General features: G+C 70.8%; 50 protein-coding genes (2 of these 50 only partly in view). 8 read left to right on the top strand and 42 right to left on the bottom strand.

Translation table 11 applies throughout. From position 1 onward, the window contains the following. From thrC to ACF3NH_RS12240, 10 genes are all read right to left on the bottom strand, one after another. Positions 1 to 972, bottom strand: partial view of a threonine synthase gene (thrC, locus tag ACF3NH_RS12285; protein ID WP_422923140.1) — the 5' portion only. 435 nt of this gene lie to the left of the window's left edge; 972 of the gene's 1407 nt are visible here — the first part of the coding sequence; it begins with the start codon at positions 970 to 972; its stop codon lies off the left edge, out of view. Positions 973 to 1071: 99 nt separating this feature from the next. Next, on the bottom strand, positions 1072 to 1530 hold the full coding sequence (locus ACF3NH_RS12280) for a RidA family protein (RefSeq protein WP_422923138.1): 459 nt from the start codon (positions 1528 to 1530) through the stop codon (positions 1072 to 1074). A gap of 31 nt (positions 1531 to 1561) precedes the next feature. Beyond that, positions 1562 to 2617, bottom strand: coding sequence for an alanine racemase (locus ACF3NH_RS12275; protein ID WP_422923136.1), 1056 nt, complete (start codon positions 2615 to 2617; stop codon positions 1562 to 1564). A gap of 78 nt (positions 2618 to 2695) precedes the next feature. Next, positions 2696 to 3802 (bottom strand): endo-1,4-beta-xylanase, encoded by a 1107-nt coding sequence (locus ACF3NH_RS12270; protein WP_422923134.1) that lies wholly within the window; start codon positions 3800 to 3802, stop codon positions 2696 to 2698. Positions 3803 to 3983: 181 nt separating this feature from the next. Beyond that, positions 3984 to 4397: an ATP synthase F1 subunit epsilon gene (gene atpC / locus ACF3NH_RS12265; RefSeq protein WP_198366528.1), complete on the bottom strand. Its 414-nt coding sequence runs from the start codon at positions 4395 to 4397 to the stop codon at positions 3984 to 3986. A gap of 22 nt (positions 4398 to 4419) precedes the next feature. Next, on the bottom strand, positions 4420 to 5847 hold the full coding sequence (gene atpD, locus ACF3NH_RS12260; protein ID WP_232477106.1) for a F0F1 ATP synthase subunit beta: 1428 nt from the start codon (positions 5845 to 5847) through the stop codon (positions 4420 to 4422). A gap of 17 nt (positions 5848 to 5864) precedes the next feature. Beyond that, positions 5865 to 6755 carry a F0F1 ATP synthase subunit gamma gene (locus ACF3NH_RS12255; protein ID WP_198366526.1) on the bottom strand — a complete coding sequence of 297 codons (891 nt, stop codon included), beginning with the start codon at positions 6753 to 6755 and terminating at the stop codon, positions 5865 to 5867. Positions 6756 to 6777: 22 nt separating this feature from the next. Next, the gene (gene atpA, locus ACF3NH_RS12250; protein WP_198366525.1) at positions 6778 to 8313 is read right to left on the bottom strand and encodes a F0F1 ATP synthase subunit alpha; all 1536 of its coding nucleotides are present in this window, start codon (positions 8311 to 8313) and stop codon (positions 6778 to 6780) included. After that, positions 8313 to 8897 (bottom strand): F0F1 ATP synthase subunit delta, encoded by a 585-nt coding sequence (locus ACF3NH_RS12245; protein WP_422923130.1) that lies wholly within the window; start codon positions 8895 to 8897, stop codon positions 8313 to 8315. Before ACF3NH_RS12245 ends, atpA begins: the two co-directional genes overlap by 1 nt. A 252-nt stretch (positions 8898 to 9149) precedes the next feature. Then, positions 9150 to 11384: a primosomal protein N' gene (locus ACF3NH_RS12240; protein ID WP_457485952.1), complete on the bottom strand. Its 2235-nt coding sequence runs from the start codon at positions 11382 to 11384 to the stop codon at positions 9150 to 9152. A gap of 72 nt (positions 11385 to 11456) precedes the next feature. On the opposite strand from ACF3NH_RS12240, the gene fsa reads away from it, so the two are divergent. Genes fsa through ACF3NH_RS12225 form a run of 3 tightly spaced genes read left to right on the top strand, consistent with a single transcriptional unit; the run spans position 11457 to position 13667 of the window. Next, positions 11457 to 12113 (top strand): fructose-6-phosphate aldolase, encoded by a 657-nt coding sequence (fsa, locus tag ACF3NH_RS12235; RefSeq protein WP_422923126.1) that lies wholly within the window; start codon positions 11457 to 11459, stop codon positions 12111 to 12113. Positions 12114 to 12147: 34 nt separating this feature from the next. Beyond that, the gene (locus tag ACF3NH_RS12230; protein ID WP_422923124.1) at positions 12148 to 12747 is read left to right on the top strand and encodes a hypothetical protein; all 600 of its coding nucleotides are present in this window, start codon (positions 12148 to 12150) and stop codon (positions 12745 to 12747) included. Beyond that, the gene (locus ACF3NH_RS12225; RefSeq protein ID WP_422923122.1) at positions 12744 to 13667 is read left to right on the top strand and encodes a tyrosine recombinase XerC; all 924 of its coding nucleotides are present in this window, start codon (positions 12744 to 12746) and stop codon (positions 13665 to 13667) included. The genes ACF3NH_RS12230 and ACF3NH_RS12225 overlap by 4 nt, the downstream gene beginning before the upstream one ends. Positions 13668 to 13733: 66 nt before the next feature. On the opposite strand, the gene ACF3NH_RS12220 is transcribed toward ACF3NH_RS12225, so the two are convergent. The 4 genes from ACF3NH_RS12220 to lpdA all read right to left on the bottom strand — a co-directional run bounded on the left by ACF3NH_RS12220 (position 13734) and on the right by lpdA (position 17231). After that, positions 13734 to 14885: a methyltransferase domain-containing protein gene (locus ACF3NH_RS12220; RefSeq protein WP_198366519.1), complete on the bottom strand. Its 1152-nt coding sequence runs from the start codon at positions 14883 to 14885 to the stop codon at positions 13734 to 13736. A 94-nt stretch (positions 14886 to 14979) separates the two neighbouring features. Then, positions 14980 to 15291: a PGPGW domain-containing protein gene (locus ACF3NH_RS12215; protein WP_422923120.1), complete on the bottom strand. Its 312-nt coding sequence runs from the start codon at positions 15289 to 15291 to the stop codon at positions 14980 to 14982. A gap of 13 nt (positions 15292 to 15304) precedes the next feature. Beyond that, a complete protein-coding gene (gene ybaK / locus ACF3NH_RS12210; protein ID WP_198366517.1) occupies positions 15305 to 15778 on the bottom strand; it encodes a Cys-tRNA(Pro) deacylase in 474 nt (157 codons plus the stop codon). Positions 15779 to 15839: 61 nt separating this feature from the next. Beyond that, the gene (gene lpdA, locus ACF3NH_RS12205; RefSeq protein ID WP_422923117.1) at positions 15840 to 17231 is read right to left on the bottom strand and encodes a dihydrolipoyl dehydrogenase; all 1392 of its coding nucleotides are present in this window, start codon (positions 17229 to 17231) and stop codon (positions 15840 to 15842) included. A gap of 217 nt (positions 17232 to 17448) precedes the next feature. Between lpdA and ACF3NH_RS12200 the strand changes: the two genes are divergently transcribed. After that, positions 17449 to 18447, top strand: a complete 999-nt coding sequence (locus ACF3NH_RS12200; protein ID WP_422923115.1) for a tripartite tricarboxylate transporter substrate binding protein — start codon at positions 17449 to 17451, stop codon at positions 18445 to 18447. An 84-nt stretch (positions 18448 to 18531) separates the two neighbouring features. Here the strand turns inward: ACF3NH_RS12200 and odhB are convergent, their stop codons facing one another. From odhB to zapE, 7 genes are all read right to left on the bottom strand, one after another. Beyond that, positions 18532 to 19788: a 2-oxoglutarate dehydrogenase complex dihydrolipoyllysine-residue succinyltransferase gene (odhB, locus tag ACF3NH_RS12195; RefSeq protein ID WP_198366514.1), complete on the bottom strand. Its 1257-nt coding sequence runs from the start codon at positions 19786 to 19788 to the stop codon at positions 18532 to 18534. Between the two features lie 41 nt (positions 19789 to 19829). Continuing rightward, positions 19830 to 22718, bottom strand: a complete 2889-nt coding sequence (locus tag ACF3NH_RS12190; protein WP_422923113.1) for a 2-oxoglutarate dehydrogenase E1 component — start codon at positions 22716 to 22718, stop codon at positions 19830 to 19832. Between the two features lie 196 nt (positions 22719 to 22914). Then, positions 22915 to 23799 (bottom strand): succinate--CoA ligase subunit alpha, encoded by an 885-nt coding sequence (gene sucD, locus ACF3NH_RS12185; RefSeq protein WP_198366512.1) that lies wholly within the window; start codon positions 23797 to 23799, stop codon positions 22915 to 22917. Position 23800: 1 nt separating this feature from the next. Next, positions 23801 to 24997 (bottom strand): ADP-forming succinate--CoA ligase subunit beta, encoded by a 1197-nt coding sequence (gene sucC, locus ACF3NH_RS12180; protein WP_198366511.1) that lies wholly within the window; start codon positions 24995 to 24997, stop codon positions 23801 to 23803. A 12-nt stretch (positions 24998 to 25009) separates the two neighbouring features. Then, the gene (mdh, locus tag ACF3NH_RS12175; RefSeq protein WP_198366510.1) at positions 25010 to 25963 is read right to left on the bottom strand and encodes a malate dehydrogenase; all 954 of its coding nucleotides are present in this window, start codon (positions 25961 to 25963) and stop codon (positions 25010 to 25012) included. A 142-nt stretch (positions 25964 to 26105) separates the two neighbouring features. Continuing rightward, on the bottom strand, positions 26106 to 26513 hold the full coding sequence (locus ACF3NH_RS12170; RefSeq protein WP_198366509.1) for a hypothetical protein: 408 nt from the start codon (positions 26511 to 26513) through the stop codon (positions 26106 to 26108). 31 nt (positions 26514 to 26544) lie between these two features. Then, positions 26545 to 27732 (bottom strand): cell division protein ZapE, encoded by a 1188-nt coding sequence (gene zapE / locus ACF3NH_RS12165; RefSeq protein ID WP_198366508.1) that lies wholly within the window; start codon positions 27730 to 27732, stop codon positions 26545 to 26547. A gap of 178 nt (positions 27733 to 27910) precedes the next feature. Between zapE and ACF3NH_RS12160 the strand changes: the two genes are divergently transcribed. After that, complete coding sequence (locus tag ACF3NH_RS12160; RefSeq protein WP_422923109.1) at positions 27911 to 28177, top strand: DUF2171 domain-containing protein; 267 nt, start codon at positions 27911 to 27913, stop codon at positions 28175 to 28177. A 72-nt stretch (positions 28178 to 28249) separates the two neighbouring features. Here ACF3NH_RS12160 and ACF3NH_RS12155 read toward each other — a convergent pair whose 3' ends face one another. From ACF3NH_RS12155 to ACF3NH_RS12130, 6 genes are all read right to left on the bottom strand, one after another. Then, complete coding sequence (locus ACF3NH_RS12155) at positions 28250 to 29032, bottom strand: succinate dehydrogenase iron-sulfur subunit (protein ID WP_198366506.1); 783 nt, start codon at positions 29030 to 29032, stop codon at positions 28250 to 28252. Between the two features lie 15 nt (positions 29033 to 29047). Continuing rightward, positions 29048 to 30856: a succinate dehydrogenase flavoprotein subunit gene (sdhA, locus tag ACF3NH_RS12150; protein WP_422923106.1), complete on the bottom strand. Its 1809-nt coding sequence runs from the start codon at positions 30854 to 30856 to the stop codon at positions 29048 to 29050. Between the two features lie 98 nt (positions 30857 to 30954). Continuing rightward, positions 30955 to 31353, bottom strand: a complete 399-nt coding sequence (gene sdhD / locus ACF3NH_RS12145; protein ID WP_422923104.1) for a succinate dehydrogenase, hydrophobic membrane anchor protein — start codon at positions 31351 to 31353, stop codon at positions 30955 to 30957. Positions 31354 to 31357: 4 nt separating this feature from the next. Continuing rightward, positions 31358 to 31804, bottom strand: coding sequence for a succinate dehydrogenase, cytochrome b556 subunit (sdhC, locus tag ACF3NH_RS12140; RefSeq protein WP_422923102.1), 447 nt, complete (start codon positions 31802 to 31804; stop codon positions 31358 to 31360). A gap of 146 nt (positions 31805 to 31950) precedes the next feature. Further along, on the bottom strand, positions 31951 to 32256 hold the full coding sequence (locus ACF3NH_RS12135) for a hypothetical protein (RefSeq protein WP_422923100.1): 306 nt from the start codon (positions 32254 to 32256) through the stop codon (positions 31951 to 31953). 111 nt (positions 32257 to 32367) lie between these two features. Then, entirely contained in the window at positions 32368 to 33390 is a 1023-nt protein-coding gene (locus ACF3NH_RS12130) for an aspartate-semialdehyde dehydrogenase (RefSeq protein ID WP_198366501.1), read from the bottom strand. A 194-nt stretch (positions 33391 to 33584) separates the two neighbouring features. Here ACF3NH_RS12130 and ACF3NH_RS12125 point away from each other — a divergent pair, with 194 nt between their 5' ends. Next, positions 33585 to 34010, top strand: coding sequence for a DUF1489 family protein (locus ACF3NH_RS12125; protein WP_422923098.1), 426 nt, complete (start codon positions 33585 to 33587; stop codon positions 34008 to 34010). Positions 34011 to 34138: 128 nt separating this feature from the next. Next, a complete protein-coding gene (locus ACF3NH_RS12120; protein ID WP_198366498.1) occupies positions 34139 to 34366 on the top strand; it encodes a hypothetical protein in 228 nt (75 codons plus the stop codon). Positions 34367 to 34507: 141 nt separating this feature from the next. Here ACF3NH_RS12120 and ACF3NH_RS12115 read toward each other — a convergent pair whose 3' ends face one another. Genes ACF3NH_RS12115 through ACF3NH_RS12090 form a run of 6 tightly spaced genes read right to left on the bottom strand, consistent with a single transcriptional unit; the run spans position 34508 to position 41859 of the window. Then, the gene (locus ACF3NH_RS12115) at positions 34508 to 35149 is read right to left on the bottom strand and encodes an NADH-quinone oxidoreductase subunit B family protein (protein WP_422923095.1); all 642 of its coding nucleotides are present in this window, start codon (positions 35147 to 35149) and stop codon (positions 34508 to 34510) included. Between the two features lie 16 nt (positions 35150 to 35165). Then, positions 35166 to 36701 (bottom strand): hydrogenase large subunit, encoded by a 1536-nt coding sequence (locus ACF3NH_RS12110; RefSeq protein WP_198366497.1) that lies wholly within the window; start codon positions 36699 to 36701, stop codon positions 35166 to 35168. Beyond that, the gene (locus ACF3NH_RS12105) at positions 36698 to 38185 is read right to left on the bottom strand and encodes a proton-conducting transporter transmembrane domain-containing protein (RefSeq protein ID WP_422923093.1); all 1488 of its coding nucleotides are present in this window, start codon (positions 38183 to 38185) and stop codon (positions 36698 to 36700) included. The genes ACF3NH_RS12110 and ACF3NH_RS12105 overlap by 4 nt, the downstream gene beginning before the upstream one ends. Continuing rightward, on the bottom strand, positions 38182 to 38862 hold the full coding sequence (locus tag ACF3NH_RS12100; protein WP_422923091.1) for a hydrogenase-4 component E: 681 nt from the start codon (positions 38860 to 38862) through the stop codon (positions 38182 to 38184). Before ACF3NH_RS12100 ends, ACF3NH_RS12105 begins: the two co-directional genes overlap by 4 nt. A gap of 10 nt (positions 38863 to 38872) precedes the next feature. Beyond that, positions 38873 to 39832: a respiratory chain complex I subunit 1 family protein gene (locus ACF3NH_RS12095; RefSeq protein ID WP_422923089.1), complete on the bottom strand. Its 960-nt coding sequence runs from the start codon at positions 39830 to 39832 to the stop codon at positions 38873 to 38875. Continuing rightward, positions 39829 to 41859 carry a proton-conducting transporter transmembrane domain-containing protein gene (locus ACF3NH_RS12090; protein WP_422923087.1) on the bottom strand — a complete coding sequence of 677 codons (2031 nt, stop codon included), beginning with the start codon at positions 41857 to 41859 and terminating at the stop codon, positions 39829 to 39831. Before ACF3NH_RS12090 ends, ACF3NH_RS12095 begins: the two co-directional genes overlap by 4 nt. Before the next feature lie 281 nt (positions 41860 to 42140). Between ACF3NH_RS12090 and ACF3NH_RS12085 the strand changes: the two genes are divergently transcribed. Then, positions 42141 to 43871: an ATP-binding protein gene (locus ACF3NH_RS12085; protein WP_422923085.1), complete on the top strand. Its 1731-nt coding sequence runs from the start codon at positions 42141 to 42143 to the stop codon at positions 43869 to 43871. A gap of 108 nt (positions 43872 to 43979) precedes the next feature. Here ACF3NH_RS12085 and ACF3NH_RS12080 read toward each other — a convergent pair whose 3' ends face one another. The 9 genes from ACF3NH_RS12080 to ACF3NH_RS12040 all read right to left on the bottom strand — a co-directional run. Then, positions 43980 to 44624 (bottom strand): hypothetical protein, encoded by a 645-nt coding sequence (locus ACF3NH_RS12080; RefSeq protein ID WP_422923083.1) that lies wholly within the window; start codon positions 44622 to 44624, stop codon positions 43980 to 43982. Beyond that, positions 44617 to 46488, bottom strand: a complete 1872-nt coding sequence (locus tag ACF3NH_RS12075; RefSeq protein ID WP_422923081.1) for a tetratricopeptide repeat protein — start codon at positions 46486 to 46488, stop codon at positions 44617 to 44619. Before ACF3NH_RS12075 ends, ACF3NH_RS12080 begins: the two co-directional genes overlap by 8 nt. Positions 46489 to 46538: 50 nt before the next feature. Beyond that, on the bottom strand, positions 46539 to 47648 hold the full coding sequence (locus ACF3NH_RS12070; protein ID WP_422923079.1) for a hypothetical protein: 1110 nt from the start codon (positions 47646 to 47648) through the stop codon (positions 46539 to 46541). A gap of 11 nt (positions 47649 to 47659) precedes the next feature. After that, positions 47660 to 48757, bottom strand: coding sequence for an alpha/beta hydrolase family protein (locus ACF3NH_RS12065; RefSeq protein ID WP_422923077.1), 1098 nt, complete (start codon positions 48755 to 48757; stop codon positions 47660 to 47662). Between the two features lie 59 nt (positions 48758 to 48816). After that, a complete protein-coding gene (locus ACF3NH_RS12060; RefSeq protein ID WP_422923075.1) occupies positions 48817 to 51054 on the bottom strand; it encodes a glycosyltransferase in 2238 nt (745 codons plus the stop codon). Positions 51055 to 51058: 4 nt separating this feature from the next. Next, positions 51059 to 52147 (bottom strand): hypothetical protein, encoded by a 1089-nt coding sequence (locus ACF3NH_RS12055; RefSeq protein ID WP_422923073.1) that lies wholly within the window; start codon positions 52145 to 52147, stop codon positions 51059 to 51061. A 238-nt stretch (positions 52148 to 52385) separates the two neighbouring features. Then, positions 52386 to 53690, bottom strand: a complete 1305-nt coding sequence (locus tag ACF3NH_RS12050; RefSeq protein ID WP_422923071.1) for a UDP-glucose dehydrogenase family protein — start codon at positions 53688 to 53690, stop codon at positions 52386 to 52388. 283 nt (positions 53691 to 53973) lie between these two features. Further along, complete coding sequence (locus ACF3NH_RS12045; RefSeq protein ID WP_422923069.1) at positions 53974 to 56250, bottom strand: glycosyltransferase; 2277 nt, start codon at positions 56248 to 56250, stop codon at positions 53974 to 53976. Next, a protein-coding gene (locus ACF3NH_RS12040) for a hypothetical protein (protein ID WP_422923067.1) crosses the window boundary here: on the bottom strand, positions 56247 to 56557 show its final stretch. The gene runs 661 nt beyond the window's last position; 311 of the gene's 972 nt are visible here — the last part of the coding sequence; the start codon falls outside the window, past its right edge; its stop codon occupies positions 56247 to 56249. Before ACF3NH_RS12040 ends, ACF3NH_RS12045 begins: the two co-directional genes overlap by 4 nt.

The raw sequence follows: 56557 nt of genomic DNA, 5'->3' as shown, positions 1-56557 counted from the left end.
CAGCAGCTCGAAGAGCAGCCGCTCAAAATTGGACGAGACCTGGATGTCCATGCTGGGCGAGAGGCTCGGCGCCACGCCCTGGATCGACATGTCGTTCGCCGCCAGGAAGCGGGCGAGGATGTCGTTGCGGTTGGCGCCGATGATCAGACGCTCGATCGGCAGGCCCATGCGGCGGGCCACCCAGGCGGCCAGCACATTGCCGAAATTGCCGGTGGGCACCGAGACCGCCACCGGGCGGTCCGGGGCGCCGAGCGCCAGGGCGGCATAGGCGTAATAGGGCACCTGCGCCGCGATGCGCGCCCAGTTGATGGAGTTCACCGCCGAGAGCCGCATCTCCTGGCGGAAGGACGCGTCGTTGAACATCGCCTTCACCAGGTCCTGGCAGTCGTCGAAGCTGCCCTGGATGGCGATGTTGCGGATATTGGGCGAGAGCACGGTGGTCATCTGCCGCCGCTGCACCTCGGAGGTGCGGCCCTCGGGATGGAGGATGACCACGTCGATCGCGCGGCGGTCGCGGCAGGCCTCGATGGCGGCCGAGCCGGTATCGCCCGAGGTGGCGCCGATGATGGTCACGCGCTCGCCACGCTTCTCCAGCGCATGGTCGAAGAGCCGCCCCAGCAGCTGCATCGCCATGTCCTTGAAGGCGAGCGTCGGGCCGTGGAACAGCTCCAGCGCGAAGAGGCGCGGCTCGATCTGCACCAGCGGGGCCGTGGCGGCATGGCCGAAACCGGAATAGGCGGCGCGGGTCAGGCGCAGCAGGGTCTCACGGTCCAGCGCGCCTTCGGCGAAGGGCGCCATGAGGTGCGCCGCCACCTCGGCATAGGGCCTGCCGCGCAGGCCGCGCCACTCGGCGGCGGAGAGCAGCGGCCAGGACTCCGGCATGAACAGCCCGCCATCCTCGGCGAGGCCGGCCAGCAGGACGCCTTCGAAATCGCGGGCTGGGGCCTCGCCCCGGGTGGAGATGTAGCGCATGACGGGGGAGATATTCCATCGTGGGCGGGCACGCCAGCCGGGAGGCCCCCCGCTAGGGGAGGCCGCCGGGCGGGGGCACTCCCGCCCGGCCCCGCCGTCTCAGTCCAGGATGCGGATCACCGCCTCGATCTCGACCGGCACGTCCGAGGGCAGCGAGCCCATGCCGACCGCCGAGCGGGCATGCCGGCCACGCTCGCCCAGCACCTCGACCATCAGGTTCGAGCAGGCGTCGATCACCTTGGGCTGCTGGCCGAACTCCGGCGTGGCGTTCACCATGCCGAAGATCTTCAGCATCTCCACCTTCTCCAGCGAGCCCGCCGCCACCTTCGCGACCGCCAGAAGATGCAGGCCGCAGAGGACCGCGGCCTTCTGCGCCTCCTCCACACTCATCCCGGCCCCCACCTTGCCGGCGATCACCGTGCCATCGGCCAGGCGCGGCACCTGGCCGGAGAGGAAGGCGATGTCGCCGGCGCGGCGGAACGGCACGTAGTTGAACAGCGGCTTGCCGACGGTGGGCAGGGTGTGGCCCAGGGCGGCCAGGCGGTCTTCGGCGCTCATCGTGAACTCCTCTCGTGTCACTCGGGTCGTGTCACTGGCTGCGGCCGCGCGCCGCCACGTCCCAGAACTCCTGGAAGGCGCCGCCGCGCGTCACCGCGATCCGGTCGTGCAGATTGCTGACCGGGCAGACATGGTTGGGAATGACCCGCAGGCGCTGGCCGATCTCGGGCTTCCGGTCGCAGCCGGAGAGATCCACCATGCCGTGCTCCTCGCTCATCTTCTCCAGCCGGGCGCCGGGGTAGTCGGGGAAGTAGCCATGCCCCTCCTGCGGCCCGGCCGGCATGATGTCGGCGGCGAAGGTCTTGGAGCCGGCATCGATGATGGCGCGGTGCGGCTCGGGGCGGCTGATCACCGTGACATGCAGGGCGAAGGCGCAATCCTCCCAGCCGGCATGGCCGGCGGCGACCTGCATGCGGTCGTTGTAGATATAGGTGCCGACGCGAAGCTCGGTGACGGGCGCCATCTCGTGCGTGCGGAAGGCATTGGGCGTGCCGCCGCCGGAGATGATGGCGGGCTCCAGCCCCTCCGCCTTCAGCCGCGGCAGCAGCTCGCGCAGGATCTCGCCGGTGCGCGGGCTGACCGGGTAGTTCATCAGCCCGTCATAGCGCAGCCCCGGGGTCTCGCGGATGCGCCGGGCCAGCTCCACCACGCCGTCGATGCTGGTGACGCCGGTGCGGCCATTGCCGGAATCGAACTCGACCAGCAGGCCGATCTCAGCCCCCTGCCGGGCCGCCTCCGCGGCGGTGGCGACGGCGACGGGATTGTCCACCGAGACCCGCATCCGCACGCGGCGGGACAGCGCCGCCAGCCGCTCCGCCTTGCCGGCGCCGAGCAGCGGATAGGAGATCAGGATATCGTCCAGCCCGGCCGCGGCCATGACCTCGGCCTCGCCCAGCTTCTGGCAGGTGATGCCACGCGCGCCAAGCTCCACCTGGTGCAGCGCCAGGCGCGGGATCTTGTGCGTCTTGATATGCGGCCGCAGCGCGATGCCATGGGCGTCGCAATAGGCCTGCATGCGCTTCAGATTGGCCTCGACGATATCGAGGTCGACGACCGGCACGGGGGTTTCGAGAGTGGCGAGGTCCATGGGCGCTCCAGCATCTGCGGCGCGCAGGAAACACCCGGCCGGCCGCCTTGTCTGCCCCCCGCGGCCCGCTTTCCGCCCTCACCCCCCCTGAAAGGCCCGCGCCAGGGCCTGCCACATGGGCTTGCGCCGCCATTCCTCGTCCAGCGGCAGGCCGCGATGGCTGCGATCCGGCCCCAGCGCCACCGCCGGCTCCTGCCGCAGCCAGGAATACCGATCGGACAGGCCCCAGGTCAGCACGCTGCGCGCGCCACCCTCCAACGCCGTGGAGACGAATGCATAGGCCCGCTCGGCCACCAGCGCGTCGCGCGCCGGGAGGGAGGCCGGCGCGTCCGGCGCCTCGCGGATGTCCATCTCGGTGATCAGGACGGCCAGGCCCATGCGCCGCAGCTCGGCCAGGAAGGCGGCGAAGGGGGCCGGGCTGAAGGGGCGCCGCAGTTGCAGATGGGCCTGGATGCCCACCGCGTCGAGCGGCGCGCCGCGCTCCAGCAGGCCGCGCAGAAGGTCGAGCAGCCGCCGGCGCTTCTCGGCGGCGTCGGGCGTGTCCTCCTCGATGCCATACTCGTTGAGGGTGAGGCGCAGGGTCGCATCGCGCTCCCGCGCCATGCGCAGGGCGGTGTCGATATAGGCGGGCCCCAGGGCGCGCAGCCAGGGCGTGTCCCGCAGCGTGCCCTCGCCCGCCTGCGGCACGTCGCTGCCGGGAGGATTGGCGACGGGTTCGTTGACCACATCCCAGTCGCGGATCCGCAGCCGCGTGTGCGCGAGGACCTTGTCGAAATGCGCCGCCATCACCGAGAGCGCGCGCTCGCGCCCCTCGGCCAGCGCCCGGCCGAGCCAATCGGGCATGGCGTTGTGCCAGACCAGCGCATGGCCCCGGACGGGCATCGCCCGCTCCTGGGCCCAGGACAGCAGGCCATCCAGCGGCGCGGTGTCGAATCGGCCTTCCTCCGGCTGCAGATCGGCCCACTTGGCCTCCCATTCCGGAACGAGCAGGCCGGCCTCGGCGGCGAAGGCCGCGGCATAGGCGGCATCCCCGGTCAGCAGGCTGTGCTGGGCGGCGGCGCCGAAGGTGATGCCGCGGGCGCGGGCGATGGCGGCCAGCCCCCCGGCGGCGGGCGCCGCCAGGGCCGGAGCGGCCGCGGACAGGCCGAGAAGGCCCAGGCCGCGGCGGGTCACGCGGGCAGGCAAAGCCGGCTCCCTGTCTCGCGGGCTGTCTCGATCGTCATGCCGTCCACCCTAGCATCATGCCAGGGGAGCGCGAGGAGATTCCACGACCTTGGGTTGTGATCCTCTCCCTGCCCCGTCGGACATGAAAACGCCGCCCGCTGGTGGCGGACGGCGCTGCCAGACCGGAAAGAGGGCCGCGGGCTCAGGCGGCCTCGGCGGCCGTCTCCATCTCGCGCGCGGCGAGGAGGCGATCCATCGCCGCCTCGCGCACTTCCGGCGCCTCGCCGGACGCCGCCTGGTTGTAGGCCGCCTCGGCCTCCCGCACGCGGGCCGAGGCCTCGGCGCGGGAGAGCTGGGCGACCGGCGTGGCCTCGTCGGCCAGTACCGTCACGCGGGCCGGCGTGATCTCCACGAAGCCGCCCATGACGAACAGCTTCTCGGTGATCTGGCCGTTCTCCTGCACCTGGATGACGCCGCCCCGGAGGGCCACGATCATCGGTGCCATGCCGGGCAGCACCCCCATCTCGCCCTCCGCCGCCGGGATGATGACCATCTCGACGGGGCGGGAGAGGAGGAGCTTCTCCGGGCTGACCAGTTCCAGGTTGAAGGTCGCCATGGGTCGGTTCCCCCTCGGATGCTCAGGCCGCGGCCTTGAGGCTCTCGCCCTTCTTCACCGCGTCCTCGATGGTGCCGACCATGTAGAAGGCGGCCTCGGGGAGGTGGTCGTACTCGCCCTTGCAGATGGCGGCGAAGGAGCGGACCGTGTCCTCGATCTTCACGAACACGCCCGGGGTGCCGGTGAAGACCTCGGCCACATGGAAGGGCTGCGACAGGAAGCGCTGGATCTTGCGCGCGCGCGCCACGATCAGCTTGTCGTCCTCGGACAGCTCGTCCATGCCCAGGATGGCGATGATGTCCTGCAGCGACTTGTAGGTCTGCAGGATCCTCTGCACCTCGCGGGCGGTGTTGTAGTGCTCGTCGCCGATGATGCGCGGGTCGAGGGCGCGGCTGGTGGAGTCCAGCGGGTCCACGGCCGGGAAGATCGCCTGCTCCGCGATGGAACGCGACAGAACCGTGGTCGCGTCCAGGTGGGCGAAGGAGGTGGCGGGCGCCGGGTCGGTCAGGTCGTCGGCGGGCACGTAGATGGCCTGCACCGAGGTGATCGAGCCCTTCTTGGTCGAGGTGATCCGCTCCTGCAGCGCGCCCATGTCGGTGGCCAGCGTCGGCTGGTAGCCCACCGCGGAGGGGATGCGGCCCAGCAGCGCCGAGACCTCGGCGCCCGCCTGGGTGAAGCGGAAGATATTGTCGATGAAGAACAGGACGTCCTGGCCCTGCTCGTCACGGAAGTACTCCGCCATCGACAGGCCCGACAGCGCCACGCGCGCGCGGGCGCCCGGCGGCTCGTTCATCTGGCCATAGACCAGCGCCACCTTGGAACCCTCGGTGGTGTTCTCGCCCAGCTTGATGACGCCGGCGTCGATCATCTCGTGGTAGAGGTCGTTGCCCTCACGGGTGCGCTCGCCCACGCCGGCGAAGACCGACACGCCGCCATGGCCCTTGGCGATGTTGTTGATCAGCTCCTGGATGGTCACGGTCTTGCCGACGCCGGCGCCGCCGAAGAGGCCGATCTTGCCGCCCTTCAGGTAGGGGGCCAGGAGGTCGATGACCTTGATGCCCGTCACCAGGATCTCGGCCGCCGTCGCCTGCTCGTCGAAGGCCGGCGCCTCGCGGTGGATGGTGTAGACCTTGTCGTGCGGGACCGGGCCGCGCTCGTCGATCGGCTCGCCGATGACGTTCAGGATGCGGCCCAGCGTGCCCTCGCCCACCGGCACGGCGATGCCCTTGCCGGTGTCGACCACCTCGGTCCCGCGGACCAGGCCGTCGGTCGTGTCCATGGCGATGCAGCGCACGGTGCGCTCGCCGAGCTCCTGCGCCACTTCCAGCACCAGGGTGCGGTCGCCGATCTTGGTGGTCAGCGCGTTCATGATGAAGGGCAGTTCGGAGGGGAACTGCACGTCCACCACGGCGCCCAGGACCTGGGTGACCTTGCCAACGTTGTTCTTCATGGCAGTGCTCATTCCCCTCAGAGTGCCTCGGCCCCGGAGATGATCTCGATCAGCTCGCTGGTGATATTGGCCTGGCGGGTACGGTTGTAGGTCAGGGTCAGCTTGTTGATCATCTCGCCCGCGTTGCGCGTGGCGTTGTCCATCGCGTTCATCTGGCTGCCGTAGAAGCCGGCGGTGCTGTCCAGGATGGCACGGTAGATCTGGATGGCCAGGTTCTTGGGCAGGATCTGCGCCAGGATGGTGGCCTCGTCCGGCTCATACTCGTACCACGCGCCCACTTCGCCCGGGGCCTCCGCCGCCTCCTTCGCCGCCGGCAGCTCGGCCGGGATCAGCTGCTGCGCCGTCGGCACCTGGCTGATGACGTTGCGGAAGTGGTTGAAGACCAGCGTGCAGACATCGAACTCGCCCGCCTCGAGCATGGCGGTGACGCGGGTCGCGATCTCCTGCGCCTCCTCGAAGCCGACGCGCTTCTTGCCCTGGAAGGACACCTCGCCGACGATGCGGGAGGCGAATTCCCGCTTCAGGTAGGCGGCGCCCTTGCGGCCGACCGCCAGCACCTTGACGGTCTTGCCCTGGGCCTCGAGCTCGCGGATGCGGTTGCGCGCGAAGCGGCCGACATTGGTGTTGAAGGCGCCAGCCAGGCCACGCTCGCCGGACACCACGATCAGCAGGTGCGTCCTGTCGCCGCCGCTGCCGACCAGGAGCTTCGGCGCGTCCGGATTGCCGGCCACGGCCTGGCCGAGCGAGGCGAGCATGCGCGCCATCCGCTCGGCATAGGGCCGCGCCGCCTCGGCCTGCTGCTGGGCGCGGCGGAGCTTCGCCGCCGCGACCATCTTCATCGCCTGGGTGATCTTGCGGGTCGACTTGACGCTGTTGATGCGTCCCCGCAATTCCTTGAGGTTGGCCATGGATCGCTCCCTGGACCCGCCTTCAGGCCGAGAAGGACTTGGCGAAGTCGTCCATGAAGGACACCAGCTTCGCCTCGTTCTCCTTGGTGATCTCCTTCTTGTCGCGGATGCTCTCCAGGATCTCCGGCGCGTTCGCCTTGACCGAGGACAGCAGCTGGGACTCGAAGGCGCCGACCTTGGAGACCTCGATCCGGTCGAGGTAGCCGCGCACACCCGCGAAGAGGGACAGCACCTGCTCCTCGACTGGGACCGGCCTGTACTGCGGCTGCTTCAGCAGCTCGGTCAGGCGCGCGCCACGGGCCAGCAGGGCCTGGGTGGAAGCGTCGAGGTCGGAGGCGAACTGGGCGAAGGCCGCCATCTCGCGGTACTGCGCCAGCTCCAGCTTGATCTTGCCGGCCACCTGCTTCATCGCCTTGATCTGGGCGGCGGAGCCGACGCGGCTGACCGAGAGGCCGACGTTCACGGCCGGGCGGATGCCCTTGAAGAACAGCTCGGTCTCCAGGAAGATCTGCCCGTCCGTGATCGAGATCACGTTGGTCGGGATATAGGCGGAGACGTCGCCGGCCTGGGTCTCGATCACCGGCAGGGCGGTCAGCGAGCCGGCGCCGAAATCGTCGTTCATCTTCGCCGCGCGCTCGAGCAGGCGCGAGTGCAGGTAGAAGACGTCGCCCGGATAGGCCTCGCGGCCCGGCGGGCGGCGCAGCAGCAGCGACATCTGGCGGTAGGCCACGGCCTGCTTCGACAGGTCATCGTAGAAGATGACCGCATGCATGCCGTTGTCGCGGAAGAACTCGCCCATGGCGCAGCCGGTATAGGGCGCCAGGAACTGCATCGGCGCCGGGTCGGAGGCGGTGGCGGCGACGATGATCGAGTATTCGAGGGCGCCGTTCTCCTCCAGCGTGCGCACGAGCTGCGCGACGGTGGAGCGCTTCTGGCCGACGGCGACGTAGATCGTGTAGAGCTTCTTGGCCTCATCGCCCGAAGCGTTGATCGGCTTCTGGTTGATGATGGTGTCGATGATGACGGCCGTCTTGCCGGTCTGGCGGTCGCCGATGATCAGCTCGCGCTGGCCGCGGCCGATCGGGATCAGCGCGTCGATCGCCTTGATGCCGGTCTGCATCGGCTCGTGCACGGACTTGCGCGGGATGATGCCCGGCGCCTTCACCTCGACCAGCGCCTGCTTGACGTCCGTCAGCGGGCCCTTGCCGTCGATGGGATTGCCCAGGCCGTCGACCACGCGGCCGAGCAGGCCCTTGCCCACCGGCACGGAGACGATGTCGCCGGTGCGGGAGACGGTGTCGCCCTCGCGGACCTGGCGGTCGTCGCCGAAGATCACGACGCCGACATTGTCGGTCTCGAGGTTCAGCGCCATGCCCTTCAGGCCGGCTCCGGGGAACTCGACCAGCTCACCGGCCATGACATTCTGCAGGCCGTAGACGCGGGCGATGCCGTCGCCCACGCTCAGCACGGTGCCGACTTCGGCAACATTCGCATCGGCGTCGAAGCCGGCGATCTGCTGCTTCAGGATCTCCGAGATCTCGGCGGGACGGATTTCCATCAGGCGGCCCCCTTCATGGCATATTGCAGGCGTTGCAGCTTGGACTTGATAGAGCTGTCGTAGAGGCGGGAGCCGAGGCGAACGACCAGGCCACCGAGCAGGGTGGGATCGACGCGCTCGACCAGCTTCACGTTGGAATAGCCGGCTTCCGTCAGCCGCGCCGCGAGCTGCGTGCGCTGGGTGTCGGTCAGCGGATGGGCGGTGGCCACCTCGGCGGTCTGCTGCCCGCGCTGCTCGGCGAGGAGCGCGCCGAAGGCGGCGATGACCGACGGCAGGGAGGGCAGGCGCCGGTTGGCGATCAGCACGCCGATCAGGTTGCGGACATCGCCGCTGATGCCGACCCGGTCGAGGACCGCGAAGGCGCCGCGCCGCTGGGCGCTGGCGTCCAGGCGCGGATCCTCGATGAAGGCGCGGAAGGGCGCGTCGTTCTGCCAGAGCTCCTGGAGGCGCTCCAGGTCGGCGGCGACCGCGTCCACCGACTTCCTGTCCTTGGCAAGTTCCAGCAGCGCCAGCGCGTAGCGCTGGGACAGGCCGGAGGGATGATGCGTCGCGTTCGGCGAGACGTTGGTCGCTTCGGAGGCCACGGAGAATCCCGTTCTCTTGCTTTCCCGGCGTCCCCCCGCGCATCCGAGCGGCCCCTGCGGGCATCCCCTGACGGCGATTGGACATGAAATCGACGCGTCGGGCAGGCCCGTCGCGGCGCGCCGGCATTAACACGGCTTGTCGCAGGGCGGCAACGGGGGGTAGGACGGATTCGTTACCGCACGTTCACCGTCCGCACCTGTTTCCGCCCCTCCGTATCGCAGGGCGCGCAAGACCGTGGCGGAGAGCAACCGTCACAGGAAGCTTACGGGATCGACATCCACCTGCACGCGGACCGAGGCGGGGAGCGGCACCCGGGCCAGCCAGGCCCGCAGCAGCGGCTGCACCATCACCTCGCGCCGGGCCTTCAGCAGCAGCCGCCGCCGGTGCCGCCCGCGCAGCAGGGCGAGCGGCGCGGGGGCCGGGCCCAGCACCTCCACCCCCTCGGCGCGTGGCGCGGCAAGCCCGAGGTCGCGCGCCGCCCGGTCGGCCTCCCGCTCGTCCTCGGCGCTTATGATCAGCGCCGCCAGCCGGCCGAAGGGCGGCCAGTGCCCGGGCCGGCGCTGCTCCGCCTCGGTGGCCATGAAGGCGTCGAGGTCGTTGGCGACGAGGGCCTGCAGCACCGGGTGGTCCGGGTTCCAGCTCTGCAGCAGCACCCGCCCCGGCGCCTCGGCACGCCCGGCGCGGCCCGCCACCTGGTGCAGCAGCTGCACCGTCCGCTCGGCGGCGCGCAGGTCGCCCCCGGCCAGGCCGAGATCGGCATCGACCACGCCGACGAGCGTCAGATGCGGGAAATGCCAGCCCTTGGCGACGATCTGCGTGCCGATGATCAGGTCCACCTCGCGCGCGGCGATGGATCGCGCGGCCTCGGCCGCCGCCAGCGGGCCGGGAATGGTGTCCGAGGCCATGACCAGCCGCCGCGCCTCGGGGAACAGCTCGGCCGCCTCCTCCTGCACCCGCTCCACGCCGGGGCCGAGCGGGGTCAGGCTGCCCTCGGCGCCGCATTCCGGGCAGGCGGGCGGGATCGGCTCGGCATGGCCGCAATGGTGGCATTGCAACCGGCGCTGCAGCCGGTGCTCGACCAGCCAGGCGGTGCAGTTGGGGCAGCGCAGGCGGTGGCCGCAGGCGCGGCAGAGGGTCAGGGGCGCGTAGCCGCGGCGGTTCAGGAACAGCATGGCCTGCTGCCCGGCGGCCAGCGTCTCGCGCACCGCGGCGACCAGGGCCGGGCTCAGGAAGCGCCCCCGCTCCGGCGGCGCCACGCGCTGGTCGATGACCACGACCTCGGGCAGCGCCGCGCCGCCATGCCGCGTCGGCAGGTGAAGGGCGGCGTAGCGGCCGCTCTCGGCGTTCACCAGCGTCTCGAGGCTGGGTGTCGCGGAGACCAGGGCGCAGGCGGCCCCGGCCAGCCGGGCACGCACCACCGCCATGTCGCGCGCCGAGTAGACGACGCCGTCCTCCTGCTTGAAGGCGGTCTCGTGCTCCTCGTCCACGACGATCAGGCCGAGCTCGGGATAGGGCAGGAAGAGCGCCGAGCGGGCGCCGACCAGGACCGCGACCTTCCCTTCCGCCACCGCCCGCCAGGTGTCGCGCCGCCGCCGGCTGCCGAGCTCCGAGTGCCAGAGCGCCGGCGGCACCCCGAAGCGGGCCTCGAAACGCTCCAGCCACTGGGTCGAGAGGGCAATCTCGGGCAGGAGCACCAGCGCCTGCCGGCCCTGCGCCACGCATTCGGCCACCGCCTCCAGATAGACCTCGGTCTTGCCCGAGCCGGTGACGCCGGTCAGCAGGGTCACGCCGAAGCCTCGCGCCGCGACGGCGGCGCGCAGCGCCGTGGCGGCCTCCGCCTGGGCCTCCCCCAGCGCCGGGCCGGGGCGCCGCGGATCCGGCGCCGGGAAGGCCTGGCCCGGCGGCAGCAGGGCGCTCTCCAGCAGCCCCGCATCGGCCATGCCGCGCACCACGCCGGGAGAGACGCCGGCCTCGGTGGCGACCTCCCCCGGCGGATGGACCTCGCCGGGCTCCATCACGTCCAGCACGCGGCGGCGGCCCTCGGTCAGCCGCGCCGCCGCCTCCCCGCGCTTGGCCCGCGCGCCCAGCGGCGAGAGGCGCCAGCCCGCCTTCGCCGCCGGCGGCTCCAGCGCCGAGGGCGCGCTCATCGCCATGCGGAGCACCGCGCCGGGCGGGCTCAGCGTATAGGCCGCCACCCAGTCGACGAAGCGGCGCAGGCTCTCCGTCATCGGCGGCACATCGAGCACCGACTGGATGTCGCGCAGCCGCTTCTCGGACAGGTCGGGATCGGCCTCGCCGTCCCAGACCACGCCGATCATCAGCCGCCCGGACAGCGGCACGACGACGAAGCTGCCCCGTTCCGGCGGCACCATGCCGGCCGGCACGCGGTAGTCGTAGGCGCCGGCGAGCGGCAGGGGCAGCAGCACGGGCAGACGGGCCATCGCTCCCTTCTCCGCCGCGCCGGACTTTCGTTCAACACCCGGCATCCGCTATGCTGCCCCGCAGGAACGAAAACGCAACGGCGGCGGGGCACCCGCGGCCCCCACGGGATTCCCAGCATGAAGTTCTTCGTCGACACCGCCGAGGTCTCCGAGATCCGCGCCCTCGCCGAGCTCGGCATGGTCGACGGCGTCACCACCAACCCCTCGCTGATCGCCAAGTCGGGGCGGCGGATGGCGGAGGTGATCGCCGAGATCTGCGACATCACCCCCGGCCCGGTCTCGGCCGAGGTGACCGCGACGGATTACGAGGGCATGCTGGCCGAGGGCCGCTACCTGCGCGACATCGCCCGCAACGTCGCGGTCAAGGTGCCGCTGACCGAGGCCGGGCTGCGCACCTGCCGCGCCCTGTCCAACGAGGGCACGCCGGTCAACGTCACCCTCTGCTTCTCGGCCGCCCAGGCGCTGCTCGCGGCGAAGGCGGGGGCTGCCTACATCTCGCCCTTCGTCGGCCGGCTGGACGACATCGCCCAGGACGGCATGCAGCTGATCGCCGACATCGTGCAGATCTACCGCGCCTATCCGGCGCTGCGGACCGAGGTGCTGGTCGCCTCGGTGCGGCATCCGCTCCATCTGGTGCAGGCGGCCAAGCTGGGCGCCGAGGTGGCGACGCTGCCCCCCGCCGTGATCCGCCAGCTCATCCGCCACCCGCTGACCGATCGCGGCCTGGAGGCCTTCCTGGCCGACTGGAAGAAAACCGGGCAGAGCATCCTGTGAGGCGGGGCGCCTGACCCGGCCCGGCCCTGCCGCCGTGAACCCGGATGCCGTCGCCGCCTGGCTGCGCGACCATCCCGGCTTCCTGGCGGAACGGCCGGATCTCTACCGGATGCTGGCGCCGCCGCGCCGCGTCCATGGCGAGACGCTGACTGACCACATGGCGGCGATGCTGGCCGCCGAGCGCGCCGCAACGCGCGACATGGCCGATGCCCTGCGCGAGGGCGACGGCTTCGCCGCCCGCATCCGCGCCGCCATCCTGGCCCTGATCGCCAGCCATGAGCCGGCCGAGACGGTGCACCAGGAATGGCCCGCCCTGCTCGGCCTGGCGCATTGCGCCCTGGCCACGGAGGACTTGCCCTCGGCGCACCGGCTTTTCCTGCCGGCGGGCAGCGTCGCCCGGCTGATGCCGGCCGGCCGCGACGCGCTGTTGCGCACCAGGCCGACCGACCTTTCCCTGCTGCATGCCGAGGCCGCCGGGCTGATCACCTCCGACGCGCTGGTCCGCGTTCCGCTGCCTGGCCCTCCCGCCCTGCTGGTGCTGGGCGCGCGCGGCGTCGCGGACCTGCCGGCGCGGGGCAGCGCGGCGCAGCTGCTCTTCCTCGCCCGCGCCCTGGCCACGGCGCTGTTGCGATGACGGAGCCGGTCACCGGGCTGGCGGCGCGCGAGCAATGGCTGGACTGGCTGGCGCGCGAGCGGCGCGCCAGCCCGCACACCCTGGCCGCCTATGGCGCCGATCTGGCGGACTTCCTGGGCTTCCTCAACCGGCATCTCGGCGGCGAGCCGGACCTCGCCGCGCTGGCGGCGCTCCGCCCCGCCGATCTGCGCGCCTTCCTGGCCGAGCGGGCGATGCGCGACGGTGTCGGCAATGCCACCCGGGCGCGGCAACTGGCGGCGATCCGGGGCTTCCTGCGCTTCCTGGCCCGGCGCCATGGAATGACGCCCGTGGCACTGGCGGCGCTGCGCGGCCCCCGGGTGGTCCCCCCCGCGCCCAGGCCCTTGACCGCCGAGCAGGCGCGGGAGGTGGCGCGCGACACCGGCAGCGTGGAGGCCGACCCCCTGATGGCGGCGCGGGACCAGGCCCTCTTCACCCTGCTCTACGGCTGCGGCCTGCGGATCTCCGAGGCGCTGGGGCTGGATGTGCGGGACGCTCCACGGGCCGGCATCGGCCTGCGGATCCGCGGAAAGGGGCAGAAGGAGCGCGTCGTCCCGGTCCTGCCGGCCGTGGCGGAGGCCGTGGCGGCCTATCTGCGCCTGCGCGGCCATCCCTCAGCCGATCAGCCCCTGTTCCTCGGCGCGCGGGGCGGCAGGCTGGATGCGGCGGTGGCGCAACGGGCGCTGCGCCACTACCGGCGGCTGGCCGGCCTGCCGGAGAGCGCCACGCCGCATGCGCTGCGCCATTCCTTCGCCACCCATCTGCTGGGCGCCGGCGCGGATCTCCGCGCCATCCAGGAACTGCTGGGCCATGCCAGCCTTTCCACCACCCAGCGCTATACCGGCGTGGATGCCGCCCGGCTGCTGGACAGCTGGCGGAAGGCACATCCGCGGGCCGACTAGAGCAGATCCCGATCAGGTCGAAGGACCTGATCGGGTGAGGATGCTCGCAAGAACAAATGCTCTAGCTCATCCGCCATGCGCCTGGGGCGCGGTGGAGGAGCCGAGGCGCTCGCCCTTCGCCAGGGCGCCGGGCTGCGCCGACGCGGCCGCCGGGATGGTATCGTGGTGCTGCCCCCGCAGCCGGCGCCAGGGGGAGAGGAGGCGCCAGAGGCGCGAGGCCCGCATCGCCGCGAGTTCCGCCAGCACGGCCGCCTTCTCCTGCTGCAGCGCGGCGAGCTGAGGGGCCAGCTCGGCGCGCACCCGCTGCTCGGCCCGTTCCTCGCGTGCCCGCGCCAGGGCTTCATGCTCCGCCTCCCGCTCCGCCGGCGTGGGAGCCGCGACGGTCGCCGCCGCACGTGGTGGCAGGTCGGCGCAGGCCTCCCGCATGCGGCGCCAGCTCGCGGCGGCGGCGGCGGGGTCATCGCTGACCTCCATGGCCACGGTGAAGTCCACCTCGTCGGGCGCGGTGTCGAAGAACCGCTCGCAGCTGAACCGCACCAGGCCGAGCCCGGAGGCGCGCTCCATCAGCCCGGCGAAGGAGGCGGGGGTGAAGACCCAGCAATGCACGTCGTGATAGGTGCCGTTCTCCAGCACATCCCGCCCGATGCGCTGGGCCAGGCCGAGATCATGGATGCGCGGCAGGCTCTCCGGGTCCGGCGACGCCTGCCAGGCCTGCCGCGCATCGAGGGTGACGGCTTCCAGGATGTGATCCAGCAGCGCCGGCAGCTGCGGCACCCGCGCCTTCACGAGGCTGGCGTGGAGGGCGTCCGACAGGCGGCTCTCGCGCCGGAGATAGTCGAAGGTGAAGCGCCGGTCCGGCACCACCAGCCGCAGCTTGCCGCCGGGACGGAGCACCGAGCGCGCCTCCTCGAGCCAGCCCAGCAGGTCCGGCACATGCTCGATGAGGTGGGAGGCCAGCAGGTAGTCGGCCGTCACGCCCTCCCCGACGGCCTCGCGCAGCGTCTTGTCGCCCCAGACCGCGTCCACCTCGACGATGTTCTCGACATCGATGCCGGGGCGCCCGGCGTACTTCGCGCGCAGGCCCGCCGTGTCGATGTGATCGACATAGATGATCCGCCCCTCGGCGCGCGTCACCAGCGGCGAGGCCAGGGGGCCGACCTCGATGCCCAGGGAATTCCTCAGGTCCAAACCCGCCAGAACATGATCGCGGCAGCTCATCCGAGGTCCCCATATGGATAGTTGGCGCAGTTTCGAGGGGGAGATCGCGCCAAGTCAATGGCGGGTGGCGACAACTCCCCGAGGCGGCCCGGCCTCAACCCAGCCCCAGGCGGCGGCGCAGCCGGCCCCCGCTCTCGCGACACCACCGCAGCATCTTCGCCTCCACCGCGGCCAGGGAGTCCAGGCGTCCCGGCCAGCGGCGGTCGCACCAGGCGAGGCAGCGCTGCGACCAGACATACTGCTCCCGCAGCACGAAAAGGCCCAGCAGCAGGAAGATCGTCCCGTTCAGCAGAGGCAGGATCAGGCCGATCACGCCCAGGAGAAGGAGGCTCCACCCGGCAAGCCGGCGTTTCCAGGACGGGCGGAGAGCGACCATGCTCCGCAGATGGCCCGTCCGGCCCGCCATCTCAAGCCGGAGGTCATGCGATCAGCGGGGCCGCTCGACCGCCCAGCGCCGCCAGGGCCGCGGCGGGATCGAGCCGGAGCTGCAGGCCGCGCTGCCCGCCATTGACGAAGATGTAGGGCTCGGAGAGCGCGGAGGCCTCGATGGCCACCGGCACGGCGCGCCGCTGGCCGAAGGGGCTGATGCCGCCGACGTGATAGCCGGTGATCCGCTCCGCCTCGGCCGGGCTGAGCATCCGCGCCTGGCGGCCGCCAAAGGCCGCGGCCAGCCGCTTCATGCTGGCCTCGCGGTCCGAAGGGATGACGACGCAGACCGGCCGGCCGTCCACCGCCGCCATCAACGTCTTGAGTACCCGCGCCGGCGGCTCGCCGATGGCGGCGGCGGCGTGGAGGCCGATGCTTGCGGCCTCCGGATCATAGGCATATTCGCGGAGGGCGAAGGCGATCCCCGCCCTGTCGAGGGCCTGGGTGGCCCGGGTCACCCTGGACATGCCGCATCGCCTCCCGGGCGCGGGGGAGATCCCTCCCCTGCCCCGTCTCGGATGTCCCGCCTCAGATGTGCAGAGGCCGGCCGTCCACGGCGAGCGCCGCCTCCTTCACCGCCTCCGACAGCGTCGGGTGGGCATGGCAGGTGCGCGCCACATCCTCGGCGCTGGCGCCGAACTCCATGGCGATGGCGACCTCGGCGATCAGCGTGCCGGCATCCGGGCCCAGGATGTGGCAGCCGAGCACCCTGTCCGTCTCCTTGTCGGCCAGGATCTTCACGAAGCCGTCCGTGTCGCCCATGGCGCGGGCGCGGCCATTGGCCATGAAGGGGAACTTGCCGACCTTGTAGGCCTGTCCGCGCGCCTTCAGCTCCTCCTCGGTCTCGCCCACGCTGGCGATCTCGGGCCAGGTGTAGACGATGGCGGGAATCACGCCGTAGTTCACGTGCCCGGCCTGCCCGACCAGCCGCTCGGCCAGGGCGACGCCCTCATCCTCGGCCTTGTGCGCCAGCATCGGCCCGGCGATGACGTCACCGATGGCGTAGACGCCCGGAACGTTGGTGGCGAAATGCCTGTCGGTCTTCACCCGGCCGCGCTCGTCCAGCTCCACGCCGGCCTCGGCGAGGCCCAGACCCTCGGTATAGGCGCGGCGGCCGATGGCCAGCAGCACCACATCGGCCTTGACCTCCTCGGCCGCGCCGCCGGCGGCGGGCTCGACGGTCAGCGTCACGCCATCGGCCGACTTCGCCGCGCCGGTCACCTTGGACTTCAGCCGGAACTTGATGCCCTGCTTGGTCAGGATCCGCTCGAACTGCTTGGCGGTCTCGGCGTCCATGCCGGGCACCAGGCGGTCGAGATATTCGATCACCATGACCTCCGCGCCCAGGCGGCGCCAGACGCTGCCCAGCTCCAGCCCGATCACGCCGCCGCCGATGACCACGAAATGGCCCGGCACCTTCTCCAGCTCCAGCGCGCCGGTCGAGGTGACGATCTGCTTCTCGTCCACTTCGACGCCCTTCAGCGGCGCGCTGTCGGAGCCGGTGGCGATGACGATGTTCTTCGTCTCGTAGGTCTGGCCGGCGACCTCCACCTTGCCGGCGGCGAGGATCTTCCCCTTGCCTTTCAGCCAGGTGATCTTGTTCTTCTTGAACAGGAACTCGACGCCCTTGGTGTTGGCCGTCACGACCTCGCCCTTGCGCGCCTGCATGCGGGCGAGGTCGAGCTTCACGCCATCGACCAGGATGCCGTGCTCGGCGAACTTGTGCTTCGTCTCGTCGAAGCTTTCCGAGGATTGCAGCAGTGCCTTGGAGGGGATGCAGCCGACGTTGAGGCAGGTGCCGCCGAGCGTCTCGCGCTGCTCGACGCAGGCCACCTTCAGCCCGAGCTGCGCGGCCCGGATGGCGCAGACATAGCCGCCGGGGCCGGCACCGATGACAATGACGTCGAAGCTCTCGGACATGGGCAAGCACCCTTAGCTGACAGGAGGATGAGACGAAGCAGAACTGGCCGGCAAACTGGCCCGCCAGCGCCCGCGCGGCAAGGGGGTGGCGGCGACGTGCCGCCATTCGCAGGTGCCGGTGAAGGCGCGACTCCTCCTGTTGCGGCGTGGGCAAGGCTTCTGCCAATCTGGCGCGCAGAAGGAGGCGCCGTGAAGGCGCCCTGATGGGAGACGATCCATGCCGTATCACCCCTTGCGCGCCCTGTCGCGACGCAGGCTGCTCGCCCTGTCCGGCGTGACGCTCGGCGCCGCCTCGCTGAGCCGCCCGGCCCTGGCCCAGGGCCGCTTCCCCGACCGGCCGATCCGCCTGCTCCTGCCCTGGCCCCCCGGCGGCTCCTCGGACGCGCAGATCCGTTCCCTGGCCGACCTCGCGACCCGCACCCTCGGCCAGCCCGTGCTGATCGAGAACCGCTCGGGCGCGCGCGGCCTGTTGGGGGCGCAGCAACTGCTGCAGGCAGCGCCCGATGGCTATACCCTGTCCCAGCACCATCTCTCGGTGCTGCGGCACCCTTTCCTCACCCGCGCCAAATCCTGGGACCCGGTGGAGGATTTCACCCCGGTCATCGGCCTCACCGGCTGGCTTTTCGGTGTCGTCGTCCGCGGCGACAGCCCCTACAAGGACTGGGCGAGCTTCGTCGCGGCGGCCAAGGCGAAGCCGGGCCTGCTGACCTACTCCACCAGCGGCATCGGCACGACGAACCACATCGCCATGGAGGATCTGTGCTCGCGGGCCGGCATCGAGCTCACCCATGTGCCCTTCCGGGGCACGACGGAGGGCGTCACCGCGCTGATGGGCCGGCAGATCGACAGCATCGCCGACAGTTCCGCCTGGATGCCGCAGGCCGAGGCCGGCACCTTCCGCGCCCTCTGCGTCTGGACCGCCGAGCGGGTGAAGCGCCTGCCGGACGTGCCGACACTGCGCGAGCTGGGCCACGACATGGTCGTGACCTCGCCCTACGGCATCGCCGGGCCGAAGGGGATGGACCCGGGCGTGGTGCGCGCGCTGCACGACGCCTTCCGCACCGCCCTCTTCTCGCCCGAGAACACCGCCATCCGCGACCGCTGGGACATGCCGCTCGCCTATCTCGACAGCGAGGCCTATCGCGACTTCGTGGTGCGCCGCGCCGCCTATGAGAAGGAGATGGTGACGCGGCTCAATCTCAGCATCGATTCCTGAGCCCGGACAGCAAAACGGCCAGGACCGCGCGCGGCGATCCTGGCCGTGAGGGCAGGCCGGGGACAGCCCCGGCCGCCACGCGGATCAGAGGTCGAGCAGCAGGCGCCGCGGGTCCTCGATGCTCTCCTTGACGCGCACCAGGAAGGACACGGCCTCCTTCCCGTCGACGATGCGGTGGTCGTAGGACAGCGCCAGGTACATCATCGGGCGGATCTCGATCTTGCCGCCCACCACCATCGGGCGCTCCTGGATCTTGTGCATGCCCAGGATGCCCGACTGCGGCGGGTTCAGGATCGGCGTCGACATCAGCGAGCCGTAGATGCCGCCATTGGTGATGGTGAAGGAGCCACCCGAAAGCTCCTCCAGCTTCAGCTGGCCGTCACGGGCGCGCTTGCCGAAGTTGGAGATGCTCTTCTCGATCTCTGCGAAGGACATCTGGTCGGCGTTCTTCAGCACCGGCACGACCAGGCCGGAGGGGCCACCCACCGCGATGCCCATGTGCACGAAGTTCTTGTAGACCAGCTCGTCGCCGTCGATCTCGGCATTGACCGCCGGATAGTCCTTCAGCGCCGCCACGCAGGCCTTCACGAAGAAGGACATGAAGCCGAGCTTGGTGCCGAGCTTCTTCTCGAAGGCGTCCTTGTACTCGGACCGCAGCGCCATCACGGCCGTCATGTCCACCTCGTTGAAGGTGGTCAGCATGGCGGCGGTGTTCTGCGCCTCCTTCAGCCGGTTGGCGATGGTCTTGCGCAGGCGGGTCATCTTCACCCGCTCCTCGCCGCCCTCCAGGGGGCGCGGCGCCTTGGCGGCGGGCTTCGGCGCCTCGGGGGCGGGACGGGAGAGGAAGGCCTGCACGTCGCCCTTGCTGACCCGGCCGTCCTTGGCGGTGCCGGTGCCGATCTGCTCGGCGGTGAGGCTGTTCTCCTCCATCATCTTGGCGGCGGCCGGCAGCGGCGCATGGCCGCTGCCCCCCGGGCGCGACACCGGGCCGCTCTCCTGGCGCGGCGCCTCCACCTTCGGAGCGGCGCCACCGGCGGGCTTGTCCGTGGGCTTCTCCGCCGGCTTCTCGGTCGCCTTGGGGGAAACCTTCCCGGCGCCCGCGCCGTCGCCCGCGGCGATGGTGCCGAGCAGCGCACCCGGCTCGACCTCGGCGCCCTCATCGGCGCTGATCGCCTCCAGCACCCCGGCGGCGGGGGCATTCACCTCCACCGTGACCTTGTCCGTCTCCAGCTCCACCAGCGGCTCATCGGCTGCCACCGCCTCGCCAGCCTTCTTCATCCAGCGCGCCACGGTGGCGCTGGTCACGCTCTCGCCCAGGGTCGGAACCAGGATCTCGGTCATGTATCGTCTCGCTTCTTTACCGGTGCGTGCTCGCAATAACGTCAGGACAGGCTGAGCGCTTCACGCACCAGGGCTTCCTGCTGCTGCTGATGAACCTTGGCCGAACCCGTCGCGGGGCTCGCCGCCTCCTCGCGGCCGACATAGACGGGGCGCGTCGCCTTGCCGCCCAGCGCCTTCAGCACCTTCTCGATCCGCCGGTCCACGAAGGTCCAGGCGCCCATGTTCTCGGGCTCCTCCTGGCACCACACGACCTCGGCATTCCTGTACTCGCCCAGAACGCGGGCCAGGCTGTTCTTCGGGAAGGGATACATCTGCTCCAGACGGACGATGGCCACGTCCTTCACGCCCTTGTCGCGCCGCTCCTGCAGCAGATCGTAATAGACCTTGCCGGTGCAGAGCACGACGCGCTTCACCTGGTCCGGCGCGGCGATGGCATCGGTCTCAGGGATCACGGTCTGGAACGTGCTGCCGGGCGCGAAATCGGCCAGGCTGCTCACCGCCAGCTTGTGGCGCAGCAACGACTTCGGCGTCATCACCACCAGCGGCTTGCGGTAGTTGCGCTTCAGCTGGCGGCGCAAGGCGTGATAGTAGTTGGCCGGGGTGGTGAAGTTGCAGACGGCCATGTTGCGCTCGGCGCACAGCTGCAGGTAGCGCTCCAGCCGGGCGGAGGAATGCTCCGGCCCCTGCCCCTCATAGCCGTGCGGCAGCAGCATCACGAGGCCCGACATCCGCAGCCACTTCGTCTCGGCGCTGGCGATGAACTGGTCGATCACCACCTGCGCGCCGTTGGCGAAGTCGCCGAACTGCGCTTCCCACAGCACCAGGGTCTGCGGATCGGCCAGGGTATAGCCGTAGTCGAAGCCCAGCACGCCCATCTCGGAGAGCAGCGAGTTGAAGGCCTCCATCCGCGCCTGACCGTCGCGGATGTTGTTCAGCGGCATGTACTCGGCCTGGTTGGTCTGATCGACCAGCACGCAGTGCCGGTGGCTGAAGGTGCCGCGCTGCACGTCCTCGCCCGAGAGGCGGACGCGGTGCCCTTCGACCAGCAGCGAGCCGAAGGCCAGGGCCTCGCCGGTCGCCCAGTCGATCCCCTCGCCCGTCTCGATGGCGTTCCGCTTCGCCTCGAGCTGGCGGACGATCTTGGAATTGGCGTTGAAGCCCTCCGGCAGGCGCGCCAGCGCGGCGCCGATCTCGCGCAGCGTGTCGAGCGCCACGGCGGTGCCGTCCTCCTTCTCGGCATCCTCCGAGCCGGCGGCCTTCAGCCCGGACCAGTGCCCCTCCAGCCAGTCGGCCTTGTTGGGCTTGAAGGTCTGGGCCGCCTGGTAGGCCTCCTCCATCTGGACGTTGAAGGCATCCAGCATGGCCTTGCCGTCCTCGGCCGGCACGTCGCCGGACTTGGCCAGACGCTCGGCGTAGAGCGTGCGGGTGGTCGGCGTCTGCTTGATCCGGGCGTACATCAGCGGCTGCGTGAAGGCCGGCTCGTCCGTCTCGTTGTGGCCATGCCGGCGGTAGCAGACGATATCCAGCACCACATCGGCGCCGAACTTCATCCGGTACTCCGCCGACATCCGGGCGCAGAACACCACCGCCTCGGGATCGTCGCCGTTGACGTGCAGGATCGGCGCCTGCACCGACTTGGCCACGTCCGTGCAATAAAGGCCGGAATAGGCATGCAGCGGCACGGTGGTGAAGCCGATCTGGTTGTTCACCACGACATGCACGGTGCCGCCGGTGCGGTAGCCAATGAGCTGGCTCATCGCCAGCGTCTCATAGACCACGCCCTGGCCGGCGAAGGCGGCGTCGCCATGCAGCAGGATGCCCATGACGCTGCGGCGGCCCTTGGTGTCGCCCGCCATGTCCTGGCGCGCGCGCACCTTGCCGACCACCACCGGATCGACGACCTCGAGATGCGAGGGGTTGGGCTGCAGCGAGAGATGGACCTGCCGGCCCTCGATCTCGATGTCGGTCGAGGTGCCGAGGTGATACTTCACGTCGCCCGAGCCCTGGACATCGTCCGGGTTGGCCATCACGCCCTTGAACTCGGCGAAGACCTGGGTGAAGGGCTTCTTCACCACGTTCACCAGGGTGTTCAACCGGCCGCGATGCGGCATGCCGATCGCGATCTCGTCCACACCCTCCTTCGCCGCGGCGGCGATGATGGTCTGCAGCGCGGGGATCGTCACTTCGCCGCCCTCGAGACCGAAGCGCTTGGTGCCGACATACTTGCGGGCGCAGAAGGCCTCGAAGCCCTCGGCCTCGGTCAACTGCTGCAGGATGGAGCGCTTGGCATCCGCGTCGAAGATCCGGGACCAGGGCGCGCCCTCGACCTTCTGCTGAATCCAGGCCTTCTGCTCCGGGTCCTGGATGTGCATGAACTCGACGCCGATCGGGCCGCAATAGGTGGCGCGGAGGATCTGCACGATCTCGCGCAGCGTCGCCGTCTCGCGTCCCAGCACCCGGTCAATGAAGATCGGCCGGTCCATGTCGGCTTCGGTGAAGCCGTAGGTCGCCGGATCCAGCTCCGGATGCGGCTTGGGCGTCTGCAGGTGCAGCGGGTCGAGCTTCGCTTCCAGATGCCCGCGCACGCGATAGGCGCGGATCAGCATCAGGGCGCGAAGCGAATCCTGCGCCTGCCGGCGGGCCGCGGCGAGATCGAGGCCGCCGGCCTTGCCCGCCGCCTTCGCATCCGCCTTGCCATCCGTCCGAGCGGCCTCGGGCTCGGGCGCGAAGCCACCGCGCGGGCGGGGCGCCCATGAGGCGCCCGTGGCGTCGTGCAGCACCGCGCGGGCATCGTCATTGAGGGCCGCGAAGAGCTCCTGGAAGGAGGTGTCCACGCTGTCCGGATTTTCCACCCAGCGCGCATAGAGGTCGGCGAGGAAGGTGGCATTCGCCCCCGTCATCGCGCTTGCCAGGATGTCGATACCGGCCATCATCTCCTCCTCGCCCGCACCACCATCGGGCGGGGCGGTGTCTCACGGTCTCAGGTGCCACAAAAGGCAGCGCCGCCCCCGATATAGGGACGGCGCTCTGGAAGATAGTACATTGGCGCAGATTCTTGCAGAGGCGCATGCCGGACCCGCATGGCGGGCCCGTATCGCCGCAAGGATTGCTGCGCCGCAGCAAACATCAGCCGCGCAGGGCCTTCACCATGGTCGAGCCCAGGGCGGCGGGGCTTTCGGCGACATGGATGCCGGCCGTCCGCATGGCGTCCATCTTCGCCGCCGCCGTGTCCTTGCCGCCGGAGATGACGGCGCCGGCATGACCCATGCGGCGGCCCGGAGGCGCCGTGGCGCCGGCGATGAAGCCGACCACCGGCTTGGCCTTCGGCCCCTTGTTCTCGCGCGCCAGGAACTCGGCCGCCTCGATCTCCGACTGGCCGCCGATCTCGCCGATCATGACGATCGACTGCGTCTCGGGATCGGCCAGGAACATCTCCAGCACCTCGGTGAAGTCGGTGCCCTTCACCGGGTCGCCGCCGATGCCCACGCAGGTGGACTGGCCGAGGCCCGCCGAGGTGGTCTGCGCCACCGCCTCATAGGTCAGCGTCCCCGAGCGGGAGACGATGCCGACCGAGCCGCGCTTGTGGATATGGCCCGGCATGATGCCGATCTTGCAGGCGTCCGGAGTGATCACACCCGGGCAGTTGGGGCCGATCAGCCGCGACTTCGAGCCGGACAGCGCCCGCTTCACCTTCACCATGTCGAGCACCGGGATGCCCTCGGTGATGCAGACGATCAGCGGGATCTCGGCGTCGATCGCCTCCAGGATGGAATCGGCCGCGAAGGGCGGCGGCACGTAGATGACCGAGGCGGTGGCCCCGGTCCTCTCCGCGCATTCGGCCACGGTGTTGAAGACCGGGAGGTTCAGGTGGGTCTGCCCGCCCTTGCCCGGCGTCACGCCGCCGACATACTTCGAGCCGTAGGCGATGCCCTGCTCGGCATGGAAGGTGCCCTGGGCTCCGGTGAAGCCCTGGGTCATGACCTTGGTGTTCGCGTCGACCAGGATGGCCATCTTACTTGGCTCCCTTCACGGCGGCGACCACCTTCTCGGCGGCGTCGGCCAGGTTGTCGGCCGGGATGATCTTCAGGCCGCTCTCGGCCAGGATCCGCTTGCCCAGCTCGACATTCGTGCCCTCGAGGCGCACGACCAGCGGCACCGACAGGGTCAGGTTCTTCGCCGCCTGCACCACGCCGGTCGCGATCATGTCGCACTTGGCGATGCCGCCGAAGATGTTGACGAGGATCGCCTTGACGTTGCTGTCCGAGGTGATGATGCGGAAGGCTTCCGTCACGCGGTCGGCCGTCGCCGTGCCGCCGACATCGAGAAAGTTCGCCGGCGAGGAGCCATAGAGCTTGATGATGTCCATCGTCGCCATGGCGAGGCCGGCGCCGTTCACCATGCAGCCGATCTCGCCGTCGAGCGCGACGTAGTTGAGGTCGTGCTTGACCGCGTCCAGCTCCTTCGGGTCCATCTCGCTGTCATCGCGCAGCGATTCCAGATCCTTGTGGCGGAACAGGGCGTTGTCGTCGAAGGAGACCTTGGCGTCGAGCGCCACCACGTCGCCCGCGCCGGTCACCACCAGCGGGTTGATCTCGACGATGGCGCAGTCGAGCTCGATGAAGGCCGTGTAGAGCGCCGTCACGAACTTGCCGAAGACGCCGACCTGCTTGCCCTCCAGGCCGAGCCCGAAGGCCAGCTTGCGGGCGTGCCAACCGGAGATGCCTGCGGCCGGATCGACCGTGACCTTCAGGATCTTCTCCGGGCTGTGCTCGGCGACCTCCTCGATCTCCATGCCGCCCTCGGTGGAGGCCATGATGATCACGCGCGAGGTCTCGCGGTCCACCAGCAGGGACAGATAGAGCTCCCGCTTGATGTCGCAGCCGTCCTCGACATAGACGCGGCTGACCAGCTTGCCGGCCTCGCCGGTCTGCTTGGTCACCAGCGTCTTGCCGATCATCGCCTCGGCGGCGGCCCGGACGTCCTCGACCGACTTGACGACGCGCACGCCGCCCTTGCCGTTCGGGTCCTCCTTGAAGCGCCCCGCGCCGCGCCCGCCGGCGTGGATCTGGCTCTTCACCACATAGACCGGGCCCGGCAGCTTCCCGGCCGCCTCGGCGGCCTCGTCCGCGGTCCAGGCGACGTGGCCGTCGAGCACCGCGACGCCGTAGCGCCGCAGCAGCTCCTTGCCCTGATACTCATGGATGTTCATGCGCGGGGTCCTTCAGCCAACCAGCTTCTTGGAGGCATCCAGCAGCTCCTGCACCGCGGCGCAGGACTTCTTGAAGGCGGCGGCCTCGGCCTCGGTGAACTCCACCTCGACGATCCGCTCCACGCCCTTCTCACCGATCACGACCGGCACGCCGACATAGAGATCCTTCACGCCGTACTGGCCGGTCAGCCAGGCGGCGCAGGGCAGGACGCGCTTCTTGTCCTTCAGGTAGCTCTCCGCCATGGCGATGGCGGAGGCCGCCGGCGCGTAGAAGGCCGAGCCCTTCTCCAGCAGCTTGACGATCTCGCCGCCGCCATTGGCGGTGCGCGCCACGATGGCGTCGATCTTCTCCTGGGTGGACCAGCCCATCTTCACCAGGTCGGGCACCGGGATGCCGGCCACGGTGGAATAGCGGGTCAGCGGCACCATGGTGTCGCCATGGCCGCCGAGCACGAAGGCGGTCACGTCCTCGACCGAGACGTTGAACTCCTGCGCCAGGAACAGGCGGAAGCGGGCGCTGTCCAGCACGCCGGCCATGCCGACGACCTTCTCGGGCGGCAGGCCGGACTTCTGCTGCATCACCCAGACCATCGCGTCGAGCGGGTTGGTGATGACGATGACGAAGGCGTCCGGGCAGTGCTGCTTGATGCCCTCGGCCACCTGGGCGATGACGCCGGCGTTCTTGGCCACCAGGTCGTCGCGGCTCATGCCGGGCTGGCGCGGGAAGCCGGCGGTGACGATCACCACATCCGAGCCGGCGATGGCGGCATAGTCGCTGCCGCCGGACATGGCGCTGTCGAAGCCATCCACAGGGCCGGACTGCATGATGTCCAGGGCCTTGCCGGCCGCGACGCCGCCGAACACGTCGAACAGGACGACGTCGCCCAGTTCCTTGAGGCCGATCAGGTGGGCGAGCGTGCCACCGATGTTGCCGGCGCCGATCAGCGCAATCTTCTTGCGGGCCATACAGAGGCTCCTTCCCGAGCTGACGATGGGAGGCGAATTCCGGAGAACGTGCAGCGGCTACCTACTCCGCCCCACCGGGGCGGGCAAGGCGGGCCAGCGCCAAATAGCGTGGCTCCCGAGGCGGATCAGATCACGTCATCCGTCAGAGCGGAAGGCAGCGAACCACATCATCGTGACCGCGCGCCAGGGTGGAAATGGTCCCCACTGGACACTCGCGCTGCGTTCCGCTGGCCAGCGGCAGCCCGGCCTGCCAGGAGCCCGAGGCCATGACCTGCCGCCGCGCCGGCGCCTTGGCCTGCGGACGGAGCCGGGTGCCGGGGGCGATCAGCTGTCCCGGCCGCGCCACCACGGCCCGGTAGTTGCCGGCAGCCGGGCGGGACGCGCTGCGCGAGGCCGACGCGGTCTGCCGGGATGCCGAGCGGGCGGGATGGGCGGCCTTGGAGGATTTGCTGGCCGCGGCCTCGCGGCCGGCGGCCTCGGCCGGAGGCGCGGCCGCCGTCGCGATGGCGGCCGCCATCAGGCCGAGCAGGCAGAGCGGGATCAGGCGCATCGTCGGCTCCTTTTTTCCGCCCGCCGCAACCTCATGTGAGATGCGGCAGGCCGAGATAATCGTGGCTTTGCATTTCGACCAGGCGCGAGGCGGTCCGCTGGAACATCGCCGCGTTCTCGCCCTGCTCGTAGAGACGGTCCGGCACCGCGGCGGCGGAGGCCACCAGCTTGCAGCGGTGCTCGTAGAGCGTGTCGATCAGGGTGATGAAGCGCCGCGCCCGGTCGAAATTGTCCGGCCCCAGGCGCGGCACCCCGTCCAGCACCAGGGTGTGGTAGTGGGTCGCGAGGGCCAGGTAGTCGGCCGGTCCCAGCGGCTTGCCGCAGAGGTCGTCGAATTCGGCCCGCGCCACGCCGCCCACCGCCTGCGGGATCTCGACACGGCGGCCCAGCACGCTGATCACCTCGGGCTCGCCGCGCGGCCGGCCGGTCAGCTCCTTGAAGGCGGCGTCGAGCGCCCGCTCGGCCCGCCCGTCGGCGGGCACGTGCCAGGTCGGCAGGCCCTGGATGCGGTCGCGCCGGTAATCCTGCGCCGATTGCAGCTGCAGGACCGCCACGTGCTTCTTGATCAGGGCGATGAAGGGCAGGAACGCATCCCGCCCTGGCCGCCCCTTGAAGAGGTCGTCCGGCGCGGTGTTCGAGGTGGCGACGATGACGGTGCCGCGCGCGAAAAGGGCCTCGAAGAGCCGCCCCAGGATCATCGCATCGGCGATGTCATGGACCTGGAACTCGTCGAAGCAGAGCAGCGAGGCTTCGGCCAGGATCTGGTCGGCCAGCGGCGGGATCGGGTCGGCCGTGTCGCCGTGCTGCCTCTTCCAGGCATGGATGCGCTGATGCGACTGCTGCATGAACTGGTGGAAGTGGATGCGCTTCTTCCGCGGCACGTCGGCGCAGGCGAAGAAGAGATCCATCAGCATGGACTTCCCGCGGCCGACCTCGCCCACCAGATAAAGGCCGCGCGGCGCGTCGCCCGGTGCCTCGTCCACCGGCTTGCGGCGGAAGAAGCGGCTCATGAAGCCGCCGCCCTCCTTGCCGGGCTCCTCATGCCGGGGCTCGTACCCGCGGGTGCGGCGCCAGAGGTCCTGCAGGGTCTCGGCGGCCAGGGCCTGGGCGGGGTCGGAACGCAGTTCGCCCGCCGCAACCTTCGCGCGATAGGCGGGAAGCGGTCCGTCGGCGGTGGATGGGGCGGTCGGCGCCGCCCCCGGCATCGTCGGGCCAAGCATCGCGTTGCGGCATAAAGGTTAATGCCCGGCTCGGCAAGACGGGATGTTAGCCGACGAAGCTCATACGGCACATGAGCCGTCAGAGTGATATCTATGTTTTCTCGGGCTTTTTAAGCATCCCTTCCTCGCGCCGTTCGTTAACGTGTCGCGATCGAAGCAATGATTGAGGAGAGCCACAATGATCGACAAGTCCAAAATCACCGAACACGCCGAAATCCTGGGCTCCTGCGGCCGCCATGTTGGCACCGTGGACCATGTCGAGGGCGATTTCATCAAGCTGACCCGCTCGGATTCCGAGGACGGCCAGCACCATTACCTGCCGATCTCCGCCGTCGCCTCCGTGGAGGAGGGGAAGGTGATCACGACCATGAACCATCAGGCCGCGCGCTCCCTGCTGCAGGACAGTCCGGAGGCGGGGCTGGGGGCCGATCCGACCCTCGGCTGAAGCCGGCCGGAAAAAGGAAAGGCCCGCCGGTCTCCCGGCAGGCCTTGTCCGTCGTCGCCGGCGTCGCGGGCCTCAGCCCTGGCGCTCGATCATCAGCTCCTTGATCTTGCCGATGGCCTTGGCGGGGTTCAGCCCCTTCGGACAGGTCGCGGTGCAGTTCATGATGGTGTGGCAGCGGTAGAGGCGGAACGGGTCCTCGAGATTGTCGAGGCGCTCGCCCGCATACTCGTCACGGGAATCCGCGATCCACCGATAGGCCTGCAGCAGCACGGCCGGGCCGAGGTAGCGGTCGCCGTTCCACCAGTAGGAGGGGCAGGCGGTGGAGCAGCAGAAGCACAGGATGCACTCCCACAGCCCGTCCAGCTTGGCGCGCTCCTCCTTGGACTGGCGGCGCTCCTCATCCGGCGGCGCCGGCGTGTCGGACTTCAGCCAGGGCTCGACCGAGCGGAGCTGCGCGTAGATATGCGTCAGGTCCGGCACCAGGTCCTTCACCACCGGCATGTGCGGCAGCGGCGTGACCCGCACGTCCTTCTTCACATCCTCGATCGGCTTCAGGCAGGCGAGGGTGTTCATCCCGTCGATGTTCATCGCGCAGGAGCCGCAGATCCCCTCGCGGCAGGAGCGCCGGAAGGTCAGCGTGGTGTCCACCTCGTTCTTGATCTTGATCAGCGCGTCCAGCACCATCGGGCCGCACTTGTCGAGATCGATCTCGTAGGTGTCGTAGCGCGGGTTCTCCCCCGTGTCGGGGTCGAACCGGTAGATCTTGAAGGACTTGACGTTCTTCGCGCCCGGCTCGGCCGCATAGGTCTTGCCGGTGCCGATGGTCGAGTTCTTGGGCAGGGTGAAAGTGGCCATGATCCCGCTCCTTCCTCAGTAGACGCGCGGCTTGGGCGGGAAGACCTGAACCTCGTTGGTGAGGGTCCGCATCTTCACGTCGCGGTAGTCGAGGGAAACCTCGTACTTCTCGTTCACGCGGGCGAGGGTGTGCTTCATCCAGTTCGCGTCGTCGCGCTCCGGATAGTCCTCATGCGCGTGGGCGCCACGGCTCTCGTGCCGTGCCTCGGCGCCGACCACCGTGGTCAGCGCATTGCCGATCAGGTTGTCCAGCTCCAGCGCCTCGACCAGATCGCTGTTCCAGATCAGGCTGCGGTCGGCGATGCGGATATCGGCATAGCCGGCGGCGACCTTGTCCATCTTCTCCACGCCTTCCTTCAGCAGCTCGGCGGTGCGGAAGACGGCGGCATGGGTCTGCATGGTGCGCTGCATGTTGAGGCGCAGCTCGGCGACCGAGGTATCGCCCTTGGCGTAGCGCACCCGGTCGAGCCGCTCGAGCGAGGCCTCGCCGGCCTTGGGCGGCAGCGGCGCCTGGGTCGCGCCCGGCTTGACGGTCTCGGCGGCGCGCAGCGCGGCGGCGCGGCCGAAGACCACGAGGTCGAGCAGCGAGTTGGTGCCGAGGCGGTTGGCGCCGTGCACCGAGACCGAGGCCGCCTCGCCCACCGCCATCAGCCCGGGCACCACCTTGTCCTGGTCGGTGCCGGTCGCGGCCAGCACCTCGCAGTGGATGTTCGTCGGGATGCCGCCCATGTTGTAGTGGACGGTGGGCAGCATCGGGATCGGCTCCTTGGTCACGTCCACGCCGGCGAAGATCTTCGCGGTCTCGGAAATGCCCGGCAGCCGCTCGTGCAGCAGGTCGGCGCCCAGGTGCTCCAGATGCAGGTGGATGTGGTCCTTGTGCGGGCCGACGCCCCGCCCCTCGCGGATCTCCATCGACATGGCGCGGGAGACGACGTCGCGGGACGCCAGATCCTTCGCCGTCGGCGCGTAGCGCTCCATGAAGCGCTCACCCTCGGAATTGGTGAGGTAGCCGCCCTCGCCCCGCGCGCCCTCGGTGACGAGGCAGCCGGAGCCGTAGATGCCGGTCGGGTGGAACTGCACGAACTCGTTGTCCTGCAGCGGCAGGCCGGCACGCAGCACCATGCCGCCGCCATCGCCCGTGCAGGTGTGCGCCGAGGTGCAGGAGAAATAGGCGCGGCCATAGCCGCCGGTGGCGAGCACCGTCGTCTGGGCACGGAAGCGATGGATCGAGCCATCCTCCAGGCACCAGGCGATGACGCCGCGGCAGGCGCCGTCCTCCATGATCAGATCGAGGGCGAAGTACTCGACGAAGAACTCGCAGTTGTGCTTGAGCGACTGCTGGTAGAGCGTGTGCAGGATGGCATGGCCGGTGCGGTCGGCGGCGGCGCAGGCGCGCATCGCCGGCGTCTTGCCGTAGTTCTGCATGTGGCCGCCGAAGGGCCGCTGGTAGATGCGGCCGTCCTCGGTGCGGCTGAAGGGCACGCCGAAGTGCTCCAGCTCGATGATCGCCGGCACCGCCTCGCGGCACATGTACTCGATGGCGTCCTGGTCGCCCAGCCAGTCCGACCCCTTCACGGTGTCGTACATGTGCCAGCGCCAGTCGTCCTCGCCCATGTTGCCGAGCGCCGCGCCGACGCCGCCCTGCGCCGCCACGGTGTGGCTGCGGGTCGGGAAGACCTTGGTGATGCAGGCGGTTTTCAGCCCCGCGGCACCCATGCCGAAGGTCGCGCGCAACCCGGCGCCGCCCGCCCCCACGACCACCACGTCATAGGTGTGGTCCACGATGCGGTAGGCGCCTGAGGAAGGCATGGTGATCGCGTTCATCGTCCCGATCTTCCGTTACTGGCTCGGCGCGCGAAGGGGGCGCCCGATTGTGCAGAGAGCAATCGCCAGGGGCGCGCCCGGCCGGGCGGCCCCGGCGCTCAGATGGCGATCTTCAGCACCGCCACCGCCGAGAGCACGGCGAGCAGCAGGCAGGCGCCCTTGATCAGCAGGACCGCGGCGGTGCGCTTCCACTCGTCCGCGACGTAATCCTCGATGAGGACCTGCAGGCCGGAGGCGGTGTGATGGAAGGCGATGCCGACGGTCAGCAGCAGCAGCGCGGCGTTCAGCGGGTGGCCGATCCAGGCGATCGTCTCGGCGTAGCTGATGCCGCCCATGGTGGCCACCGAGAGGGTGAACCACAGCATCAGCGGCAGCAGCGCGATCGAGGTCACGCGCTGCATCCACCAGTGATGCGAACCCTGCTTGGCCGAGCCCATGCCGCGCACCCGGCCGAGCGGCGAGCGCATCTGCGCGATGTGAAGCTTCTTGTCGCTCATGTGCTCAGCCCCAGGCGATGATGACGATCAGCCAGGTCAGCACCGTCAGCACCCCGGTGCCGATCAGCACGGCACGGCCGGTGCGGTGGGTCGTCGGCAGGTCGTAGCCGTAGCCGACATCCCACATCAGGTGCCGGATGCCCGCCAGGGTGTGGTACCAGGCGGCGGCGGAGAGGCCGAAGAGCATCAGCATGCCGAGGAAGGAGCTGAAGAACCACTGCGCGGTGGCGAAGGGTCCGGGCCCGGCGGCGGCGGCCACCAGCCACCAGACCATGAAGAGCAGGCCACCGGCCCAGATGCTGCCGGTGATGCGGTGCGAGATGGACAGGCCGCTGGTGATCTGCAGCATGTCGTAGACCTGCAGATGCGGCGAGAGAGGGCGGCGGATGACCGTCCCATCGGTGCGGCGACCCATCATGGTCGCATCGCGCGCGTTGTTCGTAAGGGCCATGGACCGATCCCGCTCCGCGAATGTCGAGGCGCCCAGAAGCCCGCCGGGGCAGCGGCGGGCCAGGGCCTTGTGCACGCACCTTTTATGGCGCGCCGCCACAAAGCGTCAACGCAGGGCAGCCATCTCCGGTGCCATGGCGGCGCGCCTCAATAGCCGTAGCCGCGGCCCGGACGGTATCCCGCTCCCGGAGGCGGGCCGTAGCCGCCGCCGTAATAGGCTGGCGGCGGCCGCTCCGGCGTGGTCGCGGCGCCGCCCACGGCGCCGAGCGCGCCACCGATCAGCGCGCCGGTGCCGGCATTGCCGCCGGTCAGCGCGCCCACCCCGGCCCCGGCGCCGGCGCCGAGCAGCCCGCCGCCGATGGCCCTCTGGCCCGGATTGTAGGGATCGGTGCAGCCGGCGAGCGCCAGGCCGAGGCCGGCGAGCAGTCCGAGATGCAACAGGGGCTTGCGCATGGGGTCATCCTCCAGCCGTGTTCACGCCCTGGAGGTTCTGCCGGGATCGCGGCCGGCCGGCGGCGGTACCGGGGCGCCGCCGCCGCAATCGGACACGCTTCCGTGAGCGGCTCAGCGCGCCAGCAGGCCCTGCCGCACCAGCTCCTCGGCGATCTGCACCGCGTTCAGCGCCGCGCCCTTGCGCAGATTGTCGGCGACGCACCAGAAGGCCAGGCCATTCGGCACGGTGGGATCGGCGCGGAGGCGGGAGACGAAGACCGGGTCCTCCCCGGCGATCTCGACCTGGGTCGCGTAGCCGCCATCCTCGCGGTGGTCGAGCACGGTGATGCCCGGCGCCTCGCGCAGCGCCTTCCAGGCCTGCTGCACCGTGATGGGCCGCTCGAACTCGGCATGCACCGCCTCGCCATGGCCGATGAAGACCGGAACGCGGACGCAGGAGGCCACCACCTGGATGTCGGGGTCGAGGATCTTGCGGGTCTCGACCGCCATCTTCCATTCCTCCTTGGTGAAGCCGTCCTCCATGAACCTGTCGATATGGGGGATGCAGTTGAAGGCGATGGGCTTGGTGAAGACCTCGGGCGAGGCCGCGTCATTGACGAAGACGCCGCGGGTCTGGGTGAAGAGCTCGTCCATCGCCTCCTTCCCGGCGCCGGAGACCGACTGGTAGGTGGCGACCACCACGCGCCGCAGCCGGGCCATCTCGTGCAGCGGCTTCAGCGCCACCACCATCTGGATGGTCGAGCAGTTCGGATTGGCGATGATGTTGCGCTTGCGGAAGCCCTTCAGCGCCTGCGGATTGACCTCGGGGACCACCAGGGGCACGTCCGGCTCCATGCGGAACTGGCTGGTGTTGTCGATCACCACGCAGCCCGCGGCGGCGGCGCGCGGCGCATGGATGGCGGAGACCGAGGCGCCCGGCGAGAAGAGGCCGATATCGACGCCCTCGAAATCGAAGGTCTCCAGGTTGCGCACCTTCAGCACGGCCCGCTCGCCGAAGGAGACTTCCTGCCCGGCGGAGCGGCCCGAGGCGAGGGCGATCACCTCGCTGACCGGGAATTCCCGTTCGGCGAGGGTCTTGAGGATCTCGCGCCCCACATTGCCGGTGGCGCCGACGACCGCAACCCGGTAGCCCATGCCGCGCATCTCCTTCTCGATGGTTCCCGATGGGCCCGGGTCCCCGGCGATGGCCAGCCGGACCGTCCGGGCAAAAAAGCGCGCTGGCTTAACGCCCGCCGGGCGGATGGCGCAACCGTTTTGAGGGAAGGCCGGTCCGGCCGCGCCGGGGCCCCGCCCTTGCGCCGGCGCCGGCGCGGCGTAGATCATGCGGCGTGCTGCATATCCTGAAGCTCTGCGTCGGCCCCCGCGACATCGCCGCCCTCCGCGCCGCCCAGGCGCGGCGCGTGGCGCTGGACCCGCCGCTGCGCCACCTGACCCGCATGGCGCCGAAGCGGGCGGAGGAGATCCTGGAGGGCGGCTCGCTCTACTGGGTGGTGGCGGGCTTCGTCAGCGTGCGCCAGCGCATCCTCGAGATCCGGCAGGAGCCGGGCGCCGACGGCACGCCGCACACCGCCCTGGTGCTGGACCCCGTCCTGACGCCGGTGGCGGCGCGGCCGGTCAAGCCCTTCCAGGGCTGGCGCTACCTGGCCGCCGAGGTGGCGCCGCCCGACCTGGCCCCGGGCGCCACCCCGGCCGAGGGCCTTACCGACCTGCCGGCGGCGCTGCGGCGCAGCCTGGAGGAGCTCTGCCTGCTCTGACCGGCCCGCTCCGATCGGCCCGTCTTACGGTTAATTCAGCGCCGGCCCATGCTGGCGAGAGAAGGCCGGCGGCAGAGTATCGGGGACGGACCGCAGGATCGCGGTTCCGCATCAGGATATCGCACAGCATGCTCCGCTCGCTCCGCCTCATGCTCGCCACCCTGGCCCTGGCCGCGCCGCTCGCCCTTGCCGGCCACGCCACCCCGGCCGAGGCCCGCACCCCCGCCCGGGCGGAGCAGCAGGCCCAGCGCCCCCACGCGGCCAAGCGGCATCACGCCACGGCCCACAAGCGTCATCACCGTCAGCAGGCCCAGGCGCGCCGCGCACCCCGGGCACCGCGCCCCGCCGCCGGCTGACACGGGTTCGGCGGCGGCCTTATTCCCGGCAGGTCGTCGTCCGACAGGCCGTTCCCGCAGGGAGCGGCCATTCGGGCCGGCTGGAGCGATCCGGCCGGCCCCTTTTCATGCGCCCGCCTGAATGCCCGCCTTGGCGGCCGTTCAGGCGTCCCGCTCCATGCGGGGGCCGGGGGCGCCGGCCTCATCAGGGGGCTCCGGCCCTTCCTCCGGTCCCTCCTCCAGCCTGGGCTCGGCCCTTGGCGGCGGGGCGGCGGGCGGCGGCTCCCGCTGTGCGCCGAGCAGGGCCAGCAGGCCTTCCAGCAGCAGGGTCGGACTCGGCGGGCAGCCGGGGATGACCAGATCGACCGGCAGCACCGCGTCCACCCCGTCCGCCACCGCGTAGCTGCCGGCGAAAAGCCCGCCGCCCAGGGCGCAATCGCCCACCGCCACCACCCATTTCGGCTCCGGCATGGCGGCATGGGTGCGCAGCAGCGCCTCGACCATGTTGCGGCTGGCCGGGCCGGTCGCCAGCAGCACGTCGGCGTGGCGTGGCGAGGCGACGAAGCGGAGCCCGAAGCGCTCGAGGTCGTAGACGGCGCCATGGAGCGCGTTCAGCTCCAGCTCGCAGCCGTTGCAGGAACCCGAATCGACATGCCGGATCGCCAGGCTGCGGCCCAGCCGGCGCCGCGCCGCCTGCTCCAGCCGCTCGGACAGGGCGGCGACGGTGGCCTCCGGCGCGGCCGGTGCCGGATCGGTCAGCGGCCGGCGCAGGCCGCGCAGCATGCGGGGCCAGAGCATCGCCATCAGCCGCGCCTCCGTGTCACAGGTCCACCCCGCTATAGGAGGCGTTGAAGGATTTGTTGCACAGCGGGAAGTCGGCCAGGATATTGCCCTCCATCGCCGCCTCCAGCAGCGGCCAGTGCAGCCAGGACGGGTCACGCGGGAAGAGGCCACGGATCAGCCCGGCCTCGTCCAGCGCCATCCAGCAGAAGACCTCGCCGCGGAAGCCCTCCACCAGCCCGATCCCCTCCCCGCCCTTCCCGGGCAGCGGCAGCAGGGTCTCGCCCGGCTCGAGCCGCGCCAGCAGGGTGCCCACCAGCTCCAGGCTCCGCGCCAGCTCCTCGATCCGCACCGCCAGCCGCGCCTCCACATCCCCCGCCGCGGCGCCGGCCACGGCGATCTCGAGGCCGGCATAGGGCGCATAGGGCAGATCCCGCCGGACGTCGAAGTCCCGTCCCGAGGCGCGGCCGACGAAGCCGCCGGCGGCATAGGCGGCGACAAGCTCCGGCCGCGCCACGCCGGTGCCCGCCAGCCGGTCCTGCAGGCTGGCATGCTCCTCGCAGATCCGGCGCAGCGCCGGCAGCTCCGCGCCCACCACGGCGAGCGCCGCCAGCAGCCGGTCCGGTCCGCTCGGCGCGATGTCGATGGAGACGCCGCCGGGCACCAGGCGGTCCATCATCAGCCGGTGGCCGAAGGCGGCGTCGCAGGCGCGCAGCACCCCCTCGCGCAGCGCGCCGAGGCGCGCCTGGGGCCAGAGGAAGGCGGCATCGCCGCAAAGCGCGGCCCAGTCGTTCAGGTGGTTGGCGATACGCTCCAGCTCCGCCATCACGCCGCGCAGCAGCAGGGCGCGCGGCGGCGGCACCAGGCTGGTGGCGGCCTCGGCGGCGGCGGCGAAGGCCCAGGCCAGCGCCACGGTGGAATCGCCCGAGATGCGCGCGGCGTAGCGGGCGGCGGCGCGCGGCGTCCTGCCCAGCATCAGGCCGATCAGGCCCCGATGCTTGTAGCCGAGCCGTGCTTCCAGCCGCACCACCGCCTCGCCCTGGACATGGAAGCGGAAATGGCCGGATTCGATGACCCCGGCGTGCACCGGCCCGACCGGCACCTGGTGCACCCCCTCCCCCTCGGCCGGCAGGAAGACCGGCTGCGGCCGCTCGCCACCCACGGGAAGGGCGGGGAGCGGCGCGGCGGCCGCCCCCCCGCCCTGCCCCTGGACGGCGAGCGGGCGCGCGGCGGCCCAGGCGCCGTGGTCGAGCCAGGGCCGGGCATCCACCGCCCCCTCGGCCCTGAGGCCCCAGAGATCGGCGATGGCGCGTTCGAACAGGATGGCGCCGGGGCGCGCGGGGGAGAGGGCGGGATAGGCGCCATCGGCGGCCGCCACGCTGGCCAGCAGCAGCTCGGGGCCCAGGCGGAAGGCGGCGTGCACGGTGCGCGCCTCGGCCCAGAGAGCGAGAAGTTCCAGCGCCGGCTCCTGCCGCAGCGCCGCCGGCAGGGCCGCCCAGCTCGCCGGGTCGAGCCACCAGCGCCAGGGGGTGAGCCGCTGCCCGGCGCGGATCAGGTCGGAGGCCGGCCCCGTCATCCCGCGATCCCCGCCGCCTCGGTCAGCAGCGCCAGCCCCGCCGCCGGGAGGGCGAGGCCGAGCAGCAGCGCCAGCAGCAGATGCAGGTGCAGCGGCAGCAGCGTCGCCCATTCCGCCGCCGGATGGCCGAGCCAGTGGCGCTGGTCCGGCGGCGGCACGCCGGCGCGGCCCGGCCCGAAGCAGAGCGCCTGCAGCACCTTCAGCAGCGCCAGCGCCGCCAGCAGCAGACCGAGGCCCAGCGGCAGGGCCAGCCAGGGCAGCCGCGTCACCATCTGCTGCATCAGCAGCACCTCGCTGGCGAAGAGGACGAAGGGCGGCAGCCCGGCGGCCGCCAGGATGGCGAGCGCCAGCGACCAGCCGAGCAGGGGATGCGATTCCGCCAGCCCGCCGATCGCGGCGATGCGCTGGCTGCCCTTGATCTGGATGGCGCGGCCGAGGCCGAAGAAGACCGCGCTCTTGACCAGCGAATGGCCCAGCAGGTGCAGCATGCCGGCCAGCGCCGCCGGGCCGCCCAGGCCGAAGGCCATGCTGGCCAGCCCCATGTGCTCGATGCTGCTCCAGGCGAAGAGCCGGCGCGCGTCGCGCCGCCGCCACAGCGCGAAGGCGGCCAGCAGCACCGAGGCCAGGCCCATGGCCAGCATCAGCGCCCCCGGCGGCAGCACCTCGGGATTGCCGGAAACCACCGCCCGGGCGCGCAGGATGGCGTGCAGCGCGGTGTTCAGCAGCAGGCCGGACAGCACGGCGGAAATCGCCATCGGGCCCTCGGCATGGGCATCGGGAAGCCAGGAATGCAGCGGTGCCAGCCCCGCCTTGGTGCCATAGCCGACCAGCAGGAAGACGAAGGCGAGGCTGAGCAGGCGCGGGTCCGCCTCCGGGGCCATCTGCCGCAGCACGCCGAAGGACAGCGCCGTGGCGCCCCCCTCGCCCAGCGGCTGCGCCGCCAGCGCCAGGGCGATGGTGCCGAACAGCGCCAGGGCGATGCCGGTGCCGCAGAGGACCAGGAACTTCCACGCCGCCTCGATCGAGGCCGGCGTGCGGTGCAGCGCCACCATCAGCACCGTGGCGACGGTCGCCGCCTCGACCGCCACCCACATCACGCCCAGATCCTCGGCCAGCAGCGCCAGGGCATTGGCGCCGAGGAAGACCTGGAAGGCGGCGTGGTAGGCGCGCCCGGCGCGCGGGCCGAAGCCCTCGCCGCGGATCGTGGCGGCGGAGTAGAGCGCCGTGGTCACGCCGATTACGCCGGCCAGCAGCAGCAGGGGCAGGTTCAGCGCGTCGAGATGCAGCAGCGCCGCCTCGGGGCCGCGCCCGCGCGCCGCCAGCGCCAGGATCAGGCCGAACTGCGCCGCCGCCAGGGCCAGGTTCAACCGCGCCGCCAGCCGCTGGGCCGGCAGCAGCGCCAGCAGCGCCGCGCCCGCCATCGGCAGCAGCGCCACCAGCCAGAGATGCGCCGCCCAGAGCGAGACGGAGGAGGCCGCGATCATTCGCGCTCCCCCCGGAAGCGGTGCAGCAGGGAGAGATCGAGGGGCGGATGCCCGTCCGGCAGGTCGTCGCGCAGGCGCAGCACGAAGAAGCCGGCCACGGCCGCCAGCACCAGCACCAGCGCCGCGGAGGAGAGCTCCACCACCAGCGGCATGCCGCGCACCCCGGCCGCCGCCAGCACCAGCCCGTTCTCCAGGCTGAGCAGGCCGATGACCACGCTGATGGCGTTGCGCCGCGTCACCATCATCAGCAGGCCGAGCAGCACCACGGAGAGCGCCAGCGCCAGATCCTCCCGCGCCGCCGCCGCGACGGGCCCCGCCCCCGGCGGCACCACCGTCACCGCCAGCGCCACCAGGGCGAGCCCGGCGATCAGACTGCCGCCGATGCCGAGAGGCACGTCCACCTCCCGCCGCAGGCCGAGCCGCGCCACCATGCGGCGCAGCGCCAGCGGGATCAGCACGGCCTTGGCGGCGCCGGCCAGCAGGGCGGTGAGATAGAGGGCCGGCGCGCCCTGGGCATACGCCTGCCAGGCGACGGCGAGCGCCAGCACCGCTCCCTGGGCGGCGAAGGCGGTGATCACGGCGGCGATGCGCCGCTGGTAGAGCAGCAGGAAGGAGAGCAGCAGCACGCCGCCGCCGAGCAGATGCGCCATGTCATAGGAAAGCTGGCCGAAGACCATGCGCCGCGCCTCAGGCCAGGCCGGTGGAAAGGAAGAGGTAGACCGCCGCCAGCATGGCCAGCAGCAGCGCGGCGCCGAGGAACTCCGGCACGCGGAAGACCCGCATCTTGGCGATGGCGCATTCGAAGGCCGCCAGCGCGCCGCCCAGCAGCGCCAGCTTCGCGCCCCAGGCCGCCAGGCCGAGCAGCCAGGCCAGCGGCCCGGCCCCGGCCGGCGCCGTGCCGAAGGGCAGGAAGATCGTCGCCAGAAGGGCGAGCCAGAGGGTCAGCTGCAGCGCCCCCTGCATCTCCCACAGCGCCAGGTGGCGGCCCGAGGATTCCAGCAGCATGGCCTCGTGCACCATGGTCAGTTCCAGATGCGTGGCGGGATTGTCCACCGGCAGCCGGGCATTCTCGGCCAGGGCCACCGCCATCAGCGCCGCGGCGGCGAGGCCGAGCGAGACACGCAGCCCCTGCCCGCCCTCCTGCAGCACGCCGCCGATCACCTCCGGGCTGGTGCTGCCGGCCAGCAGGGCGAGGCTGATCAGCGCCACCATCAGCGCCGGCTCGGCCAGGGCCGCGAAGCTGGCCGCCCGCGCCGCGCCCAGGCCGCCGAAGGCGGTGCCGGCATCCATCCCCTGCAGCACCAGGGCGCAGCGGGCCAGCGCCAGCAGGCCGGCGATCAGGATCAGGTCGGAGAGCGGCGCCAGCGCCATGCCATGCGCGAAGCCCGGCACCAGGGCCGCCGCCACCAGCGTCGCCGCCAGGGCGAGATAGGGCGCGGCACTGGAGACCGGCGAGGCATTCTCCGCCAGCACCGGCTGCTTGCGGAGCAGGCGGGCGAGGTCGCGCCAGGGCTGTAGGGGCGAGGCGCCGCGATGCCCGGTCAGCCGCGCCTTCAGCCAGCGGACGCCGCCCACCACCAGCGGCGCCAGCGCCAGCATCAGCACCAGGTGCAGGATCTGCGACAGCAGGCCGGAGAGGGCGATCATGCCGCGCCCGCCAAGGAAGGCCAAAGGGCGAGCAGCGCCAGCAGGGCGACCAGGGTGCCGAGGGCCAGGCCGATGAACTGCCGGAGGCCGAGGTCGCGCAGCCGCTCCAGCACCGCCGCCACCCTGTCCCGGCCGCGCGCCAGGGGCGCCAGGAGCCAGCGGCCGGCGGGGTCCTCGAAGCGGCTCTCGAACCGGGCCGGCACCGGGTCGCCCGGGGCGGCCGCGCGCAGATGCTCCTGCGCCGCGAGCAGCGGGGTGCCCAACATGCGGTGCAGCGGCTGGGCGAAGCCGGCGGCACTCGGCTGGGTGGCGGGATCACCGAAGGGCAGATGCGCCGGCGGCGCCATGAACCCGCCATCCCAGGGCGGCGCCCGCCGCGAGGGCCAGGGCGAGAGGCGGCGCAGCAGCGCGGCGAGGCCGAGCCCGGCCAGGGCCAGCAGCAGCAGCACCGCCAGCGGCGCGTAATCGGCGGCCGGCGCCGAGGCACTGACCGAGAGCAGGGTGAACTCGGGCAGGCCGGCATGGCCGGTGATCCGCTGCAGGGCGGGCGCCGCGAGACCCAGCAGCGGACCGGGCAGCAGGCCCAGCAGCGCGGCGAGCCCGGCCAGCCCGGCCAGCACGCCGCGCGGCAGCGGCGCCGCCTCCTGCGCGCCCAGCGTGCGCGGGGTGCGCGGCCGGCCCAGGAAGGCCAGCCCCCAGAAGCGCAGCATGGCGGCCGCGCCCAGCGCCGTGCCCAGCGCCGCCGCCGCCAGCGCCGCCATGACAAGGATCTGGAAGCCCAGCGCCCCCACCCGCCACGCGGCCAGAAGGGCCTGGAACAGCAGCCACTCCCCGGCGAATCCGGCCAGCGGGGGCAGGGCCGCGGCGGCGGCCGCGCCGGCCAGCGCGCACCAGCCGACCAGCGGCATGGCATGGATCAGCCCGCCCATGCCGTCCAGCCGCCGCGCCCCGGCGCCGTGCAGCATCTCCCCGGCCGCCAGGAACAGCAGCGCCTTGAAGACCGCATGGGCCAGCAGGTGGAGCAGCGCGGCGCCGGCCGCCAGTGCCGCCAGCGGCCCGAGATCCGCCGCCCGCAGCGCCGCGGCGAGGCCGAGGCCGAGCGCCACCAGGCCGACATGCTCGATGGTCGAGCAGGCCAGCAGGCGCTTGGCGTCGGTCTCCTGCGTGGCGCGCAGTCCGCCCAGCACGGCGCTGGCCGCGCCCAGGACCATCAGCGGCAGGCCCCACCAGAGCGGCTGGGCCGGGCCGCCCAGGTCCAGCAGCAGCCGGGCCAGGACATAGAGCGCGACCTTGGTCATCGCCGCCGAGAGCAGCGCTGAGCCGGCGGCGGGCGCGGCCGCATGGGCCGGCGGCAGCCAGGGATGCAGCGGCACCAGCCCGGCCTTGGCCCCCGCCCCCGCCACCACCAGCAGCAGCACCGCCCCGGCGCGCCAGCCCTCGGGCGGCGCGGCCCGCAGGGCGGCGAAGGAGAAATCCCCGGCGAGGCCGGTCATCAGCCCGATGGCGGGGATCAGGCAGGCGGCGCCGAACAGCGCGAAGCCCAGATAGAGCCGGGCGGCCTCGCGCCGCTCCTCCTCCACATGGCCGGCGGCCAGCAGGGCCCAGGAGGCCAGCGACATCGCCTCGAAGCCGAGCAGCAGGGTGATGCCATCGGCGGCCAGGACGGTCAGCGCCATGCCGGCCAGGAACAGCGGATAGGGCACCAGGCGGCGCGGCATCGCGGCGGTCTCGCGCGCGGCGGCGTAGAGCATGGCCGCCAGCCCCACCAGGCCGAGCGGCACCAGGAAGAAGGCCGAAAGCCCGTCCAGTTCCAGGCTGAGCGGCGCCCAGGGCGGCCCGACCGGCAGCAGCAGCGGCGCCCCGCCCTCCAGCGCCAGCCCTGCCAGCCCCAGCCCCGCGAAGCCGGCGGAGACGGCGGCGCAGCCATACCGGACGAGTTGCGGCAGCCAGGGATGCCGCGTCGCAGCCAGGCCAGCCAGGGACAGCAGCAGGAGGCAGAGCAGCAGCAGGGCGAGCGCCGTGGTCACGGCAGGGCGGAAAGCTGTGTCACGACGGCAGGATAGGCAGGGCGGGCAGCCGCCGAAAGGCGGCAAATGGCCGGAGGCGGGACATTGCGCCCGCCGGCCGGTCACAGACCGTTCAGGGCCGTGGCGCCGCGGGCGTAGCAGGCCATGCCATGCGCCTCACCGGATGATACATCGCCATCCGTCCAAAAAAGAGAGAAAGACCAAATACTTCCATCGTTTCATTTGAAGCCTTTCTTGCGCTATTCATGTCTCTCCGCAGCGCAGCACAGAGGATGCAGTGCATGATCAGCAGCGTGACCAAGCTCCGCGTCGACAACGAGGACTTTCTTGTTGCCTCGATGATCGAGCGCTGCCCACGCAGCATGATGATCCGGGAGTTGCTGCAGAACGCGCTGGAGGCGGCCGCCACCGCGCCGGAGGGACGGCGCCGGGTGGAGTTCTCCGCCCTGCCCGTCGAGGGCACCCGCAAGCTGGCGATCTGGAACAGCGGCACCGGCCTGAGCGGCGAGGAGCTGTTCCGGATGTGCGACATCGCCTCCTCGATCCGCAAGGAAACCGGGCTCGACCGCAATTTCGGCATGGGCGCCAAGGTGGCCTCGCTGCCCTCCAACCAGCGGGGCCTGCGCTACCGCTCCGCCCGCCAGGGCGAGGTCGGCGAGGTGGTGATCGGCAAGTTCAACGGGGTCTATGGGCGCCTGCTGCGCCCGGGCGGGGACGGCCGCCCCGCGGAGGTCATCGACGCCGGCGAGGCCGCCCGCGCCGAGGGGCGCCGGACCGGGGAGGACTGGACGGAGGTCGTGCTGCTCGGCAACGCCGCCGCGCAGGACACGGTGAGCGATCCCTATAACGGGCGGCCGCGGGTCGGCCCGCGCTGGCTGGTCGATGCGATCGGCCAGCGGTTCTTCCGCTTCCCCGAGGGCGTCGAGATCCTGCTGCAACCCGGCATCGCCGGCCTGAAGGCGCCGCACCGGCTGACCAGCCTGGCCACGCGCCTCGCCCGGCTGGCGCGCTACGAGGCGGTGCACACGCCCGAGGGCATCACGATCCACTACGCCTACGATCCGGCCCACCCGACCCTGGCGGATGCCAATGCGAGCCAGGGCGGCGGGCCGGAGAGCGCCAGCAGCCTGGCGGCGCTGGTGCATCAGGACGAGATGTACGGCGTGCTGTCCGGCCAGGCCTGGCGCCGCGAGGCGCCAAGCTTCGGCATCCCCTTCGTGGCCCGGCATGTCACCATCCTGGTGGAGCTGCCGTCCGACTATCCGGTGCAGCCGGAGGCCTATCGCGAGTTCCTCCGCTACCGCACCGAGACCCAGGCGCAGGTGAAGCTGCTCGACTTCGCGGGCCTGGTGACGCGGCACCAGCCGGGCTGGCTGGCCAAGCTGCTGGCCGACGCCTCCCCCGCCGCCGCCTATGCCGCGGAGGTGCAGGAGGAGCTGCGCCAGATGCTGGAGCAGATGGGCGTCGCGCGCCGCCGCCCACGCCAGTCGCCGCCCCTGCCGAAGGAGCCGCCGCCGCCACGGCAGGGCGAGCCGCGACCGCCGGCCGAGCCGAAGCCCGTCCCCCTCGAGAATGCGCCGGCCATCTTCCTGCTGCGCGATCCGGCCGAGCTCGCCGACCGCGACCTGCTGCACCGCGCCGCCTGCTACTACCCCGAGACCCACCAGCTGCATGTCAACCTGACCTATGGCGCGGTGGGCGAGATGGCCCGGATGCTGCTGGCCACCGCCCCCGAGGGAATGGACGCCGAGAGGGTGGCGGAGGCCGCGCAGCTCCAGGCCGAGCGCGGCATGGTGCTGCGAATCGCCCGTGGCCTGGCCTATGCCCTGGCCAAGCGGGGCCGGCCGCAGGAATGGAAGGAGCCGCATCTGCGCGCCGCCCTGTCGCCCGAGGTGCTGACGCTGATCGCCGACGACATCCGCACCGGCTGGGCCGAGGCGGAGGCCGGCCTGGCGCGGGCGCTGGGCGATGCGGAGGTCGGCCAGCCGGCGCCGGAGTTGCAGCCGGCCTGAGCCCGCGGCGGGGCCCGTACCGGCGACGGGCCCCGGAAGGCGGCCTGGACCGGGACGGGCCGGACCGGGAGTGGCCTGGACCGGGAGTGGCCTGGACCGGGCGGAACGTTACCCGGCGAGAAGCGGCAGGGACTCGTAGGCGCGGGCGATCCACCACGGGCTGTTGCCGAGTTCGATGCCGGTGCCGCGGATGCGCGCGGTGATCACCGCCGTCTCCCCCCGCGGCAGGTCCAGCGGGCGGGCGAACTTGAAGAGGAAGGCGGTGGCGGCCAGCGCCTTGTCCATCCGCTCCAGATCAGAGCGGCGCCGGTTCGCCACGACGAAGCCCTGCGACTGGCCATTGAGCAGGATCTCGACCTCCAGCGGCTGATCGGGGCAGTTCAGATTGGCGGCCCAGCCCCGCACCAGCGCCTCGTTGCAGCGATCCAGGGCGCCGGCCACGCGGCTGCGAACCGGCGCCGTCCCCAGCACACGGCGCCCCCCCTCGCCTTCGAGCGCCAGGGCCAGGGAGCCCCCCTCTTCCACCGCCGCGGCCTCCTCCACCGGGATGCGGAACGGCACGGACGCCTCCCCCCCGGGCGTGACGGGCGCGGCCAGGCGGCCGACCACCGTCTCCCCGGCCAGCAGCACCAGCGACCGGGCGCCGGGCAAGGCCGGGGCGGCGATCTCGCCGCTCACTTGGAAACGGTCGGCCGAGCCGAACCGGACCGCCAGCGCCGCGCCGGCATCCTTCGTCCCCGCCTCCTCACGCATGCGCCAGCTCCTTCCGGCGGCCGATCTCCTCGGCCGCCCGCCGCAGCGGCCCCGGATTGGGCACGGTGGCCTCGGCCTTCCGCAGCGCCGCTTCCGCGCCGGCGAGGTCGTCCTGCCGCAGAAGCAGGTCGATCAGCTGGCGATTGGCCCAGCCATCGGCCGGGGCCGCCACCACCGCCTGCTCCGCCCACTGGATCGCCAGGGGGACATCCTCGCGCCGCAGGGCGATGTCGGCGAGCCGCCGCAGCGCCGTGGCATGCCCGGGTGCGAGCCTCAGCACCGCCCGGGCGCAGGCCTCGGCCGCGTCCAGGTCGCCGGCCTGGAAGTGCAACTGGCCCAGCAGGGACATCGACCAGGCGTCGGCCGGGTCGGCGGCCACCGCGTCCCGCGCCCGCTCCAGCGCCGCCGCCGCATCGCCCCGCCGCGTCGCGATCTCGCTCAGCCGGCGCCACGCCGCGGCATGGCCGGGGGTCAGGTCCAGCGCCTCGCGCGCCAGGGCTTCCGCCAGCGCGAGATCGCCCATCGCCAGGCGCACCGTGCTGACCTGCAACCGCGCGCCCGGCTCATTGGGGTGGCCGGCCACGCCGCGCAGCGCCCAGTCCAGCGCCTCGGCATGCTCCTTGCGCCGCAGGGCGATGTCGGAGAGCCGTCGCAGCGCCGCCAGATTCTCGGGCTCCAGCTCCAGCATCCGCCGGGCGGCGTCCTCGGCCGCGTCGAGGTCCCCGGCGCTCATGTGCAGCGAGCCCAGCTGATGATGCGACCAGAGATCGCGTCCGTCCGCCTCCAGGGCGCGGCCCGCCCAGTCGAAGGCCGTGTCCATCTGCCCCAGCCGGGCGGAGATCTGCGCCAGGCGGCGAAGCGAGGGCGTGTGCCCCGGTTCCAGATCCAGGGTCTGGCGCGCCGCCACCATGGCGGGCTCCAGCGCGGCGACCGCCAGATGCACGGTCCCGAGCTGATACCGCGCGCCGGGATCGGAGGGCATGGCCGCCGCGGCGCGTTGCGCCCAGTCCAGCGCCGCCGCGTGGTCACCGCGCCGCAGGGCGATGTCGGAAAGCCGCCGGAAAGCCCCGGCCTGTCCCGGAACGATCTCCAGGATGCGGCGTGCCACCGCCTCGGCGGCGTCGTAGTCCCGTGCCTGGAAGTGCAGCGCGCCCAGGTGATGCAAGGGGCCGGCCTCGAGCGGATGCCGCTCCACCGCCTCGCGCGCCAGGGCCAGCGCCCGGTCCCGCTCGCCCCGCCGGTTGGCGAGATCGCTGAGGCGGCGCAGGGCGGGCAGCGAATCGGGGCGCAGTTCGAGGCAGCGCCGCGCCAGCGCCTCGGCCTCGGCCACCTCGCCCAGCGCCAGATGCACCGTGCCAAGCTGGTGCAGCACGCCAGGCTCCTCCGGATGCAACGCCGCCGCCGCGCGCGCCTGCGCCATCGCCTCCGGCAGCGCGCCGCGCCGCAGGGCGATGTCGATCCGCCGGCGCAGCGCCGCCGGATGCCCGGGCACGATCTCCAGCATCCGCTGCGCCGCCGTCTCCGCCGCCTCCAGATCGCCGGCCTGGAAGGCCACCGTGCCGCACTGATGATGCGACCAGGGATCGCGCGCGTTCAGCGCCACGGCGCGCGCCGCCCAGTCCCGCGCCGCCGCCCAGTCGCGGCGCGCGGCGGCGCATTGCGACAGGCGGCGCATACAGGCGGCATCCTCCGGCGCCTGATCCAGCGCGGCGCGCAGCAGCGCCTCGGCCTGGTCGGGCCGCCCGGCCGCCATCTCCGCCGCCGCCCGCTGCTGCAACTCGGCGAAGGAAGGCGGCGTGGGCGGCGCGGCGTCCTGCCGGCGCAGGCCGCCGCCTGAACGGGATTGGGACTTGCGCTTGCGCATGGCGTCAGGGTTCCGGTGCTTCAGTGAAGGGCAGGAGTGGTCGGAGACGATCATGGACGTGCCCCCAACGGGGCAATGGCGAGACGGCCGGCCTCGGTCAGGCCGCCGCAGCGCCAGATGCTGCGGGCGGTCCTGCCGTCCCACTCGAAGTAGAAGGCGGCCTCGAGGGAACCGCGGCGGGCATGCTCCGCGAGATTGCGGCGAGTCTCACGCACCAAGTCCGCTCGCGCGTCGTCGTTGAGAGGGCAGGCCCGTGCCGCGTTGCTGATCCCCCATTCGGTCATCCAGCAGGATCGCGCCGTCCGGCCGAGACCGCATTCCTTGAGCGCGGCGTCCAACGCCTCTCGTCGCTCCACCGGCGTGGCGCCGGGCGCGGGATAATAATGGATGGCGGCGGCATCAGCGTAGCGTGACAAGCCCTTCTCCGCCAGGAGCGACAGCGTGGTGCCGGCATCCACGACGTCCGCCTTCATCGCCGCGGCGAAGTCGGGGCGAATGCGCGCCATTCCAGCGGCCAGTATCAGCATGTCCCGATTGACGGCGCTCCGCGAACGCTGCTCATGCACGATGCGGAGCAGGTCCATGTAGCGATCCAGCCCGCGTTGATAGGCGCCGCCGCCGGGCATCCGTGACAGGTCGGTGTGGACCTGGCCGGGCCGCCCCGCCTGTGCCGCCACGTCCCCGTTGAAGGCCCAGTTGATCTCGTTGCCGACCTCCATGGCCAGCAGACGAATCTGGCGGCGCTCCAGCTCGGACCAGAGGTCCTGAAACACCTGCTGGAAGCGTTCCGGCCTGATCGCCGACAGGGGATAGGCGCTTTCCACCCGCCCGCCCGCTCGGGGCGATATTCCAGGCGAATAGTAGGCGTCGACGTTCAATGACACCGCCAGCACGACCTGAAGGCCGCGCCGGACGGCCTGCTCGACCGCATCGAGACTCGCTGGAAAGGGAGGGTTCAAGGTCAGCCGAACAGCGCCAACCCCGGCATCGGCCATGGATGCAATGGCATCCTGACGCTGCGGAGCGGGCAGCCAGGCGAGATTGACCTGATTGACCCCGATCACCACCCCGTCGCGCCCCAGCACCTGCGATGGGCAGGCGACCCAGAGAAGCAGGGAAAGGAACAACCCTCCGATGGAGGCCGGGATACGGATCCTCATCAAGGTAGCGCCTAAGGCCCGGCGCCCACGGCATTCAGCAAAGGTCTCGAGGCGCCTCGGCGCTCCAGTCGTTCCATCACCCTGAGGACATCCGGATGGCCGTTCAAATGAGGCAATCCGCGCAGGAAGCGCAACGCGACATCGGCCCCCCGAACCGAGGCCACGATGCCGGCATGCTTCGTCGCCAGCCAGGCCGGCGCCTCGGCCGCCGCCACCGACCGTTCGCTGATGGTCATGGCAAGCTCGGGTTCACCGAGCTTCAGAAAGACCTCGGCGCTCATGAAGAGAAACTCGTGGTCGTCGGCGGGTCCGCTTTCGAAGCTCGCATGGGCCATGGCGCGATGGTGCTCAAGCGCGTCCTCCCCGACACCGCGGAGGTAGTTGAAAAGCGACTTCGGATCCTTGCGGTAGGCCAGCTGACTGCGGCGCACCAGGGCATCGGTGTCCGGCAGCCTGGCCGCGTACAGATCATCCAGGAGGGTACCAAGGATGCCCGCCTTCTGAAGGGCCGGGCTGACCGGATGATATCCGTAAGGAACGTCGATGAGATGCCAGGCGTTTGCTCCCACCTGACCCCGAACGCGGTCCAGGATCTCGAGATGCGGACGGTCAAGCGCATGCTGCCGATCCACGAAGATCCAGGCCGGAAGGCCGGCCTGCTCCCGGAGCGCGATCTCCTCGTCGAACTGCGCGGAGAAGAACGGCCTGTACTCATCCCAGCGCGTGTCGAAGGTGCCGAGCGGGGCCAGGATGTAGGCTTGCGGAGACAGCGCGACGATCGCGGCGGCTTCAAGCCGGCGCCCGAACATCAGGGCGCCATAGCCGCCCATGGACGAGCCATAGAGCACAGAAGGCCCGAGGCGAAGGCGGGCGATGACCTCGGCAAGCTCGGCCATCTCGGGGGTGTGCCACCAATGGTTCCACTTGGACTGGACATGCAGGGCGGGAATGCCACGCCGCGCGAAGAAGTCGCCGCCAAAGATGGGGCTGATAGGCTGCCGGGAGCGGGAGGAGAAGGTAACGAAGGGCACGCCCTTCCTTGCCCCCCGGACAATGTGTTCATTGGCCGAGATCCTGATGTCCGCTCCATCAAACTGGATGCCGCTCATATGACCTTCGATCCCCCAATGACGCCGGCTGGAGCCGATGGCGGCCCGCCCCGGGCTCCCTACTGATACTTCCGCATGATGTTCCGAAGATGGACCACGCCACGCTGAACTTCCGGCAGGTGATCGGCCTGCCCCTCCAGCGTGCTGAGCGCGAAGTGGGAGACGGAGCGATAGGCCTGCATGAGCAACTGCTTCTCGAACTCCAGCACCTTCTTCTCCTCTTCGAGCTTCTCGACCTGCCGGCGCAATGCGCCGGCCTCCCGGCTCAGGTTGCGCCGCGCGGAATCGGCGGAGGAGGCCTTCCAGAACAGTCCCTGCGACAACAGGACGAAGGGTTTCACCTCGGCCGGGGCGGACTCGAGATAGGCATTCGCCGCCCGCATCATCGCGCCGGCCCGGTCGCGCTTGCGCCATCCGGTGCCCCAGCTTGCCAGCGTCGTGCGGTACCAGAGCAGGGCTTCCGGCACCACGTCGACCTTCAGCCCCTTGGCCCAGGCCTTGGCGAAGAAGCGCCAGTCCTCCGCGTGGTTGAAGCAGCCATCGACAATGAAGCCGCCGATCTCCAGGAAACGGTCGCGCCGCGCGAAGCAGTTGAGATCGCCATAGCTGTTGTAGATCAGGCCGAGCGGCCCGAAATCGCCCATGACGATGTAGCGCTTGACCGCATCCTCGTCCTTCTCCGGCGGAGCGTCCGTGACGAAGTGGTCATTGAAGCAGGTCAGGATATCGGCGCCGCCATTCTCGGCCGCCGTGCAGAACACCTCGACCTCGTTCGGCTTGGGCACGTTGTCGTCGTCCATGAACAGGACGTACTCGCCGCGCGCGGCATAGGCGCCGGCGTTGCGGGCCGCGGGCTCATAGACGTTCTCCCCCATGCGGAGGACACGCAGGTCGTCGCGGCCCTGTGCCTCCAACGCGTCGAGATAGGCCACGGCCTCCTCGGACCGGCTGCCATTGTCGACGACGAGGATCTCGAGATTGTCGTAGCTCTGCCGCTCCAGCGCCTCCAGCGCCTGGGCCAGACCGCCCGGCCGCTCGAAGTGCAGGATATTGACCGTGACGAGGGGGCGCCGTGCCTGGCGCCGCGGCCTGGCGCGCTCCAGGGCCACTTCGGCCTCCAGCTCGCGATGCAGCCGGAGAATGGCCTCCAGATTGGCCGGGAAATCCACATTGGAACGGGCGGGACCGAAGTCCTCCGCCGCCATGGTCCGCAGGATATGCTCGGCCATGCCGGCCGGCGTCGGTGGATAGAGGACCGCGTCGCGGCTTTCCGGAGCGATCAGCTCGGCGACGCCGCCGACATCCGTCGAGATGAAGGGGATGCTGTGATAGATGCACTCCATCACCGTATAGGGCGAATTGTCATGCAGCGCGGCGAGAACCGCGATGCGCCCCTCGCCATGCAGGTAATCCACGGCCTGGAAGGTATCCAGCCCCGAGACGACCTGGACCTCGCGCTTCCACCGGGCCGTGCGGGCATCAAGCACGTCCTGCGGATATTCCTTCCCAAGCTTGCCCAGGAAGGTGATCTTCACATCCTCCGGCAGCAGCCTGTTGATACGGTCGATGGCGTCGCAGAAAATCAGCAGGCCCTTGCGCGGCTCGATGCGGCCGAAGAACACCAGCTCCTTCACAGGCCCCTTGTGCGCGGCCGGCACGTCCGGCGGCGCCCCCTGCATGCGGCTGGGCATGAGATTAGGCAGCATGATCTGCCGGGAGGGAAGCTTGAAGCCATTCTCCCGCAGCCAGCGCAGCATGTAGTGGCTGGGGCTGATGACCATGTCGGACAGCTCGATCAGGCGCCGCTCCATGCGGTCCCGCACCATGTACGAGATGTCATCCACCGGTGCGGAGTTGGTCAGGCGCGACCACAGCGTGGGCGAATGGGTGGTGACGGCGATGCGGGTGTTGTGCAGACAGAGTCCCTGCGACTTCGCCAGAGCCGTGTAGTAGCCCAGGCCGATATAGTCGACGAAGTGGATCAGGTCGAAATCGGTGTCGCGGAGCTGCTCATAGACGCGGTAGCTGCGCGCGAGATTGTCCTCGTCATAGACGGTGGTCGAGCGGTGCAGGGGCGGGTTCGAGGCCGGGCGGAAGCCGATCAGCTCGACATTCGAGCGCCGGTACATCCGCTGCCAGTATTCGAGATCGTGCATCTCGAAGTAGGTCGAGGTGTAGAAGAGCGTGACCTCGTGACCGGCCGCCGCCAGCCCCTGGGCCAGCGCCGTGCAGGCGGTACCGACGCCACCGTTCTTGATCGGACCGACGATGTCCGGCGAGGCAACGCAGATCTTCATTCTCTCATACCGCCCCTTGCTCGTGGGCCATTTCGGGACAGGGTCCGGCCAGGTTGCGTGTCATGCACACCGCCTGGCTGACCCTCCAGGGACTATGGGCCAGCTCGACATCCGTGTTGTGGACACGGACGGAGACCAGCGCATCGGCGCTCACCGGCAGATGGATCGGATTGGCGTAGCGGAAGCGGAAGCCCCCGCAGTCCGGGGAGAGGCCGAGCACTTCGAGATCCGGCCGCGGCTCCAGTGCCGGAACCGTCGCCTGGAAGACATCGTTGATGAAGACATCGACCAGTGCGGGGCGGCCCGGAAGATCGGGGTTGCAGACGAAGCCGCTGACCATGCTCTCGTTGCAACGCTCCACGCCGCCGGCGAAGCGGGACATGATCCGCGAGGATCCCACAACAGCTTTCGCTCCGCCCAGCTCGACCGCGACCTCGGCAATCATCCCATCGCCGATGAGCGCTCCATCATCGGCCACTATCGTGAAGTCCACGGCAGGCATGAAGTCCTCCGAGGCCGGCACGGGAAGCGCCGCGAAGCCGCTGGGCCGTCCGTCCACAAGCAGCACCAGCCTCCCACCTTGCAGGCGCGCCGGCTCGGTCCAGCGGAGATCAGGAAACTGCAGTGTACCGGCGATGTGCATGACGTCCGCGCGCCGGATGGTCCCCTTGATCAGGCCGGCATTCAATCCGCCCAATCCGGTCACGCGGCGGATTCCATGGGAATACTTCAGCAATGCCTGCGCGATCAGATCCGCATGGCGTGCGTAGTCGGCACTGTCCCCCTCGGCAAAGCCGACCTTCAGCACCCCGAAATGTCTCGTGAGACGCACGTGCATGTCCGCGGCCGTGACCGAGGGAGGGGCCGGAATATGGATCTCGCTGCCCCACTTGCCGCCGATGCGGTCGTTCAGCACCATGCGCTCGCGCTCCGGCAGCACCTTGATGTGCAGCAGGATGTCGTCGCCGTGCAGGAGGTCGATACGGGCCTGCCGGCGCGCCGCATCGGGGGTGATGACGAAATCCCAGCGCCCGGCGGGAAGGAAGTCGTCGGCGGCCAGGTCGGCGGTCTCGCCTGTCGAGTGGAGCATCATGTCCAGCCTGGTCTTCCCCTGATGGCAGACAGGTCCGCCGTAGAGCATCCGCCGGAGCGGCGAGCCGGAAAGGCCTAGGCGGTCTCACCTTCGAGTAACTAATACCGGCGCCCATACCACCACAGCAAGATATCTTTTGTGCAACGCGCAACTTATGGTTCGCATGATCCCTGGGCCGCACGCATGAAAAAGGGCGCCGCATGGCGCCCTTTTCCGTCTCCTGGACGATACAGGAACGTCAGGGCCGGCCGATCGAGGAATAGTTGAACCCAGCCTCGCGCATGGCGGCCGGTTCCCAGACATTCCGAAGATCGCAGATGACATCTCCCGCCATCGCCTTCCTGAGCTTCTCGGGGGAGAGAGCCCGGAACTCGTTCCACTCGGTGATGACGACCAGCGCATCCGCCCCCTGCAAGGCGTCCATCGCCGTTTCGGTGAACTGGAGCGCGGCCGGCAGCATCTCCCGCGCATGCGCGGGCTGCGGGTCATAGACCTTCACGGTCGCCCCGGCATCGAGCAGCGCCGGAAGAATCACCAGCGAGGGCGCGTCGCGCATGTCGTCGGTCTCGGGCTTGAAGGTGACGCCCAGCACGCCGATCGTCTTGCCCTTCACCGAGCCGCCGCAGGCCGCGATGACCCGCTGCGCCATCTGCTCCTTGCGCGCATCGTTGGCGGCGATGGTCTGCTCCACGATCGTGACCGGCGCGCCAAGCTCCTGCGCGGTCCGCGCCAGGGCCAGGGTGTCCTTCGGGAAGCAGGAACCACCGTAGCCGGGGCCGGCATGCAGGAACTTGCGGCCGATCCGGCCATCGAGCCCCATGCCGCGCGCTACGTCGTGCACATTGGCGCCGGCCTTCTCGCAAAGATCGGCCATCTGGTTGATGAAGGTGATCTTCACGGCGAGGAAGGCATTGGCCGCGTACTTGATCAACTCGGCCGTCTCGATCGAGGTGGCGACGACCGGCGTCTCGATCAGGTACAACGGGCGGTAGAGTCGCTTCAGCACCGCCAGCGCCCGCTCGGAATCGACACCGACCACGACGCGATCGGGCCGCATGAAGTCACCGATGGCATTGCCTTCACGCAGGAACTCAGGGTTCGACGCCACCTCGATCTCGAGATCGGGGCGCGCCGCGCGCACGATCTCCTTCACCCGGCGCCCGGTCCCGACCGGCACGGTGGACTTCGTCACCAGCACCAGCGGCCCCTCGGCCGCCAGCGCCACCTGCTCGGCGGCGGAGAAGACGTAGGTCAGATCGGCATGGCCGTCGCCGCGCCGCGTCGGGGTACCGACGGCGAGGAAGACGGCATCGGCGCCGTGCATGGCTTCCTTGAGATCGGTGGTGAAGCTCAGCCGGCCGTCGCGGGCATTCTCCTCCACCAGGCGATCGAGCCCGGGCTCGTAGATCGGGATCCGGCCCTGCCGCAGGGCCTCGATCTTGCGGGCCTCCGTGTCCACAATGCAGACATCGACGCCGAATTCGGCGAAACAGGCGCCAGAGACGAGACCGACATAGCCGGCCCCAATCATCGCTATCTTCATTGTGTCCTCAGCTCGCCTTTCAGAAGTGCCACCGGCGCCATAGGCCGCCCGTCATTGGTGAAACGCAACCACAAAAGCCCCGGTGGACATCAACAACCACGTCATGACATTGCCTCCATGACCGTCCTCCTTGCCTGGAGGATCGCGGGCTGTGGCAGCAGCGGTCTGGAACCGGTGCGGCATTTCTCGCGGAGGCCATTCGACCATCACGCGCATCTTCTTCCTTCTTTACTACAACACCATCGAAGCGGGAAGAACAGTTATCCGCGATGACGCGTCAGTATCACGAGGATGTCCCGCCCGCATCGGAATCGCGGCACTTGTCGCCGATAAGGCGGACGTGTCGCAAAATCCTCTCGCGCGCCTCCGCGTCGCCGGCGCCATCCCGCAGCAGGGCAGGCAGGATGCCGGAGAGCGCCGTATAATTTTTTCGAAGATTTTCGTTTTCCAGGCTTAGCCTTTCCTCTTTTGCGCGCAGCGTCGCGTTCTCCTGGCGCAGCCGCTCCAGCTCCGCCCCCCGCCGTCGCGTCTCGGCGGCTTCGCTCAGCGCCTTCCAGAACAAGCCCTGGGCGAGATGCAGGAAGGGACGAAGGCTCGCCGGCGCCACGGCGAGATAGGCCTCGGCGGCCCGCATCAACGCGCCGGGCCGGTCGCGCCGACGCCATCCCTCCTGCCCCGGCGGCGGCGCGCGGTACCAGAACAGCGCCTCCGGCACGACCTGGATGCGCAGGCCCTGCGCCCAGGCATGCGCGAAGAACCGCCAGTCCTCCGCATGGTTGAATCGCCGGTCCTGCACGAAGCCGCCGATCGCCAGGAAACGGTCGCGCCGGACGAAGCAGTTGAGATCGCCATAGGCGTTGAAGATCAGCCCCACGGGCCCCGCATCGCCGAGCGCCAGGAAGCGCTTCGCAGCGCCACTGTCCTCCTCCGGTGGCGCCGCTCCCTGGAAGTGATCGGCGAAGCAGGTCAGCACGTCGGCGCCGCCGGCCTGGGCGGCGCGGCAGAACAGTTCGACCTCCCGCGGCTTCGGCAGGTTGTCGTCATCCATGAACAGCAGGTACTCGCCCCGCGCCGCCCGGGCGCCGATATTGCGGGCCTCCGGCTCATAGAGGTTCTCCGGCAGGCGCAGCACCCGCGCGCGCCCCTCGGCTTCCAGGGCCACGAGGCAGGCCAGCGCGACCGGGTCGCGGCTGCCATTGTCCACCACCAGCAGTTCGAGCCGCGGGTGGCTTTGCCGCGCCAGGGCCACCAGCGCCTGTTCCAGCTCGGCCGGGCGCTCATGGTGAAGGATCACGACGCTGACCAGGGGCTGGCGCGGCGGCGGCGGTGGCGGGCGCGCCGCCTCCGCCGCCAGTTCCGCCGCCAATTCCTCGTGCAGCGCCAGCATCCGCTGCTCGGCCTGCTCCAGCCCCGGTCGCGGCAGGGCCGGGACGAAGGCGCCGGGGGCCGCCCCGAGGACGGCGACGAGGCGCTCGGCCAGCGCCGCAGGCACCGGATCGAACAGCACCTCGGCCTGGCTCTGCGGCGCCAGGAGTTCGGCGACGCCCCCGACGTCGGAGGCGATGAAGGGAATGCGGTGGTGCAGGCATTCCAGCACCGTGTAGGGCGAATTGTCGGACAGCGCGGCCAGCACCGCGAGCCGCCCCGGCTGCCGCAGATGGTCCAGCGCCGCGAAGGTGTCGAGCCCGTCCAGGATCTGGAAGGGCAGGCCCCAGCGCGCCGCCCGCCGCTCCAGCACGGCACGGGGATAGTCCGGCCCCAGCTTGCCGAGCAGCGTGACGCTCGTGCCGGCGGGCAGCCGGCCCCGCAGGCGGTCCAGCGCGTCGAAGAAGACCAGCAGCCCCTTGCGGGGCTCGAGCCGGCCGAAGAAGACGATCTCGCGCAGCGGCGCGGCGCCCGCTTCCACCGGCTCCGCCAGGATGCCCGGCTCCGGCGCGCCCAGGCGGCGCGGCATCAGGTTGGGCAGGACGCGCTGGCGCTCGGGCAGGGCGAAGCCCTGGTCGCGCAACCAGCGCAGCATGTACGCGCTCGGGCTTATCACCATGTCGCAGAGCGCGATCAGCCCGCGCTCCATGCGGTCGCGCAGCAGGGGGGAGATATCGTCCAGCACGCTGTTGTTGGACAGGCGCGACCACAGCGTCGGCGAATGCGCCGTCACCACCAGCCGGGTACGCGGCAGGCAGAGGCCCTGGGCCCGCGCCAGGGCGGTGAAGTAGCCGAGCCCGATGTAGTCCACGAAATGAATGACGTCGTAGTCGCTGTGCTTCAGCGCCTCGTAGACGTGATAGGCGCGGGCCAGGTTGTCCTCGTCCTGCACGGTCGGCGCGCGGTGCAGCGGCGGGCGCGGCGCGGGATCGAGATAGAGCAGCCGGATGCCCATCCGCGCGTAATCCGCGCGCCATCGCTCGCGGTCGCCCTGCTCGAAGTAGGTCGAGGTGTAGAACAGCGTCACGGCATGGCCCGCCGCCGCCAGCGCCTGCGCCAGGGCGGTGCAGGCGGTGCCGACGCCGCCGTTGCGCACCGGCCCGATGATGTCGGGCGTGGCGATGCAGATCCTCATTCCGCCGGCTCTCCGCCCAGCGCCGCCGCCGTGACCGGCACCGGGCGGGACAGCCACCAGGGGGAATGACGGAGCGCGAAGCGGGTGTCCTGGATACGGGCCTCGAGGCGAAGCGGCACGCCCTCGCGCGGGAAGACGCGGCGCGGCAGGCGGAACAGGAAGCCGCTCCGGCCGAAGCCCGGGCCCAGCCGCGCCAGGTCGGGCCGCGGCCGGTCGGCGCGGGCCGCGCCCTGGAAGCGGCCGTCGAGATAGACATCGACCACCACGGGCTCCTCGGGCAGGGCGGGGTTGAGCGCCCATCCGCACA

It is taken from the genome of Pseudoroseomonas sp. WGS1072, from assembly GCF_049340465.1.
Lineage (GTDB): Bacteria > Pseudomonadota > Alphaproteobacteria > Acetobacterales > Acetobacteraceae > Pseudoroseomonas.
The sequence above is the reverse complement of the archived record's forward strand: the minus strand, read 5'-3'. Positions and strand labels throughout refer to the sequence as shown.

Coding starts and splice junctions, on each gene's coding strand:
- ACF3NH_RS12280 (WP_422923138.1), bottom strand. CDS start 1,530: ATGAGCGCCGAAGACCGCCTGGCCGCCCTGGGCCACACCCTGCCCACC.
- ACF3NH_RS12275 (WP_422923136.1), bottom strand. CDS start 2,617: ATGGACCTCGCCACTCTCGAAACCCCCGTGCCGGTCGTCGACCTCGAT.
- atpC (WP_198366528.1), bottom strand. CDS start 4,397: ATGGCGACCTTCAACCTGGAACTGGTCAGCCCGGAGAAGCTCCTCCTC.
- atpD (WP_232477106.1), bottom strand. CDS start 5,847: ATGAAGAACAACGTTGGCAAGGTCACCCAGGTCCTGGGCGCCGTGGTG.
- ACF3NH_RS12255 (WP_198366526.1), bottom strand. CDS start 6,755: ATGGCCAACCTCAAGGAATTGCGGGGACGCATCAACAGCGTCAAGTCG.
- atpA (WP_198366525.1), bottom strand. CDS start 8,313: ATGGAAATCCGTCCCGCCGAGATCTCGGAGATCCTGAAGCAGCAGATC.
- ACF3NH_RS12240 (WP_457485952.1), bottom strand. CDS start 11,384: ATGCCGGGTGTTGAACGAAAGTCCGGCGCGGCGGAGAAGGGAGCGATG.
- fsa (WP_422923126.1), top strand. CDS start 11,457: ATGAAGTTCTTCGTCGACACCGCCGAGGTCTCCGAGATCCGCGCCCTC.
- ACF3NH_RS12225 (WP_422923122.1), top strand. CDS start 12,744: ATGACGGAGCCGGTCACCGGGCTGGCGGCGCGCGAGCAATGGCTGGAC.
- ACF3NH_RS12220 (WP_198366519.1), bottom strand. CDS start 14,885: ATGAGCTGCCGCGATCATGTTCTGGCGGGTTTGGACCTGAGGAATTCC.
- ACF3NH_RS12215 (WP_422923120.1), bottom strand. CDS start 15,291: ATGGCGGGCCGGACGGGCCATCTGCGGAGCATGGTCGCTCTCCGCCCG.
- ybaK (WP_198366517.1), bottom strand. CDS start 15,778: ATGTCCAGGGTGACCCGGGCCACCCAGGCCCTCGACAGGGCGGGGATC.
- lpdA (WP_422923117.1), bottom strand. CDS start 17,231: ATGTCCGAGAGCTTCGACGTCATTGTCATCGGTGCCGGCCCCGGCGGC.
- ACF3NH_RS12200 (WP_422923115.1), top strand. CDS start 17,449: ATGCCGTATCACCCCTTGCGCGCCCTGTCGCGACGCAGGCTGCTCGCC.
- odhB (WP_198366514.1), bottom strand. CDS start 19,788: ATGACCGAGATCCTGGTTCCGACCCTGGGCGAGAGCGTGACCAGCGCC.
- ACF3NH_RS12190 (WP_422923113.1), bottom strand. CDS start 22,718: ATGGCCGGTATCGACATCCTGGCAAGCGCGATGACGGGGGCGAATGCC.
- sucD (WP_198366512.1), bottom strand. CDS start 23,799: ATGGCCATCCTGGTCGACGCGAACACCAAGGTCATGACCCAGGGCTTC.
- sucC (WP_198366511.1), bottom strand. CDS start 24,997: ATGAACATCCATGAGTATCAGGGCAAGGAGCTGCTGCGGCGCTACGGC.
- mdh (WP_198366510.1), bottom strand. CDS start 25,963: ATGGCCCGCAAGAAGATTGCGCTGATCGGCGCCGGCAACATCGGTGGC.
- ACF3NH_RS12170 (WP_198366509.1), bottom strand. CDS start 26,513: ATGCGCCTGATCCCGCTCTGCCTGCTCGGCCTGATGGCGGCCGCCATC.
- zapE (WP_198366508.1), bottom strand. CDS start 27,732: ATGCTTGGCCCGACGATGCCGGGGGCGGCGCCGACCGCCCCATCCACC.
- ACF3NH_RS12160 (WP_422923109.1), top strand. CDS start 27,911: ATGATCGACAAGTCCAAAATCACCGAACACGCCGAAATCCTGGGCTCC.
- ACF3NH_RS12155 (WP_198366506.1), bottom strand. CDS start 29,032: ATGGCCACTTTCACCCTGCCCAAGAACTCGACCATCGGCACCGGCAAG.
- sdhA (WP_422923106.1), bottom strand. CDS start 30,856: ATGAACGCGATCACCATGCCTTCCTCAGGCGCCTACCGCATCGTGGAC.
- sdhD (WP_422923104.1), bottom strand. CDS start 31,353: ATGAGCGACAAGAAGCTTCACATCGCGCAGATGCGCTCGCCGCTCGGC.
- sdhC (WP_422923102.1), bottom strand. CDS start 31,804: ATGGCCCTTACGAACAACGCGCGCGATGCGACCATGATGGGTCGCCGC.
- ACF3NH_RS12135 (WP_422923100.1), bottom strand. CDS start 32,256: ATGCGCAAGCCCCTGTTGCATCTCGGACTGCTCGCCGGCCTCGGCCTG.
- ACF3NH_RS12130 (WP_198366501.1), bottom strand. CDS start 33,390: ATGGGCTACCGGGTTGCGGTCGTCGGCGCCACCGGCAATGTGGGGCGC.
- ACF3NH_RS12120 (WP_198366498.1), top strand. CDS start 34,139: ATGCTCCGCTCGCTCCGCCTCATGCTCGCCACCCTGGCCCTGGCCGCG.
- ACF3NH_RS12115 (WP_422923095.1), bottom strand. CDS start 35,149: ATGGCGATGCTCTGGCCCCGCATGCTGCGCGGCCTGCGCCGGCCGCTG.
- ACF3NH_RS12110 (WP_198366497.1), bottom strand. CDS start 36,701: ATGACGGGGCCGGCCTCCGACCTGATCCGCGCCGGGCAGCGGCTCACC.
- ACF3NH_RS12105 (WP_422923093.1), bottom strand. CDS start 38,185: ATGATCGCGGCCTCCTCCGTCTCGCTCTGGGCGGCGCATCTCTGGCTG.
- ACF3NH_RS12100 (WP_422923091.1), bottom strand. CDS start 38,862: ATGGTCTTCGGCCAGCTTTCCTATGACATGGCGCATCTGCTCGGCGGC.
- ACF3NH_RS12095 (WP_422923089.1), bottom strand. CDS start 39,832: ATGATCGCCCTCTCCGGCCTGCTGTCGCAGATCCTGCACCTGGTGCTG.
- ACF3NH_RS12085 (WP_422923085.1), top strand. CDS start 42,141: ATGATCAGCAGCGTGACCAAGCTCCGCGTCGACAACGAGGACTTTCTT.
- ACF3NH_RS12080 (WP_422923083.1), bottom strand. CDS start 44,624: ATGCGTGAGGAGGCGGGGACGAAGGATGCCGGCGCGGCGCTGGCGGTC.
- ACF3NH_RS12075 (WP_422923081.1), bottom strand. CDS start 46,488: ATGCGCAAGCGCAAGTCCCAATCCCGTTCAGGCGGCGGCCTGCGCCGG.
- ACF3NH_RS12070 (WP_422923079.1), bottom strand. CDS start 47,648: ATGAGGATCCGTATCCCGGCCTCCATCGGAGGGTTGTTCCTTTCCCTG.
- ACF3NH_RS12065 (WP_422923077.1), bottom strand. CDS start 48,757: ATGAGCGGCATCCAGTTTGATGGAGCGGACATCAGGATCTCGGCCAAT.
- ACF3NH_RS12060 (WP_422923075.1), bottom strand. CDS start 51,054: ATGAAGATCTGCGTTGCCTCGCCGGACATCGTCGGTCCGATCAAGAAC.
- ACF3NH_RS12055 (WP_422923073.1), bottom strand. CDS start 52,147: ATGATGCTCCACTCGACAGGCGAGACCGCCGACCTGGCCGCCGACGAC.
- ACF3NH_RS12050 (WP_422923071.1), bottom strand. CDS start 53,690: ATGAAGATAGCGATGATTGGGGCCGGCTATGTCGGTCTCGTCTCTGGC.
- ACF3NH_RS12045 (WP_422923069.1), bottom strand. CDS start 56,250: ATGAGGATCTGCATCGCCACGCCCGACATCATCGGGCCGGTGCGCAAC.